The sequence below is a fragment of the Streptomyces sp. NPDC051963 genome, assembly GCF_044593495.1.
Taxonomy (GTDB): domain Bacteria; phylum Actinomycetota; class Actinomycetes; order Streptomycetales; family Streptomycetaceae; genus Streptomyces.
Genome location: NZ_JBIUCC010000017.1, coordinates 1 through 52610, shown reverse-complemented (window position 1 = coordinate 52610; position 52610 = coordinate 1). Strand labels below are relative to the sequence as shown.

The following is a 52610-nucleotide window of genomic DNA, read 5'->3' as shown; positions in this document are numbered from 1 at the left end:
AGTCGGGGCTCCCTCCGGTCGGTGGCCGCGGGGGAAGCGAGTCGGGGGTTCCTCCGGTCGGTGGCCGCGGGGGAAGCGAGTCGGGGGTTCCTCCGGCCGGTGGCCGGGGGAGAAGCGAGTCGGGGGTCCCCCCGGCCGGTGGCCGGGGGACGGTGAGCACGCACGACGTGGTCGAAGCCGTCGCCGGGCTTGTCGACAAGTCGGTGCTGTGCCGGGAGCCGGGACCGGACGGTGTGCGCTACCGGCTCCTGTACACCCTGCGCCACTACGGCCTGGATCAACTGCGCCGCCTGCCGGGCGAGGAGACGGCCGCCCGGCGCCGCCAGCGCGACTGGATGCAGCGGTGCGCCACCGCCCGCGAACGCGCCTGGTTCGGCCCCGGACAGCGCGAGACCGTCGCCCGACTCCGCGCCGACCAGGACAACCTGCGCGCCGCCCTCGACTTCTGTCTCACCACCCCCGGCGAACGCCTCGCCGGACTGCGTCTCGCGGGCACCCTGTGGTTCTACTGGCACGCCTGCGGCGCACCCCGCGAGGGCCGCCACTGGCTCGACCGCGCCCTCGCCGCCAACCCGGAGCCGACCCCCGAACGCGCCCGCGGCCTGTGGGTCGCCGGCCTCCTCGCGGCCGCCACCCAGGACCTCGCCCGAGGGCTGGACCTCGCCAGGAACGCCCGCCGCCTCGCCCGGCATCTCGGCGACCCGGCCGAGACCGCCCACGCCGAGTACGTCGTCGGTGTCCTCCAGCTCTTCGGCAACGACCTCCAGGTCGCCCTCGCCCACTTCGAGACCGCCGTCGCGCGTGGCCGCGTCCCCGGCCAGCACCTGAGCATGCACGGCCTCGACAAGGTCGAACTCGCCTTCGCGCTCGCCCTGCTGGGACAGGCCGACCGTGCCGTCGCCGTCTGCGAGGCCGCGCTGCGCGACTGCGAGGAGCACGACGAGGACTGGGTGCGCTCCTACCTGCTGCGGATCCTCGCCCTCGCCCACACCGTCCGCCAGGACTTCTCACGCGCCGAACGGCACGCCCTCGACGCGCTGCGCCGCAAGCTCGACGTCAACGACGTCATCGGGATCGGCCTCACCCTCGACCTGCTCGCCGTGATCGCCGCCGAACGCGGCACCCCCGAACGCGCGGCCGTCCTGCTCGGCGCCGGCGACCGCGTCTGGGGCGACATCGACAAGGGCCGCTGGGGCTCGGACGCCCTCAACTCCGCACGAAGACGGTGCGAGGAACGGACGCGCGGCACGCTGGAGGAGCCCGCCTTCCAGCGGTCGTACGAACGCGGCAGTGCGTACGGCCTGACGGAGGCCGTCGCCTACGCCCTCAGCGACGAACAGTCGCCGGACGAGACCACCGAACGGCCCTCGAACGGCGTCCGCCTCACCCGCCGTGAGGCCGAAGTCGCCGCGCTCGTCGCAGAAGGACTCGCCAACCAGCAGATCGCCGACCGTCTGGTGATCGCCCGCCGAACCGCCGAAGGCCATGTGGAACGCATCCTCAGCAAGCTCGGCTTCAGCAACCGCAGCCAGATCGCCGCCTGGGTGACGGCCCAGCGCTGAACCCGTCAGGATCCTCCCTCCCCAGACCTCGAAGGGAACCCGTGACCATCCATCCTGCCTCCGCCCACGGGGCGTTCGACCACCGTATGGCCGTCTTCGGCACGGACGACGAATTCGTCGCCGCGGCCCTCCCGTTCCTCGCCGAAGGCCTCGGCGCCCCCGGCGAACCCCCGCCCGTCGCCATCGCCGCCCCCGACAAGCTGGACCTGCTGCGGGACGCTCTCGGCGGTGACGCCAAGAGCGTCGCCCTCATCCCGCACTCCGAGTGGTACATCGGCTCCGCTGCCAACGCCGTCGCACAGAGCGCCGGTTACCTTGCGGCCCAGGCCGGGCCCGGCGGCCGTATCCACCTCCTCATGGAACCGATCTGGAACGGCCGCGCCGGACGCTCGCCGCGCGAGACCGCCGAGTGGATCCGCTACGAGGCCCTCGCCAACCTCCTCTTCGCGCCGCTCGCCACGACGGCCCTGTGCGCGTACGACACCCGCACCGCCGGAGCCGCCATCGTCGCCGCCGCCCGCCGCGCCCACCCCGGCACCGGCGTCTACACGGACCCGGTCACGCTCGCCGGCGAGCTGGACGCCGTACCGCTGCCGGAGCCGCCGGCGGACGCGCAGCTGCTCCACCACCCGGACCCGGACGCCCTCTGCGCCGGGGCCATCGCCCGTGGACTGGCCGCCGTGGACGCGGAGTTGTTCGCCGGCTGCGTCCTCGCGGCGGCGGCCTCGCTCGGACCGGTCACCGGCGCCCTGCTCTGGGGCACGGCACCGGGCTGTGTCTGCGAACTGCGCACCACGCGCCGCGTCGCCGACCCGCTCGCCGGCTTCGTCCCGCCGCCCGGCGGCGAACTCGGGCCGGAGCAGGGGCTGTGGTTCGCCCGGCAGGTGTGTGCGTACGTCGACGTGCGCGACGACGCGGAGGGGGCGACCGTACGCCTCCAGTACGTGTAGCCGTACGTCGACGCAGGTAGGGAAACAGGTAGTCCTCCCCGTGTGCGGTACACGCGGGGAGGCCACCATAGGAACATGCTGCAACTCTCCGGGTTCCCCTCGCCGGATCCCGGCCACCGGTACGGCGCCTACCCCCAACCACCCCTGGGGGCAGGCCACTTGAGCATCGAGTACGAGCCGCGCCGGACTGCCGTCGGTGAGGCCCGCAGGGAGGTGCGCCGGCAGTTGGAGATATGGGGACTGGGCGAGCGGGACGACGTGGCCGACACGGCCGAGCTGCTCGTCAGCGAGCTGGCGACCAACGCCGTGCTGCACTCCGAGAGCCGGTTCCGGCTGACTCTGACCGCCGCGCACGGTGTTCTGCGCTGCGAGGTCACCGACGCGGGGCGCGGGCGGCCGCGGGTCCTCGACGCGGGCACCTCGGAGAGCGGCCGCGGGATGTTCCTGGTGGACGCGCTCGCCCGGCGCTGGGGCTGCCACCAGGACGGGCAGGGCACGACCGTCTGGTTCGAGCTGGGTACCTGTGGCTGCAACGGCTGTAGTCGGCCATAGGCGTGTGCATCGGGTGCTGATCGGCGCACGCCCCCTTGTGCCGTCGCACGCTTTACGCTTTCTTGATCCGCATGGCTGAGACGACGGGGAACCAGACGACAGGCGAGGCCACCACCGCACCTCGCAAGTCCAGTTGGAAGTACATCGGGCCCGGCATCGTCGTCGCGGCGACCGGTGTCGGTGCCGGTGACCTGGTGGCGACGCTGATCGCCGGCAGCAACTTCGGGTACACGCTGCTGTGGGCCGCCGTCATCGGCTGCCTGGTCAAGATCTCGCTGGCCGAGGCGGCGGGGCGCTGGCATCTGTCCACCGGGCGGACCCTGTTCGACGGCTGGGCGAGTCTGGGCCGGTGGACGACGTGGTTCTTCGTCGTCTACGTGGTGATCTGGGGCTTCGTCTACGGCGCTGCGGCGATGTCGTCGAGCGCGCTGCCGTTGCAGGCGCTGTTCCCCGACGTGATGGACCTCGAGTGGTGGGGCATCGCGTGCGGTCTGGTCGGGCTGGTCTTCGTCTGGTTCAACAAGTACGCGGTCTTCGAGAAGGTCATGACGGTGCTGGTCGGCGTCATGTTCGTGGTGACCGTCTATCTGGCCATCCGGGTCACTCCGAACCTCGGGGACGCCTTCGCCGGTCTGCTGCCGGTGCTGCCCGACGAGAAGGACTCGATCCTCAACACGCTGGGCCTGATCGGCGGCGTCGGCGGCACCATCACGCTGGCCGCGTACGGCTACTGGGTCAACGCCAAGGGCTGGACCAACACCGGCTGGATGAAGGTGATGCGCCTGGACAACCGGGTCGCCTACGCCACGACCGGCATCTTCGTCATCTCCATGCTGTTCGTCGGCGCGGAGCTGCTGCACTCCGCGAACATCGCGATCGCCAGCGGCGACAAGGGCCTCATCCAGCTGAGCGACATCCTGGAGGCCGAGTACGGCGCGGCGACGGCCAAGTTCTTCCTGATCGGCTTCTTCGCCACCTCCTTCACCTCCCTCATCGGCGTCTGGCACGGCGTGAGCCTGATGTTCGCGGACTTCGTGGCCCGGCAGCAGAAGCGGGAGCGGACGACGGGCGCAGAGGTGGCCTCCGGCGAACGCGAGCGGTCCTGGCCGTTCCGCGCCTACCTGCTGTGGCTCACCCTCCCGCCCATCGTCCTGCTGTTCCAGGGCGAGCCCTTCCGCCTCATCATCATCTACGGCGTCCTGGGCGCGGCCTTCCTCCCCTTCCTCGCCGGCACCCTGATCTGGCTTCTCAACACCTCGCGCACCCCGAGCGAGTGGCGCAACGGCTGGGTGAGCAACGGGATGCTCGCGATCGCCGGGCTGCTGTTCCTCGTACTGTGCGTGAAGCAGATCTGGGACCAGCCGTGGTCCGAGTTCTTCTAGCCCCTCGGCGGCGGGTTACGGTGCGCCCATGCAGCAGCCCGACTCCGGCCCCCAGCAGCCACCACAGCCACCACCGCCCGGCTTCGGCCCGCCCCCGCAGCCGTACGTCCCCGCCCCGCCGCCGTACGCGCCCCAGCCCGCGCCGATGCCGCCCCACCCGCCTCATCCGGCCGCCGCGGGCCCGGAGTTCCTGGCCGTGGACCGCCACAACTCCGTCGTGGTGGACCCCGCCGGGGTCTCCTTCGAGAACCACGGCATGACCCTCGAACTGTCCTGGCCCGAGATCCGCAGCGTCCACTACAAGGCGGAGGGCAACGCACTCGTCGTCGGGGTCGTCCACGCCGACGGGCGGTTCTACGAGTGCGTGGTCGACGCCAAGCGCGGGGAGCGGCTGCGGGAGTGGTTCGGGCAGCTGGCGGGCGTGCTCGGGTACTACCGGCCCATGGGCTGACCTGATCGCCTAGGACAGGTCGGCCCACTTCGGGCTGAGGGCGACGGCCCGGAGCTCGGCGATGGTCAGCGCGGGTGTGTCACGGGTCGCGGCGGTGTGCTGGGCACCGGAGTTGAAGGCGCTCACCACCACGCGCCGGCCGTCGGTGCGGATGGTGTCGACGGTCCACATGACGACCCCCTCACCGCCCTTCTCCCCCGGGCCCTGGTGCACGGCGACCTTCGTCCCGTCGGCCAGGACCTCGGCGTCCGGACCGAAGAGCTGGTCCTCGACGTCGCGCATGTCGGGCTGCACATTGATCTGGACGAGGCTCTGGCCGCTGCCGTCGTCGACCACGACATAGCCGTACTCGCCGTCACCGCCGCGGGAGACCACCTTCGTGTCCTTCGGCAGCAGGGCCGCGAGCGTCTTCTGCACCCCTGTGCCCGTGGGCGAGGAGGGCGGAGCCGAGGACGACGCGCTGGGGGACTTCTCCGCCCCGGCGCCCCGGTCGGCGGAGTCGATGGCGATCGTCCAGAAGTCCTTGGTGGCGATGGCCTTCAACTGCGCCGGCGACAGGGGCGGTTCGTCACGGCTGACCGGAGCGCCCTTCTCGGCCTCCGCGTTCCACTCGCTCAACGTGACGTGATGGCCGTACGGCGTGATGAGCGAGGCGTACCACCACTTCGTGTCCTCGCGGCGGTCCGGGTACTCGTACCCCTGGTAGACCATGAGCGTGCCGTCCTGCACCTTGGTCGAGGTGCAGGCGTCGTACTCGACGAACGTCTTGTCCGGGCAGGTGGTCAGCTGCGCGGCTTCGTCGCTGTTCGCCTCGACGCGGTTCAGGGAGACGCTGACCAGCGCGGCGCCCTGTCCGTCGTCGTACACGAGCGATGCGTACGGCGCCCCGCTGCTGGTGCCCTCGCCCTGCTGCCCGCTGTACGTCCCCTTGGGGAGCATCTCCTGGAGCGCGCGGACGATGGTGTCGCCCGACAGCTGTCCGTCGGCGGACGGGCTCGGCGTCGTGTCCTCGGTGCCCACGGACCGCTGTCCGTCGGCGTCGTTCGCCGGCAGGAGCAGCGCCCCGCCGACGCCGACGAGCGCGACCCCGGCGACGCCGCCGACGAGGGCCGCCCGGCGGCGGTGCCGCAGTCGGCGGCCGCGTGCGGTGCCGGCGGCGACGAGGGCGTTCCGATCGGTCTCGAAGTGGTCGCCGGCCTCGCTCAGAGCGAGGGCGACCCGGTTCTCGAAGAGGTCTTCCTGGTATCCGGAAGGCATGACAAACCACCTTTTCTACTGAGGTGTTGGGCCTGGCTGGCGGAAGTTCAGGTGGCGGCGTACTCGCCCATGTCCTCGCCGAGGAGTTCACGCAGCCGGGCGAGTGCACGGGTGCAGCGGGTCCGTACCGCGGCCGAGCTGGTGTTCATCGCGTCGGCCGTCTCCTCGATGCTGCGGTCCTCCCAGTAGCGCAGGACGACCACCGCACGGTCCTTGGCGGGCAGCCGGGCGAGCGCCTCCAGCAGCGTCAGCCGCAGGGACGTGTCGCCGTCGGCGGCGTGCGGCCGCTCCGGCAGTACGTCCGTGGCGCGCTCGGTGCTGCTGCGGCGCCGCTGATGGGCGAGGAACGTGCGGGTGAGAACGGTCTGCGCGTACGCCGCCGGGTTGTCGACCCGCGACACCCGCCCCCATCTGACGTACAGCCGGCCCAGGGCCTCCTGGACCAGGTCCTCGGCGAGATGCGTGTCCCCCGCGGTCAGCAGACACGCGGACCGGTAGAGATGCCCCGCCCGTGCCGCCGCGAACGCCGCGTACTCGTCGGACCCGCCCGCGCGGACCTGTCTCATGTACTCCCCCCATCGTCGGCCGTCACCTCATTGATGCGGTGGGCCCCCGGAAATGTTTCACAGGGGGGCGAGAGGGGACGCCGGGTGGGCCGAGGGTATGTCTTGGTGAGGACCAAGCAGAAGGAAGTACGGGGGACCACCGACCCACCACCACAAGGCAACCAGCCCCCATACAGCCAGCAGCCGCTGCCTCCACCTCCGCCGAGCATGCCCCCGCCGGGTTTCTGCCCACCGCCACCGCAGAACGCGCCCATGCCCGCGCCGCTGCACGGATACCCGCAGTCCCCTCCCTGCAGTGGTTCGCACAGCCGGCGCCGGTGCTGGGGCACTACTGGCCGATGGGGTGGGTGAGGCAGGCTCAGAACTCCACCGGGTCATCTCGAACTTGGGCGATACCACCTCCAACTCGCGCTACCAGACGTACCTGCCGGACATCGTCTGGTTCGGCGTGCGAAGCGCCGCCTGGCGGTGGAACGGGGCCAGTTCAACCAGCAGGCCGGATACGGAAGCCAGTATCCGTAGTTGGCACCCGATAGCATGTCGAGCATGGAAAACCCACAGGACGCTCCGCTCACCCGTGAAGAAATGCAGCGGCGTTGGCCTTCAGCGACTCCTCAGGAGCGGCGCGAGATGATGCGCCGCGTACGGGAACACGAGCTGAATACGCCTGAGGGTGCGGCGCGGGACCGGAAGCGCAAAGCGATTTTCTATGGAGTGTTGGCGCTGATCATCATCGGCGGGCTCGCCTATCAGCTACTCACCCGATAGGCCGCGGGTCAGCCGCCGACTGTCCGGCTCAGCGCCATCGTGGCCAACAACACCACGAGCGCTGCCCAGCTGAGAGGGACCCTCTTCTGCCGCCACCCCGCGAAGCCCAGCCCAGCGCTCACTGAGACCAGCGCCGTGACGAGCAGACCGCCGAAGGTGAAGTCGCCGGTGAAGATCGCAACCAGCAGGGCCGCCCAGTATCCCAGGGCGAAGAGGACCCCGGCGGCCAGCGCAGACACGTAGATCAGGCGGTTGGGGTCGTCTTTGCGGTCCGTGGTACGGAGATTCTCGCTCCTGGGCATACGCATGGAACTACCCTATACGGAGAGGGCGCTTGCGCCGACACCGCCTGAGCTGCACGGAGAACCATGGGATTCAAGGTAGTTCCAGACGATCTCGAAGCTTGCGGAAAGCTGATTGATCGCGCCGGACAGGACGCGCTGCAGGGAAAAGAGTATCTCAACCGTCACAGCGAAATCTCTGCCGGGGCTCAGGGACTTTTCACCCGGCCATTTGATTTTCATGGTTCTCTGCGCTCCGACGTGGCGGACGTGTTCGGTCGATTGCACTCACTTCTCGACGCTTCGTCTCGGGAGCTCATCAGGTCTGCGGACTACTACCGGGATACCGACCAAGCGGAGGCAGCCAAAGTGGATGCTGTCCAGCCTCCGTCGAAGCGTTGAGGACGCAACATGGCTTTCACGGACGTCGCTGAACCAACCAGTCGACTCAAGGCGCCAGGGGCTCCCGAGGAGTTCAGCAACCCCTTGGATCTGCTGAACCAGGCGAGTGACCTCATCAGCCCGACCTACTGGGTGAATGAAATCCTTACGGCAGCCACGGGATTCAACCCCATGGACAAGGCCAAGGAGTACTTTGCCGGTGATTGGGAGGCGTACGCGAAGTGTGGCGAGGTTTGGGAAAACCTTGGCAAGTTGTGTGACGACATCTCCGAGAACCTCAAGGCGGGCAATCGCGAGCTCGATGCCACGTGGGATGGCAATGCTGCGGATGCCGCCTTCAATTATTTCAAGGCGATGGCCGACCGTTGTGACGAACTACAGTCAGATCTGAGCGCTCTGAGTACGCAGTACGGCATCGTCTCGCGCGGTGTGTGGTCCACAGCGGAGGCAGTCGGCGCGATCCTCGGCCAGATCGGTGATGCTGCTGCCACGGCAGCAATCGCGGCTGCCGCTGGTACGTTGGTCTCTTGGACCGGGTGGGGCGCGGCTGTCGGCTATGGCCTTGCCGGCTTCGAGATCCTCCGCATCATCGACCTGTGGGTTGATGCCACCAAAACCATCAACAATGCCCAGCTGATCGTCAACGGCGCTATGGGGGTCACTGAGTCGGTCGGTGGCGAACTGGCGGGTAAACTTCGTGACTTTCGGCTGCCTGGAGACGCGTACGACAACGCCGTGGTCTGACCACGTCCCGTAGCGAGGATGAAACCAGCGATGGACCGCCACGACAGTAATCCGGATCCGGATCCTGCAGTGAGTGATGCGGAATTCCAGAGTTCCACCCGGGATCAGGTTCAAGCTCGCGCGCTTCGCAAGCAGTTGCAGCAACTAGCGGGAGGCGGCGCCGGCGAGGTGTTGCAGGAGATGTCCAAGGAAATCCTCTCCGGCCGACTGGGACTGCGTGAGGCCATGCGGGTAACTGCCTACGCCGAGGCTCTCGGAGAGCGCACTCGCACCTTCCGGGAGGCGTGGGAGCAAATGACACCGGAAGAACGAGAAAACCAGCAAGCCGAAGCCCGACGTTTCCTCGATGCTCAGCGCGAGGAGATCGAGCAAGAACGCCGAGAGCAGCAGGACTGTCCAGTCTCGGGCAGGCCCCCACGCCACAGCGGCCGTGGTTGGAGCGCATATTGATCCAGAGTGGTAATGACTCTGGATCATTGATCGCCGCGAGGGCAGCTGGCGGACGGGAGTTGCCGCGGCGCTGATCAAGAACGATGTCGGCGCATAGGGCAGGAGAGCCATGGACGCGCGATCCGCGGGCCGGGCTTCCTCCAAGAGCTCTTGAAGACTTCAGCAGGCTTGCACGCCTGACTTTGCCGAGCCAGTAAGTTGAGCGGGCCGCAGCCACGGGGCTGGGCGCCGTAACCCTCGCAGGCGTCCTGTGCCTCTGCAGCGTGGCGGCCGCACCCGCGGCGCTCTGTGGGCTGTGACCTCGAGGCGAGGTGTCAGCGGCCTGTTCGGCGGCTGAGGCACAGGGCCCGTCGTTCTCCCGGGGCCCCGCTGGTTCCCTGGGAGAGCGACGCGTGGAACAGAACGAGGGAATGATGACAGGTCTGGAACGGATCACCCCCTGGTGGGACCGTCGGGTCATGGGCGGTGTCGCTATCGCGGTCCTCCCCGTAACGGGGATCGTTGTGGCCGTCGTCGGGGCGAAGTCCGAAGCGAGCGTGTCGGGGATCTTGCTGGTCGTCACCATATGGTGGGTGGTCATCTGGGCGGTACGCCATCAGATAGTGCCGTCTGCGTCCGTGAGCGCCACCACTCTGGTGATCAAGAATGTTTACGACCGGTACCAGATCCCCTGGCAGATGTTGTCGGGCATCGACTGGCAACGACGGTCAGGCGTCCTCTCTCTCGGCCTGGCGGACGGCCAGCGGGTGACCGTTGAGGCATTCAGTCGCTGGCCGTCGTTCGGGCGTCACCGGAAGGTGATCGCGATACTGGAAGAGGGCCGTCGTCTCGCGGCGACAGGCCAAGGTGGGACTGGTGCGGACTCGTCGGCGGACCAGGTGCGAATCACCGAGAACTCGGGAATCCTCGAATTCCTGCTGGCCGTCGCCTTCGGGATTACCGCGCTGGCGCTGGTGGTCAGGGGCGTCATCCTGCTCTTGAACTGATGCACGAGTTTCTGCGACGAGCGTGCCGCCTGCGACGGGCTGGGTTGACGTGGAGCGGCCGTAGCGCGCGGATCGGCCGTTGGCCGCACGTTCAGTTGGGCCGGGACCGGCAGGATCCGAAATCAAGGGCTGGCCGTGGAGGCGGGTTGCTGCTGGAGCCGTTGCCTCACTGAACGCGGGGTTGCTCCCAGCCCCTTCGAACTGGCAGCTCTACCCGGACTGGACTTCCACCGGCAGGCGACGACGAGCTTCCGAACAGCGAGGACCACTGGGCTGCGGGCTCGCACCCTGGGTCTGGCGTCGGTGCGGCGTACTGCCGGCCGATCCCTCGGCGCAGAGCGGTGCTTCCCAGGCGATGTCAGGCACGGTCGTCTCCTCAGAGCTGGCTGGCGATGTCCTGGATGAAGGCGTACGACTCCGTGGGTGACAAGGCGTGGCGTTCCATCCAGTCGAGCTGGGCTCGGTACCCGGCACCGGGGAACGATGAGGCCCTGAAGGCCCACAACCTTCACGACATGCTTGACCCGGCACTCCAAGCCGTCAGCGAACTCACCGCAACGGCAGCCCAGTTCACGGAGTCGCCGGACTTCTACCCATTCCTTCGCTATCGCTCCTCCACCCTCCACCTGATCGCCTACGACTGCCCGGCCCGGGAACCGGACGGCGGAACCCGCACGTGGGCAACCCTGCCAAGGGCGAGCGCGGTGACGTACGGCGCGAAGCATCCCTGATCGGCCTGCGATGGGCAGATCTGGGCCGTAGGAGAGCTGGATCTCTCTGGAAGATCGTGAGTCGGCCGATGCGCTCGCCCTGCCTACAACCGCGTGATGCAGTCGGTGAATCCCGCGAGGCGGGGACAAGTGGCTTCGCGGTCTCAGTGACACGCCGTGGATGCGGCGTATCACTGAGACTCGCGACCCACTTGGCAGCCTTCCGGCGAATTCGCCCTCAGCGGCACCTCCGCGTGGGTGGGGGAGGCACCTCGAAATCTTCCACTGCCCGGCGGGTCCCGCCCGCGAGCACAACGTCAGCCTTCAGGGGCGGACCGCTCAGTTACGGCAGCCCGTGCACATGCGGCCCCACCGCGTTCGACCACGCGTTCCCCGCGGCCGCGTCCCAGTTGGTCGACCAGGTCATCGCGCCGCGCAGGTCGGGATAGGTCCTCGACGGCTTGAAGGAGCCGCAACCGGTCCCCTTCGTCAGGCAGTCCAGCGCGTTGTTCACGACGGAGGGCGAGACATAGCCGCTGCCCGCGCCGCTGGTCGAGGCCGGAAGGCCCAGCCCCACCTGGGAGGGGGCCAGTCCGCCCTCCAGCTGGATGCAGGCCAGGGCCGTCAGGAAGTCGACCGATCCCTGGCTGTAGACCTTGCCGTCGCAGCCGAGCATCGAACCGCTGTTGTAGTACTGCATGTTGACGACCGTGAGGATGTCCTTGATGTTCAGGGCCGTCTGGAAGTAGCCGTTCGACGTCGACTGCATGTCGATCGTCTGCGGGGCCATCGTGATGACCAGCGACGAGCCCGCCTTCGACGACAGCGAGCGCAGCGACTGCGACATGTAGGTCGCGTTGATGCCGTTCTCCAGGTCGATGTCGACGCCGTCGAAGCCGTACGTCTGCATCAGCGAGTACACGGAGTTGGCGAAGTTCGTCGCGGAGGTGGAGTCGTTGATCGACACCGTGCCGTTCTGGCCACCGACGGAGATGATGACCTTCTTGCCCGCCGCCTTCTTGGCCGTGATGTCCGCTTTGAACTGGTCGACGGTGTAGCCGCCGAGCCCGGCCGAGTCCAGGTTGAAGGTCACCGCACCCGGTGTCGACGTCGCGTCCGCGAAGGCCACCGCGATGATGTCGTACTGGGACTGGACGTCGCTGAGCTTCTGGACCGTGGCGCCGTTGTTGAAGTTCTGCCAGTAGCCGGTCACGGCGTGCTTCGGCAGGGCCGGGCCCGTCGGGGTGGCCGTCGTCCGCCCCGTCACCGCCGTCGACTTCACCGACTCACCGGCCGCGTTGGTCGCCGTGACCTGGAAGGAGTACGAGGTGGAGGCGGTCAGGCCGGTGACCGTGGCCGACGTTCCCGTCACCGCCGTCACCTTCGCACCGTCCCGGTAGACGCTGTATCCCGTCGCTCCCGAGACAGCGTTCCAGGCGAGGGACACGGAGGTGGAGGAGGTGCCCGACACGGACAGTCCGGCCGGCGCACCCGGAATCGTCGGCGCGGGATCGGTCCCGCCGCCCCCGTCCGGCCCGAACACGGACAGGTCGTCGACGTAGTACGCGGCCTGTCCGTACCAGCCGTGCGTGTACACCGTCACCGATGTCGTCGAGGCGCCGGTCGTGAAGGACGTCGTCAGCTGCTTCCAGCTCGTCGAGTCGGGCGTCCAGGTCGACACGTCCGTGGTGCCGGTGCCGGTCACGCCCAGATAGGAGTACCCGCCCTGCACCCAGGCGCTCAGTGCATACGTCGAGTTGGGCTTGACGGCCACCGTCTGGGTACATCGGGCGTTGTCCTGCCCGGCCGGCGTGGCCTTGAGCGCGGTCGAGCCGGTGCGGACGGGGGAGGAGACCGTCGCGCCGCTGCCCGCGGAACAGGCCCAGTTGGCCAGGCCGGACTCGAAGCCGGCGTTCTTGGCGTTGTTGACGTCGGCGGCGGACGCCTGGCCCGCACTGGTGAGGGAGAGAGCGAGGGCGGCGGTGACGGCTCCCGCCCAGAGTCGTATCGATCGTGTCTGTGGGGACATGACAACAAGTTGGTCCAGACCAATTGCATTGTCAAGGGATGCCGCCGAGATGCTCAACCTGCCCCGTTTTGACAGGTGTTGTGCAACGCCAGTTGCCTCGCAGCTACAGAAACGCTGTTCTCCGGTCATAGAGGCGTGGTTACAGTGCTCAGGTAGTCACGCTGTGAAGTCGACTCGGTGTGCCGGAGTAACACCGGCGGGCCGACAGGGGCGGGTGAATCGGGGAGCTGCACGTGCCAACTGCCATTGCCGTGACCAGTGCCGACCTGGCGCTGCCGGCGCACGACGAGCGAACCGTGCCCGCAGTCGTGCTCCAGGACCTGGACCGGCAGTCGCTGGACCAGTCGCTCGGCGCCGTGCAGACGCTGATCGACCAGCACGGGCATGTCATCGTCATGTGCTCGCAGGCGGTTCCCGATGCCGTGGTGCAGCGACTGCACACCGTACGGTCGCTGCTGGAGAGTGACCGGATCGCCCTGTTCCGTCCCCCGCTGCCCCCGCTCGGACTCGCCGTCCTGGCCCGTCAGTTGAGACAGCTCGCCTCCTGCGACCTCAGCCCCGGTGTGCTCGCCTCCGCCGGCCGGCTGCTCACCCACTACATCCACGCCGGCGCGCTGCTCGGCTCCGTGGCCCGCCTCGACCGCGTCCCCGTCGGCCTGAAGTCGCACGCCAAGTCCTGGGTGCCCGGTGTCCAGTTCGGGGTGGTCGCGCATCCCGAGCCGCAGCTGGTGAAGCTAGAACCCGGGGCCGAGCTGACCGGCCCGGAGTTCGCCACCTGGATGCTGTTCGCCAAGGGCCAGCTCCAGTCGGACTGGGTCACGGAGAGCCTCGCGAAGTCCTGGCGGGTCCAAGGGATGCGTGAGGCCGTGCTGCCCGCCGAGTCCCCGCACTGGTGGGGGACCGGCAAGCTGATCGAGTTCTGTTCGTTCCTGCCCGACCTGTCGGTCCTCTACCAACTCGTCACCTCGGTGCGGCAGAACGTCTGCCACTGGTGCGGCATCGACGTCATCGGCGACCGTTGTGTCTTCTGCTCCGCCACCCCGCCCGTCCTCGAGAACCAGAACGGGAGCCCGAAGCAGATTCAGTACCAGAACCGGAAACAGATAACAGCAGGCTGACCCCCGCACCACCGCACCGATGCATCACCGCACCACTCGACTCCGCTCGACCTATACCCCCCAATGAGGTTGTACGGTTCATGAACTCCCGTCAGCGCCGCGGCGTGATACTCCTGCTCCTGTCGGTCCTGTGCGCCCTCGGCGCGTTCGCCGGCGTGCTCTCCGTCGTCAACGACGTGGAGTCCAAGGTCGGTCCCGAGGTCACCGCCTACCGGGTCAAGACGAACGTGAAGCCCTACGAGACCCTCAACGCGGGCCAGTTCGAGAAGACCGAGATGCCGGAGCGCTGGTTGTCGGACACGGCCGTCACCGATCTGAAGCAGATCGAGGGCAAGATCGCCGTGACGCCCCTCGAGAAGGGCTCCCTGCTGCAGAGCGACATGATCGTCGACCAGCCCGCCCTCCAGCCCGGGCAGCAGGAGGTCGCCATCATGATCGACGCGGCGACCGGCGTGGCCGGAAAGATCACGCCGAACTCCACCGTCAACGTGTACGCCACCTTCGAGGGCCGGCGTGAGACCGACCCCGATCAGTCCAAGATCATCGTGACGAACGCCAGGGTCCTCGACGTCGGCGAGCTCACCCCGCTCGAACCCGACGCGAACGACCGCACCCGGGACGCCACCGACGCCGTCCCGATCACCTTCGCACTGTCCACCATCGACGCCCAGCGCATCACGTACGCGGAGTCGTTCGCCCAGCGGGTCCGGCTCGCACTGGTCGCGCCCGGCGGCGACACCACGGTCCCCGAGTCCGACCGGACGTACGAACTCGCGAAGGACAAGTGAGAGGCCCGCATGCCCACGAGGATCCTCCCGGCGGTCGGTGACGCGGACGCGGTCCGGTCCCTCACGACCCTCCTCAGCCAGCTCCCGGACGCCGAGCCGGTCGCCCCGGTGGTCGACTCCACCCAGCTCGTCGACACCCTCGCCCGCCTCGCCGCCGAGTCGGTCGACGAACTGCCCGAGGTCGTCGTCGTCCACGAGCGCATCGGCCCGGTCCCCGCGCTGGAGCTGATCCGTGACGTGGCCCTGCGCTTCCCGGCCGTGGGCGTCATCCTCGTCACCTCCGACGCGAGCCCCGGCCTCTTCCAGGCCGCCATGGACTACGGCGCACGGGGCCTGGTGGCGCTGCCCCTGAGCTACGAGGAACTGGCCAGCCGCGTCCGCGCGGTCGCCCAGTGGTCGGCGGGCGTACGACGCCATCTCGGCAGCGCGGTCGACGTGTTCACCGGCGTGGGCGGCACCGTGGTCACGGTGAGCGGCGCCAAGGGCGGCGTGGGGACGACCCTCACGGCGGTCCAACTGGCCCTCGCCGCCCAGGCGTCGGGCCGGTCGGCGGCGCTGGTGGACATGGACCTCCAGGCCGGCGACGTCGCCTCCTACCTGGACATCCAGTTCCGCCGCTCGGTCGCCGACCTCGCCACCATCACCGACATATCCCCGCGCGTCCTGGCCGACGCGGTCTTCCGCCACGACACCGGCCTCGCGCTGCTGCTCGCCCCCGGCGAGGGCGAACGCGGCGAGGAGGTCACCGACCGAGCCGCCCGCCAGATCGTCACCGCCCTGCGGGCCCGCTACGAGGTCGTCGTCATCGACTGCGGTGCCCAGGTGAGCGGCGCGAGCGCGGCTGCGATCGAGACGGCGGACACGGCGCTGCTGGTCACCACCCCGGACGTGGTCTCGGTCCGCGGCGCCAAACGCACCGTACGCATGTGGGACCGGCTCCAGATCCGCAAGGCCGAGGAGACGACGGTCGTCGTCAACCGCCACACCCGCGCCACGGAGATACAGCCCCCGCTGATCCAGAAGATCACCGGGACCGCGCTGGCCGCGACGGCAGTCCCCGCCAACTTCAAGGAACTCCAGGCCGCCGTCGACGCGGGCCGCGTCCACGAACTCGACAGCAGGAGCACGGTCAAGCAGGCCCTGTGGGGCCTCGCCGGCGAACTCGGCCTGGTGAACGTCCCCGAGGGCGACCGGCGGGGCGGACGGGGGTCGGTCGGCTTCCGACGGCGGAGGGACGGAGGGGGATGAGGCTACGCGGGGTTTTCGCAGCGCGGGACCGGGGCCAGGTCACCATCGAGTTCCTCGGCATGACCCCGCTGATCATCCTCACGCTGGTGCTGCTGTGGCAGTTCGTGCTGCTGGGGTACACGTACACGCTGGCTGGGAATGCTGCGGATGAGGCGGTGCGGGCGGGGACGGCGGTTGCGGATGGTGGTGCACGGCAGGCCGCGTGTGAGCAGGCGGGTCTGGACAAGCTGCCGGACGCGTGGAGCGGCGAGGTGGCCTGCGGGACCGAGGGCGGCTTCGTCAAAGCCACCGTCACGCTCCATGTCCCCGTCCTGTTCCCGGGCTCGATCGGCTTCCCCTTCGACGTGGAGGGCCACGCGGGTGCCGTGGAGGAGGTGAAGGACTGAGATGCCGTACGACGGTAAGGGCCGCGACCGCGGCCAAGTCGCCATCGAATACCTCGGGTTCATCCCGATCCTGATCCTCGTCGCGCTGGCGGGGGTGCAGATCGGGCTGATCGCCTACGTCGGACAGCAGGCCGGTACGGCGGCCCGGGCCGGGGCACGGGCGGCCTCGCTCGAACAGGGTGCTGCCCAGGAGGGGTGTCAGAACGCGGTCAGTGGCTGGGTGGCCGAGCGGACCGTGTGCACGGAGGCCCGGGGCGCCGACGAGGTCACCGTCACGGCCACGGTCCAGATCCCGTCGATCGTCCTCGTCTGGGACTTCGGGGACGCCAACAAGACCGCCACCATGCCGCTCGACCACTGAGGATGCACCCATGAGCCTGCGGTCCCGCATCAGCACCCCGGAGGAGAACGGCAGCCGGGGCGAGGACGGCCACCTGGTCGCGTCGTACCGCGCGAAACTCCTGGAGGAGATCGACCTCGCGGAGATGAGCGCGCTCGCCATGGCCGAGCGCAGAGCGCGTCTTGAGCGGGTGCTCGGGCACATCATCAGCCGTGAGGGCCCGGTGCTGTCGACGGTCGAGCGTGCGCAGCTGATCCGGCGCGTGGTCGACGAGGCGCTGGGCCTCGGCATCCTGGAGCCGCTGCTCGAAGACGCGTCGATCACGGAGATCATGGTGAACGGCCCGGACGCGATCTTCGTGGAACGCGGCGGCCGCGTCGAGCAGTTGCCGCTCCGCTTCCCCTCCCACGACCAGCTGATGCAGACGATCGAGCGGATCGTGTCGACGGTCAACCGGCGTGTCGACGAGTCGAACCCGATGGTCGACGCGCGTCTGCCGTCCGGTGAGCGCGTGAACGTGATCATCCCGCCGCTGTCGCTGACCGGCGCCATCCTCACCATCCGCCGCTTCCCCCGCTCCTTCACGCTCCAGGAGCTGATCGGCTTCGGCTCGCTCGACGAGCACATGCTGTACCTGCTGGAGGGGCTGGTGCAGGCGAGGTGCAACATCATCGTCTCGGGGGCGACGGGCACCGGAAAGACAACGCTGCTGAACGCGCTCTCCGGCCTGATCCCCGAGAACGACCGCATCATCACCATCGAGGACTCGGCGGAACTCCAGCTCCAGCAGGCCCATGTGATCCGCCTGGAGTCCCGCCCGCCGAACGTGGAGGGCCAGGGGCACGTCACCATCCGCGACCTGGTCCGCAACTCCCTCCGGATGCGCCCGGACCGGATCGTCGTGGGTGAGGTCCGCGGCGGGGAATCCCTGGACATGCTCCAGGCGATGTCGACGGGCCACGACGGCTCGCTCGCCACGGTCCACGCCAACAGCGCGGAGGACGCGCTGACACGCCTTCAGACCCTTGCCTCCATGTCGGACGTGGAGGTCCCCTTCGTAGCACTCCACGACCAGATCAACAGCGCGGTCGACGTCATCATCCAGCTCACCCGGTTCCCGGACGGCGCCCGCCGCATCACCGAGATCGCGGTCCTCGACAGCCACGGGGGCGAGCCGTACCGCATCGCGACGGTGGCCCGCTTCGAAGCCCAGCCGATGACCCACGAGGGCCGGGTGCACGGCAGTTACGCCCATTTCCCGCTGCCGCGCCGCACCGCCGACCGCCTCTACATGGCGAGCCAGCCCATACCCCAGGCCTATGGCGTCGCCCATACCCCAGCTCAGCTCTCCACCCGAGAAGCCAGGTAGGACCCTCCCGATGGAACTCGACACCCTAGTCACGCTCACCACCGGCACAGCACTGCTGACCTGCGTTCTCTTCGTGGTGGGCCTGCACTTCTACGCGGCGGGCAAGGCGCAGCGGGCAGCCCTCGTGGAGCGGCTGTCGGCCACCGGCCAGCTGCCCGCCGGCCGCCGGCGCCGCTTCCGCACCATGGACCGCCGGCTGCGCCGTACGAAGCTGGGCAAGGACCTGGAACTCCGCCTGGCGGCAACGGGCCTGGATGTCACACCGGGCGAGTTCTTCGCCTACATGCTCGCGACGGTCACGGCCCTGTGGCTGATCGGCCAGGCGACCCTCGCCCCCTTCTTCGGCCCGCTGGCCGGGGCGCTGGGGGTGTGGGTGGCGATCCAGTTCCTCAACTGGCAGCGGCAGAAGCGGATCGAGAAGTTCATCAACCAGCTCCCGGAAATGGCCCGCATCCTGGCGAACGCGACACAGGCGGGTCTGGCGCTGCGTACGGCGATCGGGATGGCCGCGGAGGAGCTGGAGGCGCCGGCCGGGGAGGAACTGGGGAAGGTGGCGAACCAGTTGGCGGTGGGCGCGTCGATGGACGACGCACTGGGCGAGCTGGCCGACCGGCTGCCGTCCCGCGAACTGGTGGTCCTGGTCACGACCCTGGTGCTGTCGAACCGGGCGGGCGGTCAGGTGGTGAGCGCCCTGCGGAACCTGACCGAGACGCTGGAGGAGCGCAAGGAGACACGGCGCGAGGTCCGCACCCAGCTCTCCCAGGTCACCATGACGTCGTACGCCGTCCCCGTGCTGGGCGTGGGTGCGCTGTTCCTGATGAACGGGGTGAAGGACGGCGCCCTGGACCGGATGACGGGCTCGCCGCTGGGTCAGGGGGCGGTGATCGTGGCGTTCGCGCTGTACGCCATCGGCTTCATCATGATCCGCCGGTTGTCGCGGATCGACGTCTGAGGCGGGGAGAGGGACATGGCATTCCTACTGGCCCTGCTGATGGGCCTCGGCATCTGGGGCGTCTTCGCCGGCGTCCGCATGTACCGCGCGGACGCCAAACTCCCCGATGACCTGGCGCTGGCCCTGGAGGTCGGCGCCACCAGGACGGGCGCGGTCGACTCCCTGATCGACCGCCTCGGCATGCGGTACGCGCCCGCGGTACTCCGGCTGATGGGCCCGAAGCAGGTCGCCAAGTACCGCCGCAAGATCGACCTCGCGGGCAACCCCGGCGGCCTGACCATCAACCGCTACGCGGCACGCAGGGCGGTCTACGGCGCGCTGGGCGGCGTAGGCTGCCTGGTGTTCCTGCTGCGGGGCCAGTACCTGGTGGCGCTCCTCCTGCTCGCCTTCGGGGCGTTCTGGACGGAGGTCGGAATCTGGTCGGCGATCCGTATCCGCAAGGACGTGATCGAGCGGACCCTGCCCGACTTCCTCGACGTACTGGCGGTGGTGGTGAGCGCGGGTCTGGGCTTCCGCCAGGCCCTGGACCGCGTCGCCACGAAGTACGAGGGCCCCTGGGCGGACGAACTCCGCATCACCCTCCGGCAGATGGACCTCGGCATGAGCCGCCGCCAGGCCTTCGCGGAACTCCGCCGACGCAACGACTCCGAGCAGGTCGCGATGTTCGTGACGGCGTTGCAGCAGGGGGAGGAGCTGGGCGCGCCGATCGTCGACACGCTGGTGTCGCTGGCCAAGGACATGCGCCGCACGGACGCGCAGAACGCCCGCCGCAAGGCGGCCAGGGCCGTACCCAAGGCCACCTTGATGATCACCACCTTCATGGTGCCGGCCACGATGATCCTGCTCGGCGCGGGGTTGCTGCTCGGGTCCGGGACGGACTTCGGTTCGATCACGGGGGAGTAGGGGGGCGAGGGAGATGGCTACGACGGAACAGGGCGGTGGGGGCGGCCCGCTGAGTGCGCTGAGTCCGATGAGTCCGCTACGGCTGCTGCGTCGCCGGCGGCGTCGGACTCGGCCGCAGGGGACAGCGGCACCCGTATCAGTGCCCGTACCTGTATCCGCGCCCGCACCCGCACCCGCACTGGAGATCAACGCCCTCCAGGCAATGTGCCGCCAGGTCTTCGCCTTCCGTCTGGCCATGATCGCCCTGGCCTCGCCCTCGGCCCTCCTCAACGCGGCCCCCGGGCTGGGCGTCCGTCTGGTGGGCGCGGCGGTGGTGGTCACGTTCATGGGCTCGTACGTCCTCTTCCGGGACTGGGAACGCTTCGGCCCGCTCCTGCTGCGCCACCCTTCCCTCCTGGCCATCGACACCCTCTTCGGCTCGCTCCTCCTGATCTCCGCCGGTCCGGACACCACCCTCGCGTACGTCAGCGTCTGCACGCCCCTCCTCGCGGGCATCGTCTACAGCTGGCGGGGAGCGGCGGTCTTCGCCAGCCTCCAGTCCCTGATCCTCCTCCTCGTCCACGCGACGGGCCCCGACACACAGGCGGGCGTCGCGGAGACGGCCTTCCTCCCCGGCCTCTGCGTCATAGCGGGCGCTGTCGGCTCCTCCCTGCGCACACTCCTCCTCCGCTTCGGCACCGCGACAACGGCCCTGACGGCAACCCAGGCGCGCCTGGCCGTGACGGAAGCGGTGAGTGCGGAACGCGCCCGCCTGGCACGCGAGATGCACGACTCGGTGGCCAAGACCCTGCACGGGGTGGCCCTGGCCGCAGACGCCCTGGCCGCCTCCGCGGACGCCACTCACCCGAATCCGGCCCTGATCAAACAACAGGCGGAACTGGTGTCCCGCTCGGCACGCAGAGCGGCAGCGGAATCCCGAGACCTCCTGGCCGACCTGCGCCGCGAAACAGACCCGACCCGAACCACGGACGTACTCACGGAACTTGCGGCCCGCACCGGGGACTTCACGACCCGCACGGGCTTACCGGCCACCTACCACCCCACAGGGGACGCCCCCCTCCCCCCGATCCCCCCGGCGGTGGCCCGCCAACTCCTCACCATCGCCACCGAGGCCATGGAGAACGCCCACCGCCACGCATCACCCACCCACGTCGACGTACGGGCAGGCATCCACGACGACGTCCTCCGCATCACCGTCCACGACGACGGCCGCGGCCTCCCTCCCGACACCACCCTCGACCAGCTCCGCCAAGCGGGCCACTTCGGTCTGCTGGGCATGGTCGAACGCGCGGCCTCGGTAGGAGCCCGCCTCGACATCGGCCGGGGCGATCACGCACAGGGCACGGAGGTCCGCCTCGAACTGCCTTTGGCGGCCGTGACGCCACAGAGCAGCACAGGAAAGGAGGCTGCCTGATGCCGCAAGACCTCCCGCAGGTACGGGTATTGGTGGCGGACGACAACCCGGTGGTCCGAGCAGGCCTCACCGCACTCCTGTCCGGCCGCGAGGACATCACGGTGGTGGCGGAGGCCGCGGACGGCCGCGAGGCCTGCGAGGCGACGTATCGGCACCGCCCCGACGTGGTCCTCCTGGACGTCCGCATGCCGGGCGTGGACGGCATCTCGGCACTCCCGTACCTGGTCCCGCTCGCTCCGGTGATGATGCTCACCTACAGCGGGGAGGCGGGGGTCGTCGAGGAGGCTCTGCGCAGGGGCGCCGGCGGTTACTTGGTGCACGGCGAGTTCACGGCGGACGAACTGGTGGCAGCCGTACGGGACATCAAACGGGGAAGGCCGCACTTCACGCCCACGGCGGCGGGTGCGTTGCTGGAGCAACTGCGAGCAACGGCAAAGGATGTTGACGCACCAGCCTTGCCTGAAGGCCTGGGTGAAGCGATTTCCCCCAAACGCCTTTCGCAACTGCAACCAACTGTGGGACAGTCTTCCTTGGGGCAGGCCGACAGGTCGCGGTTCCAACTCAGCGCAAGGGAGGCGGAGATCATGGACCTCGTCGCATCGGGCATGAACAACCACCAGATCGCCGCCACCTGCTTCATCAGCGAGAAGACGGTCAAGAACCACATCAACCGCATCTTCGCCAAGCTCCACAGCACCAGCCGCGTACAGGCCGCCGTGAAGTGGTTGGGGGTGGCCTGAAGTGGTGCGTCGGGGGGTTGGTGGGGGGTGGAATTGGGCCCTGGGGCCCTCTGCGGGATCGGGTGTTGAGCCATACCCTGCTCAGGTCGACCACCTGTCGTGCCACGCCGGAGGGGTACACCATGAGCAACTGGATCAACACGACCGTCTCGTACGTCCGCGCTCGCGCCGCCCGGAACGACAAAGGGCAGACGGCGGTGGAGTATCTGGGGATCATTGCGGTGGTCGTGGCTATTGTGCTGGCGATCACGGGGACGAGCATCGGTCAGACCATCTACGACGCGATCGTGTCCAAGATCGACGAGGTCATCGGTTGACCCGGAGCCGCACATACGGCGACGCAGGGCAGGCCTTCCCCATCTACATCACGGTGGTGGCGGGCCTGCTCTTTCTCGCGTTCGCATACCTCGCGGTCGGCCAGGCAGCGGCGAACAGGAACGGTGCACAGACGGCGGCTGACGCGGCCGCACTTGCGGCAGCCCTCGACACCCGCGACAAGCTCAGGGACGAGTGGGTGGACAACCTGCTCGACCCGACGACGTGGCAGGGCATATTCAACGGCGAAGGCGTGGACTTCGACGGATGTGATCGTGCCTATCAGCTGGCAGCGCAGAATGACGCAGAGGCGTCCTGTGACCCGACATTCGCGCTGCCCCCGGGCTACACGGTCGAGGCCCGGACCAACAAACCCGTCGGAGACTCCATCGTTCCCGGCACGGAGGACAAGCATGCGAGGGCGTCCGCCACTGCCGTGATCGACCCGCTCTGCACGTTCGAACTCCCCGGCGAGGACGCGGGGGACGACGTACTGCCGCAACTCGACTGCGGGGACGGGATCATCTGGGAGGACCTGGACCCGGACGACCCCACCAGTCTCCCGGGCCCTGAGGACCTGTTCGACGTCCATCTGGCTGACGACTGACACGTGAACGACGAGTGGTGAGGGAAGCAGAGTCATGAGCATTCGGTTCACAGCCAAGGCCCGTAGGGGGATGGCCGTGTTGGCCGTCGTGGCCGGACTGGCCGTAGGCGTGACGAGCTGCGGCGGCGGAGGAGACGAGGACAAGAAGCCGGAAACGTCGGCTTCGGCCACCAAGGAAAGCGGATCCGACCCGAGTGCTCAAGAGGGGTCGGACGAGCCCCTGGTCGAACTCAGGGGAGAGGGCGGCCTGGTCCTCCAGATCAACTCGGCCGTGCGGGACTCCGGTGGGTTCGTCACCGTGAGCGGCGAGTTGAAGAACGACGGCGCCGAGGCGGCTCGACTCTCCATCCGAACCGCGGGCGATGAAACCGAAATCGTCCGGCACGGTGATTCGCTCGGCGGGGCAACGCTCGTCGACTCGGCGACCAAGAAGCGGTACTACGTTCTGCGCGACACCGATGGTCGTCCGCTGACGACGACGGGCATGCCGAGGATCCAGGCGGGCGACTCGATCCCGGTGTTCATGCAGTTCCCCGCACCGCCTACCAGCACCAGCGAAGTCACCTTCCAGCTACCGACGTTCGCCTCCGCCACGATCAAGATCTCCGGGTGAGGCACCGATGACCCTCACCCCACACCGCGCCGCCACCCTCACCGCAACCACGCTCCTCCTCGCCACAACCATCCTCGCCACCGGAACGACGACGGCCTACGCCGACGAAAGCCCCAGCGTCCCCCCGGGCACGGAGGCAACGGCCTCGGCCCCGGTGGAAGTGGACGGGAACGACCCGGACCTCAAGATCCCCGAGGGTGCAACGCTCGCCGAACCGAAGGTCCTGGACATCAAGCAGGTCGTAGAGGACCAGACGGGCGACGAACGCCGCGAAGACACCAACGCGGACGTGAAGTTCGCGCTCCAGGCGGAGGTCCTGTTCCCCAAGGACAGCGCAAGGCTGAGCGCGGAGGCCAAGTCCCGGATCTCGGCGATCGCCGAGGAGGTCAAGACCCAGAACGCGACGAACATCAGAGTCTTCGGCTTCACGGACAACCTCGGTTCCTCGGCACACGGCGACGTCCTGTCGAAGCAGCGGGCCAACGCCGTACAGGAGGTACTGGAGGGCGAGCTGAACGACGCGAACGTCCGGTACGAGGTCCGCGGCTACGGCGAGCAGTACCCGATCTCATCGAACGCGACGGAGTCCGGCCGCAAGAAGAACCGACGGGTGGAGGTCTCTTTCCCGCGCTCCGAGAGCTGACGGTGACCACGCAGGGGAATCCGCGGACACGCGTCGCAGGATGCGGGGGACGGGCATGACCGTGCTCATGGTGGCGGCGGCCGTCTACGGCGTCCTCCAGGTGTTCGTGCTGTCGTGGCCCGCGCGCTCGGTACGGCTCTCGACGGTACTGCTGGCGCTCCTGGCAGGGGTGTACGCCTGCGGAACGGCCGCGGCGCTGCTGGAGCTGACGTACACGCGGATGATCGCGGCGAGTACGGGCGAGTCGCTGATCAGGGTCGTGAACACCACCGCCTACACCACCGCCCCTTGGGTGGAGGAGCTGGTGAAGGTGTCCCCCCTTCTGCTGGCCGGGCTATATGCCAAGGTGCGCCGCCAATGGGGTCTGACCGACTTCACCGTCCTGGGAGCCGCACTCGGCGCCGGTTTCGGTCTGCTGGAGGCTCTGCTGCGCTACTCCCTGGACGCGGACCGGGCGCTCGCCCGCCATGGCGGCTGGCTGGTCCCCGACAGCCTCTCGCCGCCGTACGTCCCGGGCCCGGGCCAGGTCTTCACGACCTGGCTGCCGTCCCCGGCCGCCGCTCTGGACCTCGCCCCGGGCGGGGGCGTCACGATCGCAACCTTCACCCATCTTGCATGGACGGCCTTGGCAGGCCTGGGAGTTGGCGTCCTGTGGCGGGCGCGGGCCTGGTGGAAACCGCTGGCGCTGATCCCCTTCGGGGTGGCGACAGCGCACCACACACTCAACAACTACGCAGGCACAAACCCGGGCAGCGGTACCCGAGACTGGCTGCAAACCATGGACGCCGGCCTGTGGGCCGCACCCGTGGTCGCCCTGCTGCTGGCAATGGCGTTCGACACGACGGTCCTGCACCGCGCCAAACGCCGACTCCCCGACACGCTGTTGTCGACGGAGAGAAGGGACGGCGACACCGCCGCCGCACTGATCCGCTACGCGGCCTGGCGCGTCCCCTGGACCCCGCTGATAGCCCTGCGCTTCATCCACCTGCGTCGAGCCCTCTGCTATGCCACCTCCGGGACGACGCCCCAGAGTTTGGAGCCCTTACGCAGCACGGTCGCCGCCATGGCCACCGGAATCGACGCGACGGACAACGCGCGGGCGTGGCGGACGCCGAACTTACGAGCCCGGATCAGAGCATTCCGCGCGGCCGAGGGACGGAGGCACCGCACCCGCCGCCTCCTCATCCTCCAGATCCTCATCCCCTGCGTCCTCGTCCTCCCGTCCGTCCTCTTCCTCGGCGTCGGCTCCTTCAAGCGCACGGCCGGCCTCCAGGACTACTTCACCACCGGCATCGGCCCGACGATCCTGCTGGTCTTCGCGGTGGCGGCGCTGGCCTGGATCGGCTGGCAGTCGACGTACCTGCTGCGCACTTGGCGTCGGACGACTCTGCACCCGATCGGCGAAGAACTCGCCGCCCACCGGCTTCGTGCGGCCTCGTCACTGACCGCCCTGACGGTCGGCGCGCTCCTGCTCTGGCGAACGGCCGAATCGTCCGACCCCAGCGCCCCGGCAATCCCCACCACCCACCTCCTCGAAGCCCTCGACAACTTCCTCACCTACCTGGGCTTCGCCCTACTCCTCCTCTCCCTGCTGGCCCTCTTCCCACCGGGGGCGGGACTGGCGTTGGCGGGAGGTGGTGCGGTCGGCGGACTCAGCGTGGAGGCCGCGCTTGTGGCCACGCGCCTCGGAGTTGCCGGACTCGTCCTCATGGCGGCCGGAGCGGGGAGCGGGGGTACAGGAGGAGGAGGGAGCGGCGGCGGATCTGGGCAAGGCGCAGGCACTCCACCCGCAAAGCAGCCGTCGGCGCCGTCAACTGACGCGATAGGCGGGCATCGGAAGGCGTCCGACATCGCAAAATGGGCGCGTGAGCAGGGGTGGACCGAGACACAGACCCAGAACGGTCCGCCCAAGTTCATCGACGAGAACGGGATCATCCGTGTCACCCTGAAACAGGGAAGCAGCCGAGCTCCTGGAAGCGGGACGCCGCACGTGGAAATACGAAACGCCCAGGGTGAACGTATCGACCCGAATGGGAACGTCGTCACAAGAAAGAGCCCTGGAAACCACACGTCTATAGTCTGGGACCTTCCGTGAGTACCGAAAGAACCAACTACTCGCAGCTGAGCGGATTCGAGAACGTCTACCTCGAGGACAGCTTCGTACTGGACGTCAAAGCCACTCCGGGCCGGGTGACCTTCGACCTCGACCTGGTCCTCACACCTGGCCACCCTGCCTACCGCTCACCGAATCCAGGCGAACAGAACTGCTACGTCCGAGCCACGGTCGAGTTCCCCGAGGTGCGGCACCTGGTATGGGCGGGGCAGGGAGCGCCTCCGGCGACAGACGCCTCGGGTGACAAGGACTACGGAGCGATTGACTCACTCCTCTGGAACGGCGATGCCTTTCACCTGGAGGGTGATTGGGGCGAAATCCAGGTTGCGTCCGCTCTGCCGGTCATCCGTCTGCTCGACTGAAGGCGTCGGCATCCTGGATCCTGTACGAACTCGCCCGCAACCCGGAGGTCGACGAGCGCCTCCAGTCGGAACGCACCGACGTCCTGGGCGACCGCCCGCCACCTTCGACGACCTGCCCCGTCTGCCCTACCTGAGCCGCGTCGTCATCCCGGCCGACACCGAACCGGCCACCGCGATCGCGACGATCACCCGCGAGGTCCGCCTCGAACTGTCCCCGGGCCAGACGGTACGACCCGTCGCCCGAGCGAGCCGGGGCGGCGGCGGAGCGTCAGCAACACCCACGCCCGGGTTAGCCCACGCCCTCGATCCCCACCCGAACCCCCACCCCCAACCCCCACCCCGTCATGACCCCCGCCTCCGCCTCCACCACATGCCGGGCCCGAAGCCGAGGCATCCCGAGCCGTCCGGGCTTCATGGTCGTCACGGCGATGACGTCGAGGTTGCGGTCGAGGTAGGCGACGTCGATGGGGATCCGCATCCGAAAGGTGTGCACGCTGTTGGCGGGGGAGAGCAGGATCGCCCCGTCGACGGCGTCCCGCCCCAACAGCCCTTTGGTCCGCGCGCGGTACGAGGTGGCGATCTCCAGGGGAACCGAGACGACATCCCCACCGCCACTCCCGTACACCGCCAGCCTTCCCGGTCCATCCCGCCAACGACGCCGCATTCCAGCAGCGTGACACAAGGCTGTCGACTCGCGGAAAAGACGTTGTCCGTTGTGGCCCGGCCCGGGTAGGAAGGCCGTATGACGACTGGACTCGGTGCCGTGTTCCGCCCTCAGCTGCCGCCCGAGAGGCTGCGTGAGATCGTCCGGCTCGCGGACGGGACGGGACTCGAAGAGCTCTGGCTGTGGGAGGACTGCTTCCGGGAGGGCGGGATTTCGACCGCGGCCGCCGCACTCGCCTGGACCGAGCGGGTGAACGTGGGGGTCGGGTTGCTGCCGGTGCCCTTGCGGAACGTGGCCATCACCGCGATGGAGGTCGCCTCGCTGCATCGGATGTTCCCCGGGCGCGCGATCGTGGGCGTCGGGCATGGGGTGCAGGACTGGATGGGGCAGGTGGGGGCCCGGGTCGAGTCGCCGGTGACCCTGCTGCGTGAGCATCTTCTCGCCCTGCGCACCCTGCTGCGCGGCGAGCGGCTCACGACCGACGGGCGGTACGTCAAGCTCGACGACGTCGCGCTCGACTGGCCCCCTGCCGATCCCGCGCCACCCGTCCTCGCCGGCGCCACCGGGCCCCGCTCGCTGCGGCTGGCCGGTGAGGCCGCCGACGGGACCATCCTCACCGCGAGCACCCCGCCCGAGGGTGTCCGGCGTGCCCGGCAACTCATCGACGAGGGGCGGGAGTCGGCCGGTCGTACCGAGCCGCACAAGGTCGTCGTCTATCTCCTTGCCGCCACCGGGCCCGACGCCTCCGCACGGCTCCGTGCCGAACTCGCCGCCGAAGGCGTCGCATCCGTGCCGGACCTGGGCGTCGCCGGGGACGCCGGGGCCGTCGCCAAGGCCGTCCAGCGACTCGCCGACGCCGGCGCGGACACGGTCGTCCTTCAGCCGACCGGCGACGAGCCCGACCCCGAGGGGTTCGTGCGGTTCGCGGCGGAAGAGGTAAGGCCGCTGGTCCCGTGAGCCCGGCCCCCGCCGACCACCACCGCCGCACCTACGAAGACCTCGTCGAAGAAGCCGTCTCCCACCCCACCGACGGCTGGGACTTCTCCTGGTTCGAGGGGCGCGCCACGGAGGCGCGGCCCTCGTGGGGCTACGCGGAGTCCATGGCCGTACGACTCCCCGGTGCGGCCGCCGTCCTCGACGTCCAGACCGGTGGGGGAGAGGTCCTCGACTTCGCGCTCCGCGCCGGCTCCGCCGCACCCCTCCTCACCGTCGCCACCGAAGGCTGGCCGCCGAACGTCGCCAGGGCCACCGCCCTTCTGCGACCCCACGGCGTCGCCGTCGTCGCCGTGCCCGAGGACGCCCCGCTTCCCTTCGCGGACGCGGCCTTCGACCTCGTCGTCAGCCGGCACCCCGTACGCCCCGACTGGCCGGAGATCGCCCGCGTCCTCCGCCCGGGCGCCATCTACTTCGCCCAGCACGTGGGCCCCCGCAGCGTCTTCGAACTCGTCGAGTACTTCCTCGGGCCGTTGCCCGAAGAACAGAGCAGCGCCCGTCACCCCGACCACGAGTGCGCCGACGCCCGGGCGGCCGGGCTCGAAGTCGTCGACGTACGCGCGGAGCGGCTGCGTATGGAGTTCTACGACATCGGCGCCGTCGTCCATTTCCTGCGCAAGGTGATCTGGATGGTCCCGGGCTTCACCGTCGAGGCGTACGAACCCCGACTGCGCGCCCTCCACGCGCAGATCGAGTCCGAGGGCCCCTTCGTCGCCCACAGCGCTCGCCACCTCTTCGAGTTGCGCAAGCCGGATCGGCCACGGTGACCGACTACGCGTGCGGTCCCGCCGTCACCTTCCCGACCACCAACTCCGGCCGGGCCTCGAGGACTTCCCCCACCCGCTCCACCTGAAGCCCCAACTCCCGCTCCTGCCGCGGAGTCAGACGCCCCAGCAGCTCCACCGTGACCGTCGTACGGCGTCCCTGGCGCCGTTGATGCCACACGCCCGCCACCACGCCGTCGACGAGCACCACGGGGTAGTTGCCCGCCTGGCCGCCGGCCAGCGCCCTCTCGTAGGCCGCACCCGGGAACAGGCGCTCGCGCGGCTGCGCTGCGATGCCGTACGCGTCGAAGTACGGCAGCAGCCGTACGCCCTTCGCCCGGCCGCCGTCCGGGAAGTCCGTGTCACCCGCCGCCACCCATGCGGGCGTGCCCTCGAAGTCCACCTTCTCGATCTCCCCCGCCTCGGCGAGCCTGCCGAACACCTCGCCGGCCCAAGTCGGTCCGGCTGCAAGCCATTTGGCGAAGTTCTGCGGTGTCGCGGGACCGTAGGCGCGCAGATAGCGCTGTACGAGCAGCTCCAGCGCCCGGTCCGGCGGCAGTGGGTCGAAGGCCGGCGGGCGGGTGTACGTCACCTTGCGGCCGCGGTTCGGGCCGAAGCACATCGCGCCCGACTGGCCGGCCCGGTGCATCACCTGGCGCCAGCGCGGCCACATGTCCTGGAACGCGGGCATCACCCGGTCCCCGGCCCAGGGACCCGTGCGCGCCACGACCTCCTCGCTGAGCTCGTCCACCGTCAGGCATACGCCGTCCAGGGCCTCGCCGATCGCCGCCACGACCTGCGCCGCCTGCTCCTGGGTCATCCGGGCGCCGGGCGCGAAGGGGCTCGGGCCCGTCGGGACCGCCGTCAGCGCGGCGCACCAGAGCGGGAGTTCATGGGCCGGGAGCAGATGCACCGTGCCGCGCGGGCCGTGTGTCTTCACCAGTGAGCGGTCTTCCCAGAGCGCGGCACGTACGTCGGCCCGTGTCACGCCGACCGTCCGCACCCCCACCGACACCTCCGCCGCGGACAGCACCTGCGCATGCGCGCCGAGCATGGCGGAGACCACCGAGGCCACGTCCCCACCCGCTTCCGCAGGGTTGGCCAGGAATTGCCGCTCCAGCCGGCGTGCGCTCGCCTCGTCCCAACTGATCCTCAAGGTCATGCGACGACGCTAGGACGGAAGTAGGCCGGAAGCTGTCCTCTCTATGTCCTGCATGCCGGAGGACACATCGAGACCAAGTGTGTGCAAATCGGGCTATTGGCTCCTTGGTGAAGGTTTACCCTTCGTATCCACGGGCTGTGCACAGTTTCCACATTGTTATCGCAGGTGGCTCGCATCCGACCTGTGCGTCACGTAAGTTCAGACCAAGGTAATTCGCGTCAGCAAAGCTACGCGGGGTGGCGCCGCGCGGTGGAGGGGGCTGCGCGGTGCCGCGTACACCCGTTGACGTCGTATGCGCCCTCTCGGCGAGGCCCGGCCGGGAGCCTCCGTGCCGTCAAGTGGACGTTCGCTGACGGGGTCACCCACCCGGGGGACCCGCGGACGACCCGCCGAGCCGCCACCGGGTACGGCGAAACCTCCGCATCCCCCTGAATCCCGCCCGACCACCCTGGGAATCCGCTGTGTTCCGGCCATGAGCCCGCCCAGAACGGGGCCATTTGCGGCCACCGTGCCGTCGTCGGGCGACTCCGGAGAGTAGTTGTGGCACGCCGATGCGCGCAGCATCACTTACAAAGGGTTATGGTGGAAGCCCCCCCTCGGGCCGGTCCGTATCCCCCCCACGGACCGGCCCGTTTTTTGTGCGCGGACGGGCGTCTCGTAGGCAGGGCCCACCCGGAATACGGCCCCGAGGCCCACGGCGGTACCCTCAACCGGCGGGGACCGCATCCGCACGGAGGGGCTGACATTCACGTGAACCTGCGCGACAAGCTGCGCAGCCTGCTCGTCAGGCTGTACGCACACCGGGTGGAAGGCCACCTGGACCACGCTCAGGTGCCCAAGCACATCGGCGTCATCATGGATGGCAACCGGCGCTGGGCGAAGGCGGCGGGTTCCACCACCGTGCACGGTCACCGGGCCGGCGCCGAGAAGATCGAGGAGTTCCTCGGCTGGTGCAGCGAGACGGATGTCGAGGTCGTCACCCTCTGGCTGCTGTCGACGGACAACTTCGACCGGCCGCAGGACGAACTCGTTCCGCTCCTCGGCATCATCGAGGACGTCGTCCGCACCCTCGCCGCCGACGGGCGCTGGCGCGTCCACCACGTGGGCACGCCTGATCTGCTGCCGCAGCAGATGCAGACCACCCTCAAGGAAGCCGAAGAGGCCACGGCGGGCATCAAGGGCATAGTCGTCAACGTCGCCATCGGCTACGGCGGCCGCCAGGAGATCGCCGACGCCGTGCGCTCGATGCTCCTCGACGCCTCCGACAAGGGCACCTCGCTCGAGGAGCTAGCCGACGCCGTCGACGTCGAGACCATCGGCCGGCACCTCTACACCGGTGCCCAGCCCGACCCGGACCTCGTCATCCGCACCAGCGGCGAGCAGCGGCTGTCCGGATTCATGCTCTGGCAGACGGCCCACTCCGAGTACTACTTCTGTGAGGTCTTCTGGCCGGCCTTCCGCAAGGTCGACTTCCTGCGCGCCATGCGTGACTACGCGGCGCGTCACCGCCGTTACGGAGGCTGATCCGGCGTACCTCCGGGCGGGGAGGGTCACCGTCTCTGAGGCGGAAGTAACAAAGAGTTCACCAGGGCGCCGTCATTCGGCGTGGCATGGCATCGCACGTTCGAGGGCATAAGCCAGACAGGTCGACACCCGAACCACGGGTGTCGGATCTCAGCGGACGGCACGGGGCCGTCCGCCCGGGAGGCCCTTTGCACCAGCCCGATCGTGCGTTCACCGCACGGACGAAGCAGCGGAGGGCCGGTTCTCGGCCCGTGCATCGCGGCCGTCGACCGGTCCAGCTCCTCTCCGTCGCTCCCCGACCTCTTCCGAGGGGGTACGTCCTTCCGTGGTGACCAGCACAAAGCGCCACAAGCCCGACCGGCGCACTTATGTTCTCGACACCAGCGTCCTGCTGGCCGACCCGAACGCCCTGAGCCGCTTCGACGAGCACGAGGTCGTGCTGCCGATCGTCGTGGTGACGGAGTTGGAGGCCAAACGGCACCATCCCGAACTCGGGTACTTCGCCCGGCAGGCCCTGCGCCTGCTGGACGACTTCCGGGTCCGGCACGGTCGCCTGGATGCCCCCATCCCGATCGGGGACCTCGGCGGGCACGTCCGTGTCGAGCTCAACCACTCGGACCCCAGCGTTCTGCCGACCGGCTACCGCCTGGGGGACAACGACTCCCGCATCCTCGCGGTCGCCCGCAATCTGCAGGCCGAGGGGTTCGACGTCACCGTTGTGTCGAAGGACCTTCCGCTCAGGATCAAGGCGTCCTCGGTCGGTCTTCTCGCCGAGGAGTACCGCGCCGAGCTCGCCATCACGGACTCCTCCGGCTGGACCGGAATGTCCGAACTGGTCCTGCCGGGCGAGCAGGTGGACATCCTCTTCGAGGAGGGGACGGTCTACGTCCCCGAGGCGTCCGGCCTTCCGGTCCACACCGGGCTCACCATCCAGTCCGAGCGCGGCAAGGCGCTGGGACGGATGACGCCCGAGGGCAACGTCCGGCTGGTCCGCGGGGATCGCGAGGCGTTCGGCATCAAGGGCAGGAGCGCGGAGCAGCGCATCGCGCTGGATCTGCTCCTCGACCCGGACGTCGGGATCGTCTCGATGGGCGGCCGGGCCGGCACCGGAAAGTCGGCACTGGCACTGTGCGCGGGCCTGGAAGCGGTCCTGGAGCGCCGGCAGCACCAGAAGATCATGGTCTTCCGTCCGCTGTACGCGGTGGGCGGGCAGGAACTCGGCTATCTGCCGGGCTCCGAGGCCGAGAAGATGAGCCCCTGGGCCCAGGCGGTCTTCGACACGCTGTCCGCGGTCACCAGCCGCGAGGTCATCGAAGAGGTCACCGCGCGCGGGATGCTCGAGGTCCTGCCCCTCACCCACATCCGCGGACGCTCGCTGCACGACGCGTTCGTCATCGTGGACGAGGCGCAGTCCCTGGAGCGGAACGTACTGCTGACCGTTCTGTCCCGAATTGGCGCCAATTCACGGGTCATTCTGACCCATGACGTGGCCCAGCGGGACAATCTACGGGTCGGCCGGTACGACGGTGTCGTCGCCGTCGTCGAGAAGCTGAAGGGGCATCCGCTGTTCGCGCATGTCACGCTCACGCGGTCCGAGAGGTCCCAGATCGCTGCGCTTGTGACCGAAATGCTCGAAGACGGGGCGATCTGAGAGGTGTCGCATCCGATGCCCAATTAGGGCCGGTTACCTGGTAGTTGGCGCCGTCCAGCAAAGGCCTAGAGCCTAGTTGGGCGGCGCCTTCGCGTGTTGCGATTTCTCGAAATCCGCTGGGTCAAACGGGATGTGAGCTTTCACACGCAACTCAGAATTGCCACCCGGCGTCCGGGTGCGGCAGAGTCTCATTCCTGTCAGGCCCCGCATACGACCCACGTGTACCCCCAGCGGTACGGCACCACCCAGGCATCACCGCCAACTCCATAGCTCCGTCGTATGCCGCCCGAGCACCACGCGGCGCTCCCCTCGCGGGAGTTGCCCATCGGGCCCGAGCCTCCCGTGACCCCGCAGTTGGGAGGCCAGCGTCAGGGGCACGATTGCGTCCGCCAGGGTCACCGAAGCGGGCGATGCTGGAAGGAAACCGTGTGAGCCGGATTTCGGTCCGGGGATTCGCAGTGGCCTCGGCCACCGCGGTCACCGCTGTCGGAAGTGTCGTCGGCGTTGCCTCGGGCAGCACCGCACAGAACAACGACGCCGAAGCGGCGGCAGCCGACCTGACGCTGCTCGCGGACATACCCGCGGGCCAGCAGGCCCAGGTCCAGACCACATCCCTCACTCAGCAGGCCGAAACCCAGGCCATCGCCGCGGACACGACCGCCAAGAAGGACGCCGAGGAGGCAGCCCGCAAGGCCGCCGCCGAGTCCGCGGTCGCGAAGAAGGAAGCCGCCGAGAAGGCGGCGCAGGAGGCCAAGGAGCGCGAAGAGGCGGAAGCGGCGGCCAGCCGCAGTGCCACGCGCGACGCCTCCGACTTCACCCCCCAGAGCTCGTACTCCATCGCGGAGATCCAGTCGATGGCGCAGTCGATGGTGGCGAGCGACCAGTACCAGTGCTTCAGCAACATCGTGGACCACGAGTCCAGCTGGAACTACCAGGCCGTCAACGCCTCCTCCGGTGCCTACGGCCTCTTCCAGGCGCTGCCCGGCTCCAAGATGTCGTCCGCCGGCTCCGACTGGCAGACCAACCCGGCCACGCAGATCAAGTGGGGCCTCAGCTACATGAACGACCGCTACGGCAGCCCGTGCGACGCCTGGTCCTTCTGGCAGGCCAACAACTGGTACTGAGCCGCCGTTCGCTCAACCTTTCCGAGCCCCTCACCGTCCTTCGGTGAGGGGCTTTCGGCTCTCGCCATGTACGGCATGTACGGTCGGACCGGACGACTCCGGGGGAGCGGTGGGGACAGACGGGGGCAAGGGACGGATCATGTCGCGAGTGCCAGGGTGGCTCAGTCGGCTGGGCGCCGGACTGACCGAAATGGGAGAGCGGTTGGACGAGCGCCGCGCCGAGGTGGAGCGGGCGGACACCGAGCCGGTGTCCGCGTCGGTGACCGCCAAGGTGACGGACACATCTCCGGCCCCGGTCCCGCCGCCGCCCGACTACGCCCCGGAGGTCGCGCCCCGTTCCGACCGTCCCGACGCCGCGCTCGCCGTGCCGTGGGGGGTCAGGGTCGCCGCCGAGGCCGGCTGGCGGCTGCTGGTCCTCGCGGGCACGCTGTGGGTGCTGATGCGCATCATCAGCGCCGTCCAGCTCGTGGTGCTGTCGTTCGTGGCCGCGCTGCTGATCACCGCGCTGCTGGAGCCCGTGGTGACGCGGCTGCGGAGGTACGGCGTGCCGCGCGGCATCGCCACCGCGCTCACCGCGATCCTCGGCTTCGTGGTGATGGGGCTGATCGGCTGGTTCGTGACCTGGCAGGTCATGGAGAACATCGACAACCTCTCCGACCAGATCCAGGACGGCATCGACGAGTTGCGCAACTGGCTGCTCAACAGCCCGTTCCACGTCACGGACAAGCAGATCAACGACATCGCCGAGAACCTGCGCGAAGCGGTCGGCGCCAACACCGACGAGATCACCTCCGCGGGCCTCGAGGGCGTGACGGTGATCGTCGAGGCGCTCACCGGCATCCTGCTGGCCGTCTTCTCGACGCTGTTCCTCCTCTACGACGGCAAGCGCATCTGGCAGTGGTCGCTGAAGCTCGTTCCGGCGGCGGCCCGTCCGGGCGTGGCCGGGGCCGGCCCGCGCGCCTGGCGGACGCTCACGGCCTATGTGCGCGGCACGGTGCTGGTGGCCCTGATCGACGCCGTCTTCATCGGTATCGGCATCTATTTCCTGGACGTGCCGATGGCCGTTCCGCTGGCCGTCTTCATCTTCCTGTTCTCCTTCATCCCGCTGGTGGGCGCGGTGGCCTCGGGCGCCCTGGCGGTCGTGGTGGCGCTGGTGACCCAGGGCGTCTTCACCGCGGTGATGACACTGGCGGTCGTGCTCGCGGTCCAGCAGATCGAGGGCCACATCCTCCAGCCGTTCATCCTCGGGCGGGCGGTCCGCGTCCATCCGCTGGCCGTGGTGCTGTCGGTGGCGGCCGGCGGTCTGGTCGCGGGCATCGGCGGTGCGATCGTCGCGGTGCCGCTGGTGGCGGTGACGAACACGGTGGTCAGCTATCTGAAGTCGTACTCCCAGGAGGCGGCGCTGCGGCAGTCCCCGCGGCCGAGGGGTGCCACCGCGATGGATGTGGCGCCGGTGCAGCCCGCGGACGCGCCGCCGCAGCAGTCGTAGAAGCGTAGAAGCAGAAAGGGCCCCGCTCACCGCGGAGGTGAACGGGGCCCGGGATGCGCGGTGTCAGTCGGCGAGCACCGCTTCCGCGTCCAGCGTCACGCCGACCGCCTGGATCACCGAGGCGATCTTGAAGGCCTCCTGGATGACCTCGCGGTCCACACCGGCCTTGCGCAGGACCTGCTCGTGGGAGTCCAGGCACAGGCCGCAGCCGTTGATGGCGGAGACGGCGAAGGACCACAGCTCGAAGTCGACCTTGTCGACACCGGGGTTGCCGATGACGTTCATACGGAGGCCGGCGCGCAGGGTGCCGTACTCGTGGTCGGAGAGCAGATGGCGGGTGCGGTAGAAGACGTTGTTCATCGCCATGACCGCGGCGGCGGACTTGGCCGCCGTGTACGCCTCGGGCGTGAGGTTCGCCTTCGCCTCGGGCGCCAGCTCGCGCAGGACGATGGGGGAGCGGGACGCGATCGCCGTCGCCAGGACCGTGCCCCACAACTGCTGGGCCGGGAGGTCCGAATTGCCGATGACCGAACCCAGGTTGAGCTTCAGGTCCTTGGCGTAGTCCGGTACGGCGGACTTGAGGGAGTCGAGGGACATGTCCGTCACTCTCCGGCCAGCAGGGCGACCGGGTCCAGCGTCTCGTCGCCCTTGCTCCAGTTGCACGGGCAGAGCTCGTCGGTCTGCAGGGCGTCCAGGACCCGCAGGACCTCCTTGGGGTTACGGCCGACGGAGCCGGCGGTCACCATGGTGAACTGGATCTCGTTGTTCTGGTCGACGACGAAGACCGCGCGCTTGGCGAAGCCGTCCTCGCCCTCGATGCCGAGGTCGCGCATCAGCTCGTGCCTGGAGTCGGCCAGCATCGGGAACGGCAGGTCGCGCAGGTCGTCGTGGTCCTTGCGCCAGGCGTGGTGCACGAACTCCGAGTCACCGGAGAAGCCGAGGACCTGCGCGTCGCGGTCGGCGAACTCCTCGTTCAGCTTGCCGAAGGCCGCGATCTCGGTCGGGCACACGAAGGTGAAGTCCTTCGGCCAGGCGAACACGATCTTCCACTTGCCCTCGTAGGTCTTGTGGTTGATCGTCTCGAACTCCTTGCCCTTCTCCAGCGAGACACAGGCGGTCAGTTCGAACTCGGGGAACTTGTCACCGACAGTGAGCACTAACTCTCCTTGCAGCGAGGAAACGCCCATTGTGTGGGCGTTTCCCTCGGGTTGGACGTGATCGATGCTTACACAGGCTGCATTGATTATGGAAATAGCTACACTTGGGCAAGTTGATCGGAGGTAGCTATCAGTGACCGTAAGTAAGAGGAGGCAGCCCAGCCTCGCCCAGCTACGGGCCTTCGTCGCCGTCGCCGACCATCTCCACTTCCGGGATGCCGCCGCCGCGATCGGCATGAGCCAGCCCGCCCTGTCCGGCGCCGTCTCCGCACTGGAGGAGACCCTCGGCGTGACGCTGCTGGAGCGGACGACCCGCAAGGTGCTGCTCTCGCCCGCCGGCGAGCGTCTCGCCGTACGCGCCAAGGCGGTGCTGGAGGAGGTGTCGGCGCTGCTGGAGGAGGCGGAGGCGGTCCGGGCCCCGTTCACCGGGGTGCTGCGCCTCGGGGTCATCCCGACCGTCGCGCCGTACGTCCTGCCGACCGTGCTGCGGCTCATCCACGACCGGTACCCGGACCTCGACCTCCAGGTGCACGAGGAGCAGACCGCGAACCTCATCGACGGCCTCACCGGCGGACGGCTCGACCTGCTGCTGCTCGCCGTGCCCCTCGGGGTGCCGGGAGTCACCGAACTCCCGCTGTTCGACGAGGACTTCGTGCTCGTCACGCCCCTCGATCACGCGCTCGGCGGCCGGGAGGGCATCCCGCGCGAGGTGCTGCGCGAACTCAATCTCCTGCTGCTCGACGAGGGCCACTGTCTGCGCGACCAGGCGCTCGACATCTGCCGGGAGGCCGGGCGTGCGGACGCTCCCGTGACCACGACCGCCGCCGGACTGTCCACCCTCGTCCAACTCGTCGCCGGCGGGCTCGGCGTGACCCTGCTGCCGCGTACCGCCGTCAAGGTCGAGACCACCCGCAGCAACCAACTCCTCACCGGCTACTTCGCCGAACCCGCCCCCACCCGCCGGATCGCCCTAGCGATGCGGACGGGAGCGGCCCGAGGAGCGGAGTACGGGGAGCTGACCGCAGCGCTCCGAGAGGCGCTGCGGCCGCTTCCTGTACGGGTGGTGAGGGACGGCGACTGAGTGGCAGCGCCCCGAAGGGGCGCGGGGCCGTATCAATGTGCGGCTCCGCCGCGCGGGCGCGACCAGCCACGACGAAGCCGCAGACGACCGACGGCCGCGGCACCGTCAAGCCGAGCGCAGCTACTCCGTACGCAACCCGTCCGGCCGCATAAGCCTCAGCAGCGGCGGCAGGCTGAGCAGTGTGACGGCGAGGACTACCGCCGCGCCGGCGCCGGTCATCGTCAGCACGCTCGCCCAGTCCACGGTGATCGCGGTGTCCGACATCTTGAGCAGCACCGCGCCCAGGGTGAGACCGACCACCGAGGCCAGCAGCAGGCCGAGCGCGACCGGGATCGCCGTCTGCCACAGCACCGACAGGCTCAGCGTGCGCCGCCGGGTGCCGAAGGCGACCAGCGACGACAGCAGTTTCTTGCGCTCGCGCAACTGCTCCAGCTGCGAGACCAGCAGGCTCGCACCGATCAGCGCCAGGACACAGGCGGCCCCGACGAACAGGCCGGTGCGGATGGAGTCGTAGCGCTCGGACGTGTTGCTGGAGGCCCACATCATCGGCTCGCTGATCGGGTCGATCGTGGCCGCGGTGTTGCGCACCAGGTCCTCCACGTCCGGTACGGACTCGTCGAGGTTCAGATAGATCTGGCCGGTCAGACCCGGTGCGACGGCCGCGGGCAGCGCCTTCGGCGTGACCATGAAGCCGCCCCGCTCCCAGCCGGTCATGTCCTCGCGGGCCGTTGCCTTCTTCACGGTCGACGGCACGGTCCAGGCGACCGGCGTGGTCTTGGGGCCGTCCGAGTACCCCGAGTCGAAGTACACCGTGGTGCCGGGCTTCGACATCGCTTCCATTTTCGTGTCGTCCTCGGCGCCCTGTACGGCGAACACGTCCCCGTCGCGGCACGAGGTCAGCCCCGTCACCTCACGCAGCGAGGCGCAGTCGCCGACGGTGACCTGGGCGTTGAGCTCGGCGTCCATGCGCTTCTCGCCGACGTTTCCCTCGGCGTACGCGTAGACGTGGCGCACCCCCTCGGTGTCCCGGAACTTCGCCGCGGACGGGGCGAGAGGGGTCCTGTCCGGCAGGGTCACCTGCATCTGCACCCGGTCGACATCCTGGCCCGTCGGCTCGGTGAAGTCGCTCTCGACCCCGGCGAACAGCATTTGGAGCGCGATCGCACCGGCCACCGCGACCGCGATGCCGTTGACCATGCGGGCCGCTGTGCCGCTGCTCAACTGAAGCCTGCGCACGGCCAGTTGCCAGGCGACGCCGCCCGAGCCGAGCTTGGCGACGACCGCCTCCACGATCCACGGCAGCAGCGCGGTCACGCCGACGAGCAGCAGCAGGACGCCGCCGGTGACCAGGTACTGGTTGAAGTCCCCGCCGTCCCGGCCCTGCCCGATCATCGGGTAGAGCATCCCGAGGCCGGCCAGCGGCAGCAGCAGCCGCCACCACAGCCGGCGCCGCGCGGGCTTCGCCGTACGGACGACACCGAGCGGCTCGATCACCACCCCGCGCAGCGCGAGCAGCGTGACCAGCACCGCGGCCGCCATCACCAGGAGCGCGACCAGCACGGCCAGCACGGGCGAGGGGTTGAGGTAGCTCGGGAAGACGCTGACGTCGAACACCTCCAGGCTGCCCGCGATCTCACGGCCGATGAGGAAGAAGCCCGTGCCGAAGACCAGCCCGAGCGCGGCGCCCGCGAGCGCCTCACCGGCGGCCACCCGCCGGGTCATCCCGCTGTCGGAGCCGACCAGCCGCAGTGCGGCGAGCCGCCGGTCCCGCCGCTCGCCGCCGAACCGTACGGCCGCGGCGATGAACACGGCGACCGGCATCAGCAGCACCACGAAGACGACGAGGATCAGCAGGAGCAGCACGGGGTCCAGCGGGTCAGAGCTGGAGGTCTGGTCCCCGAACTTCGCGATCCGTACCACCTGGTCGCCAGGGGCCACGCTGCTGCCGTCGGACCGCGGAGAGAGACCGTCGCTGCCGCGGTAGAAGGCGAGTTCGGTCGGGCCGATCAGCCCGCTCTCACCGATGGTCCCGACGATCTTCTGCGGCAGCCGCTCCCGCAGCAGCTTGCCCTCGTCGGAGCCGAGCAGTTTCTTCAGCGCGGGGGAGACCACCATCTCGCCGGCCCCCGGGAACTTCTCCAGGCCCGGCGGCAGCGGCGCCTTCGGACCCTCGGGCTGCATGTCCCGCCCGCGGATGCTCTTGTCACGGAAGGTCGTACCGCTGCTCGCGAGGAGCACGGTGTTGTCCGCCTTCGGTATCTCCTTCGCGCCGTAGTTGATGTCCGACCGGGCCGCCTCCCGGCCGTGCCGGGCGTCCAGCGCGCTGGGGAGCGCCGTGGTCAAGAGCAGCAGCGCCACCCCGAGTCCGACGCCGACACCCGTCAGCAGGACCCGGACCCAGCCCTCGCGTCCCCCGGCGAACGCGAACCTGACGCCCATGCCCAGGTCCCTCGTCCACTGCCGCATCCTCATACGACGCGCTCCATGTCCCGGGACTTGCCGTCCCGTACGACGATCTCGCGGTCCGAGTACGCGGCCACCCGTGCCTCGTGCGTGACCAGCACGACGGCGGCGTTGGTGGACCGGGCCGCGTCCGTGAGCAGCTCCATCACCCGCTCGCCGTTGAGCGAGTCGAGCGCGCCGGTCGGCTCATCGGCGAACAGCATGCGGGGGCTGGTGACCAGCGCCCGGGCCACGGCGACCCGCTGCCCCTGACCGCCGGACACCTCGCCGGGCCGCTTCTTGCGCAGATCGTCGACCTCCAGCCGCTCCATCCAGGACAGGGCGGTCCGCTCGGCCTCCTTGCGCGAGGTGCCGTTCAGCCGCAGCGGCAGGGCGACGTTCTCGACGCAGGTGAGTTCCGGCACCAACTGCCCGAACTGGAACACGAAGCCGAACTCGCTCCGCCGCAGCGCACTGCGCTCGGCATCGCTCATCCGGGCCATCTCGCGGCCGTTGTAGACGATGGACCCGGAGTCCGGCGGCACGATGCCCGCGAGGCAGTGCAGCAGTGTCGACTTTCCGGAGCCCGAGGGGCCCATCACGGCGACGACCTCGCCGGGGTGGATGGAGAACTCGGCGCCGTCGAGGGCGGTGGTCGGACCGTACGACTTGCGCAGTTCGGTCGCGACGAGCAGGGAGCCTGCGGGGGTCATCGGGTCACCGCCTCGGCGAGTTTGTCGAGGCGCGCGGCGGTCAGTTCCAGCCAGCGCAGATCGGCCTCGAGATGGAACAGGGCGTGGTCGCAGATCAGCTGGTCCGCGAGATCCCCCTTGCGCTTGCGGTCGGTGAGGATCCGCATCATCCGCAGATGCTCCGAGCGCTGTGTGTCGAGGATGTCGGCTGCGTTCCGGTGCGTGAGCAGCGCGAGAACGACCTTGGTGTACAGGGTCGACTGGAGGTACGGCTCGGGCTTCTCCGGCGTCGCCAGCCAGCGCTGTACGTCGGTGATGCCGGCCTCGGTGATCGCGTACCGCTTGCGCTCCGGACCGCCGCCGGGCTCGATGCCGTCGACTTCCACGAGCCCGTTCTTCAACAGCCGGGACATCGTCGAGTAGACCTGGCCGTAGTGCAGCGGCCGGTCGTGACCGAACTTCTCGTCGAAGGCGCGCTTCAGGTCGTAGCCATGACGCGGGCCTGACTCCAGGAGCCCCAGGAGGGTGTGACCGATGGACATGGGGAGGACTGTACACAGGGGGTATACCCCATGTGTATACGTCGAGTGTGTAGAGCCATACGGGGGATGCAACGGTGCAGGTGGGGGCTGATTGTCACGATTCTGTTACTGCTGTGCGGGTGGCTGCGTGGGTGGGCGTCCGCGGCGGGGAATCGGGCGTGCCTCGCCCGGCAGCCGCCCGGCCTCGGCGAGCGCCTTGCGCAGCAGGAACTCGATCTGCGCGTTGGCCGACCGCAGTTCGTCCCCGGCCCAGCGCGCCAGCGCCTCGTACACCGACGGGTCCAGCCGCAGCAGCACCTGCTTGCGTTGCTGCTGCGGCCGCCGCCTCTGCGAGGAAGCCTCGGAGGGATCCGTCACTGGTAGAGCGTCCCGGTGTTGAGGACCGGCTGCACCGAGCGGTCCCCGCACAGCACCACCATCAGGTTGGACACCATCGCCGCCTTCCGCTCGGAGTCCAGCTCCACGATGTCCTGCTCGGTGATCCGGGCGAGCGCCGCCTCGACCATCCCGACCGCGCCGTCCACGATCTGCCGCCGCGCGGCGACGACCGCGCCCGCCTGCTGTCGCTGGAGCATGGCCGAGGCGATCTCGGGTGCGTAGGCGAGGTGCGTGAAGCGGGACTCGATGATCTGGACGCCGGCCGCGTCCACGCGCGCGTGCAGTTCGACGGCGAGCTTCTCGGTGATCTCCTCGGCGTTGCCGCGCAGCGAGAGCCCGCCCTCGTCATGGGCGTCGTACGGGTACTCGATGGCGATGTGCCGGACGGCCGCCTCGGTCTGGGTGGAGACGAACTCGAAGTAGTCGTCGACCTCGAAGGTGGCCTGGGCGGTGTCCTGGACCTTCCACACGACGACCGCGGCGAGCTCGATCGGGTTGCCGTAGGCGTCGTTGACCTTGAGGACCGCGGTCTCGTGGTTGCGCACCCGGGTCGAGATCTTGGTGCGCGAGGTGAAGGGGTTCACCCAGCGCAGCCCGTCCTGCCGGATCGTCCCCCGGTACCGCCCGAAGAGCTGGACCACCCGCGCCTCGCCCGGCGCCACCATGTTCAGCCCGCACATGGCGAGGAACGCGGCGATGGCGATCACGATGCCGCCGACGATCAGCGCGGCCTTGGCCCCGGCGCCGGAGACCGTGGTGGCGGCCACGATCATCCCGATCCCGCCCAGCAGCCCGATCAGACCGAGCAGCAGCGCCAGCCCGCCGCCGATGCTGTGCGCGGCGAACTCGCGCACGCGCGGTTCGGGCATGTCGGGGAGGTCGGGTGCTGTGTCGTGCGTGGTCATGGGTGTTTCCCCCGTTCTCGGTGGAGCCGTTTCTCGCTTAGCTCCGTTCTAGCTAACTGATATCACATTACCCGCTCACGGCAACCCTAACCGCCTCTCGGTCGTCGGTTCAGTTGGGACAGGTGCTGATTGTCACGTCCGTAAAAGACCGGATCGCAAGCCCTTTGTCATATAGAGCGGTGTTAGCTTTCTGAGCTGACCTGAGCGAGCAACCTGTGAGACAGCCGACGACGGAAGCGGAGCAGACGGACCCATGGGACGGGCGGAAGAGAGACGAGCGCGACAGCGTGGTGGCCACCGCGCGGCGCCCAAGCGCCGCTCGCGACGAGCGGCCGGGAAGAACGACGGCAAGAGCGTCATACGCCGGCTGTTCACATGGAAGAAGATCCTCGGGACGTTCCTCGGCGTGTGCCTGCTCGGCATCGGCGGCTTCATCGTGCTCTATCTGGTCGTCGACGTCCCCGACGGCAACGCGGCCGCACAGGCCGCGAAGATGCAGAGCAACGTCTACAAGTACAGCGACGGCGATGTCCTGGCCCGGGACGGCGAGGTCAACCGGGAGATCGTGGACCTGTCGAAGGTGCCCAAGGACGTCCGGAACACCTTCGTCGCCGCCGAGAACAAGACCTTCTACAAGGACGCCGGCATCGACCTCAAGGGCACGGCCCGCGGTGTGTTCAACACGCTGTCCGGCAAGGGCGCCCAGGGTGGTTCGACGATCACCCAGCAGTACGTCAAGAACTACTACCTCAGCCAGGAACAGACGGTCTCCCGCAAGCTGAAGGAGATCGTCATCTCGCTGAAGGTGGACCGCCAGCTGTCCAAGGACGACATCCTCGCGGGCTACCTCAACACCAGCTACTTCGGCCGCAACGCCTACGGCATCCAGGCCGCCGCACAGGCCTACTACCGCGTCGACGCCGAAGACCTGTCGGTCGCCCAGGGCGCATACCTCGCCGCCCTCCTCCAGGCGCCGAGCACCTACGACTGGGCCGTCGCCTCCGAAACCGGCAAGGAGCTGGTGAAGGCGCGCTGGAACTACGTCCTGGACAACATGGTCGAGATGGGCTGGCTGGACTCCGCCGAGCGCAAGACCGAGAAGTTCGAGGTGCCCAAGGAGCCCAAGGCCGCCGCGGGTCTGGAGGGCCAGAAGGGGTATCTGGTCGAGCTGGCCAACACCCAGCTCGAGAATCAGCTGATGAAGCAGGAGGGCCTCTCACGCTCCGAGGCGGAGGCCCAGGTCAAGGGTCAGGGCTGGACGATCACCCTGAACATCGACAAGAAGAAGCAGGCCCAGCTGGAGAAGGCGGCCAAGACCCAGCTGACCAGCAAACTGGACAAGAAGAAGCGGCCGGTCGACGCAGACATCCAGGCCGGCGCGGTCTCCGTCGACCCCAAGACGGGGAAGATCGTCGCTCTCTACGGAGGCGCGGACTACTTCGACCACTATCGCTCCAACGCGACCAGAACGGACTACCAGCCCGCGTCGACGTTCAAGCCGGTGATCCTCGCCGCCGCCCTGGAGGACAAGGCCAAGACGCAGGACGGCGCGACGATCGGCGCACGCACGGTCTACGACGGCACGAGCAAGCGGCAGGTCGTGGACAACGGCAAGAAGGTCGGCTTCGCCCCGCCGAACGAGGACGACGTCGACTACGGCGACGTCAGCGTCCAGACGGCGATGAACAAGTCCATCAACTCGGTGTTCGCACAGATGGGCATGGACGTCGGCATGGACGAGGTGATGAAGACCGCCGGCCAACTCGGCATCGACGTCGAGGGCGACGAGGCCGTGGCCGCACAGACGCTGGGCACCATGGGCGCGAGCCCCCTGGAGATGGCCGGGGTCTACGCCACCCTCGACAACCACGGCAAGCAGGTCACCCCGACCCTCGTCGCGTCGGCGGAGCAGAACAACCGGACGATCAAGATGCCGGACCCGATCGGCGGGCAGGTCATCAGCCCCGAGGCCGCCGACACGGTGACCTCGGTGCTGACCGGCGTGGTCGACGACGGTACGGCCCGCACCTCCGTGCGCGAGAACCCGGCCCGCGACGGCCAGGAGGTGGCCGGTAAGACGGGTACCTCCGACTTCGGCAGGTCGGCCTGGTTCACCGGCTACACACCGGACCTGGTGACCTCGGTCGGCCTGTTCGGCGAAGACCCCAAGACCGGCAAGCAGGTCGACATGAAGGGCGCGACCGGCAAGCTGCCGGGCACGGGCCGGGTCAACGGTGGCGGCATCCCCGCGCAGATCTGGGCGGCGTACATGTTCGGCGTGACGAAGTCGGACGCCAAGTTCGACCTGGACACCACGCAGGGCGCGGGCGTCGAGCCGTCACAGACGCCGACGATCACCGAGCAGCCGAGCGAGACGCCCAGCGACGAGCCGACTACCGAGAAGCCGACCACCCAGGCACCGCCGTCGCAGACGCCGAGCGAGACGCCGTCGCAGACACCTAGCCAGACGCCCTCGCAGACACCGAGCCAGAGCCCGACGACATCACCGCCGGCGGAGGGCACCACTCCGGAGGATCCGTTCGACCCGCAGTTGGAGTAGCGCCCCGACGGGGCACGCCCGCAGCGACCGACGGCGCTGCGGGCGCCCGGGTGGAGCGTCTAGTTGCCGTTGACCTCGTGCGCGATCCGGTCGCCGATCTCCTTGTCGATGTTGCGCCAGTACTGCAGGGCGCGCTCCAGGACCGGGCGGGAGACGCCCTGTTGGAGGTGTCCGCTGACGTTGGAGACCAGCCGGTCGCGGGCGGCGTCGTCGAGGACCTGGCGGACCATGGTGCCCGCCTGGCCCCAGTCGTCGTCCTCGCGGTGCAGCCTGGTCGCCTCGCGCACCAGCTCACCGGTGGCCTGCCAGCTCGCCGGGTCGCCGAAGCGTCCGTAGTCGGCCGCGGGGCCGCCGTAGGAGTTGGGTGCGTACGGCCGCGCCGCGCTCGACGGCTCGTAGCGCATGGGGCCGTCCTTGGCGTATGAATTCACCTGGGCGTGCGGCCGGTTGGGCGGCAGCTGGGCGTAGTTCGGGCCGATCCGGTACCGGTGGGTGTCCGGGTAGGAGAACAGCCGGCCGAGCAGCATCTTGTCCGGCGAGGGGCCGATGCCGGGCACCAGGTTCGACGGCTCGAAGGCGGCCTGCTCGATGTGGATGAAGTAGTCCTCGGGGTTCTTGTCGAGGACCATCCGTCCGACGTCGATCAGCGGGTAGTCGCCGTGCGGCCAGACCTTCGTCAGGTCGAAGGGGTTGAAGCGGTAGTCGATCGCGTCCTCGAACGGCATGATCTGGACCTTCAGGGTCCAGCTCGGCGCGTTCCCGGACTCGATCGACTCGTACAGGTCCCGGCGGTGCTTGTCCCCGTCGGAACCGGCCAGCTCGTCGGCCTCGGCCTGGGTGAGGAAGTCGATGCCCTGGTCGGTCTTGAAGTGGTACTTCACCCAGAACTTCTCGCCCGCGCCGTTGATCCACATATACGTGTGGGAGCCGTAGCCGTTCATGTGGCGATATGTCTTCGGGATGCCGCGGTCGCCCATCAGCCAGGTCACCTGGTGTGCCGACTCCGGCGAGAGCGTCCAGAAGTCCCACTGCATGTCGTTGTCCCGCAGCCCGGTCACCGGATGGCGCTTCTGGGAGCGGATGAAGTCCTGGAACTTGATCGTGTCACGGACGAAGAAGACCGGGGTGTTGTTGCCCACCAGGTCGTAGTTGCCGTGCTCGGTGTAGAACTTGAGCGCGAAGCCGCGGGGGTCGCGCCAGGTGTCGGGCGAGCCCTGCTCGCCGGCGACGGTGGAGAAGCGGGCCAGCATGTCGGTGCGTTTGCCCGGCTGGAAGAGGTCGGCCCTGGTGAACTGGCTGACGTCGTTGGTGACTTCGAAGAATCCGTACGCGCCACTGCCCTTGGCGTGCACCACGCGCTCGGGGACCCGCTCCCGGTTGAACTGGGCCATCTTCTCGATGAGGTAGTGGTCCTGGAGCAGGATCGGGCCGTCGGGACCCACGGTGAGCGAGTGTTCGTCGCTCTCCACCGGAATTCCGACGTTGTTCGTGGTGTACCGAGCCTGCTGGGATTCCTGAGGTACGAGTGTCACGAGCGTCCTCCCGTCATGAACGAGGGTGGTTCAGGTCGCTTCGCTCACCCCAGAGTCAACTCCGCCGACGGGATGTCGGCAACATTTGGACTGGGTCCAATTCCGGTTCGGTTCTGAATGGGCTGGTCCGGGGTGAGGCGGGACGGGTACCCGTCAGCCGCGGTTCAACTCGAACCAGACCACCTTCCCCGTGCTCAGCCGGGTCGCCCCCCACCGCCGGGCCAGCCGGTTCACCAGATACAGTCCGCGTCCGCCCTCGTCCGTGGCCCGCGCCTGCCGCAGCCGAGGCAGCTGCGGCACGTCGTCCCCGACCTCGCAGCGCAGCACGTCGGTACGGAGCAGCCGGAGCGTGATCGGCCGGGTCGCATAGCGCACGGCGTTCGTCACGACCTCACTGACCAGGAGCTCCACCGAGTCGGTCAGTTCCTCCATGTCCCAGCGGGCCAGCGCGCGGCGGGCCAGCCGCCGGGCCTTGCCGGGAGCCATCTCCTCCGGCTCCAGGAACCAGTACGCCACGTCGTTGGGCGCGATCCCGTCGAAGCGGGCGGCGAGCAGCGCGATGTCGTCGTCCCGGTCACCGGGACCGAGCATGTCGAGCACCTCGTCGCAGAGCGCCTCCAGCGGCGGCGGATGGTCGGGCCCGGTCAGCTGCGCGGTAGCGGCGAGCTTCTCGCGCAGCTGCTCTATCCCGGTCCACACGTCCCGCAGCCGGGACTCCACGAGCCCGTCGGTGTACAGGAGCAGCGTCCCCCCGGCTGGCGCGTCCAGTTCCACGGCTTCGAAGTCGACGCCGCCGACACCGATGGGCGCGCCCGGCGGCACCCGCAGCACCTCGGCCCGGCCGCCGAGGTGCAGCAGGACGGGCGGCGGATGGCCGGCGTTGGCGATGGTGATCCGGTGCGATACCGGGTCGTAGACCGCGTACAGGCAGGTCGCCATGCGGTCGGTGCCGAGGCGCTGGGCCTGTTCGTCGAGGTGGTGCAGGACCTCCTGCGGCGGCAGGTCGAGCCCGGCGAGGGTCTGGGCCGTGGTCCGCAGCTGGCCCATGATCGCGGCGGACGTCATGGAGTGCCCCATGACATCGCCCACCACCAGCGCCACGCGACTGCCGGGCAGCGGGATGGCGTCGTACCAGTCGCCGCCGACGCGCGCGGTCTCGGCGGCGGGCAGATAGCGGGACGCCAGCCGCACGCCGGTGGCCCTGGGCAGGTTTTCGGGCAGCATGGTGCGCTGGAGCTCGTCGGCGATGTACGCCTCACGGCCGTACAGCACCGCCTTGTCGATGCCGAGCGCGCTGTGCGTGGCGAGCTGGGCCGCGACCAGGAGGTCGTCCGGCTCGAAGGCCATGCGTTCCGGGCGGCGCAGGAAGAGCGCGGCACCGATGACCCGGCGCCGGCCGCGCAGCGGGGCGAGGATGGCGCGCTGTCCGCCGGGTACGGCCACGTCGTCGCCGAGGAGTTCCGGCAGCGCGGCGCGGGCCGCGGGGGCGTCGGCGAAGACCGGGCGCACGCCGCGCAGCACCTCGTTCAGCGCGCCGCCGGGCCGCACCTCGCACAGGTCCGCGGTGACAGGTGTCAGGTCCACCAGCTCGGGCTGGGGCGCGGGCGCGAAACCGCCCTCGGTGTCCCGCTCCTCCGGGATCCGGTCGGTACGGCGCAGCCGCAGCACCACCGGGCCGGTGGGCCGCTCGTCGCCGACCGGCAGCGGGTCGCGCAGATAGACCAGGATCGCGTCCGAGAACGTCGGTACGGTCGCCCGGCACAGCCCCATCACGATCTCGTCGAGGTCGATGCCGCGGGCGATCCGCCGGGTCGCCGCGCCCACGAAGCGCAGCCGGTCCCCGTCCCGCCGCATGGGCGTGGGCCGGCCGGGCGCCGCGCCCTGGCCGGTACGGCGGTCCTGGCGGGACTTGTCGTCTTCGGTGCCCTGCTGAACAGGGACCCCCTCGGGAACGGGCCGCGGACGGTGGGTGTCCGGCTCGACGGCGGCGGGCTGGGAGTGCTCCGAGTCACCAACAGGTGTCCCCGCGGGCGGCGTCTCGCCGGTGCGGGCCTGTGCCGGTAAGGCGCCGGGGGCGCGCGGCGCCGCACCGGAGGTACGCAGGAGCGCCCCGCGGGGGTCCGCGGGGGCGGCGCCGGTCTCAGGGCGCTCGAAGGAGGTCGGCTGCTCCGTCACGCGTGTCGAATCCGTCCGTCCGGGGCTGCGCGCCAGGCGCGCGGTTCATCCCGCCGAAATGCCGATACCCGGAATGCGTGCCCCAGGAACGGAATTCCCGCGTGGTCAGAGGCTGTTCCTGTGTCACCGGCAGACGGACCGCGGTCCGTACCGGTGTTGCCCTCGTACCCCTCGCTCACGTCCTGCCGCCCCTCGGTGACGTTCGGTCAGTCCCGGCGCATGTGCCGGGAGTTACTGCTGTAAATACTCGCGGAGGACGATCCTACGGTTGTGCACCGGGGGCGCATCAAGGGTCTCACGTGGACATGTGCGCGGGCGTACGATCCCAGTCCTCCGGCAGTGACGGTACAGCCCAGGACGGATCCGGGCGCCAATGCTGCCAGCCGTCCGAGAAAGGCGGCCCCCAGGCGCGGATCACGTCCACCGCCGAACGGCCCGCCGCCCGTACCCGCTCGGCGAGTTCGGCGTCCATCAGACCGTCCCGCTGGGCCTGCGCGAACTCGTCCTCGTCGCGCCAGTGCCAACTCCGGTCCGGGTGGACGGAGATGTCCAGGAAGTGGTCCTCGGAGTCCACTCCGCCGTCCCAACGCACCAGTGGATCTTCGAGGTTGACGTACCAGTTCTTGAACTGCCAGCCCGGCTCCCAGAACAGCCACACCGACCAGGGCTCGCCCGGCCGCGCCAGCTTCAGCACACCGGTGCCGAACCAGCGGTCGCGCTGCACGGTCCGCGGCTTGGTGTAGCGCGACCGGAGCGGCTCGGCGTGCACGGGCGTCCCGTCGGCGAGCACCGGCTTGACGCACTCGGTGCCCGGCGCCAGCCAGACGGCGAGGATGTCCTCGTCGTCCCGGACGACGGTGACAGGGCGTGCGATATGGAAGCGGTGGCCGGCATTCTCGCGATAGCGCCACAGGATCCGGCTCCCGGGCGCCCAGAAGGCAGTCGTGCCGTCCGCTTCCACTCGTCTCACCGCTCCGTCGTCTGCCATGTACAGATATTAGTTGTCACAGGCATACGACGCTGCGGTGCCCGTCACGGTTCACGCCGGCGGAACCTTAGGTTACGGGTGCGTCATACGCAGCACGTCCAGGGCTTCGTCGAGCTGCTCGACGGTCAGGTCGCCCCGCTCTACATACCCGTTCTCCAGCACGACTTGACGGATCGTCTTCCGCTCCGCGAGCGCCTTCTTGGCCACCTTGGCGGCCTCCTCGTACCCGATGTACTTGTTCAGCGGGGTGACCACGGAGGGTGACGACTCGGCGTACTCGCGCGCCCGCTCCCGATGCGCGACGATCCCGTCGACGGTCCGGTCGGCGAGCAGCCGGGACACGTTGGCGAGCAGCCGGATCGACTCGAGCACGTTCTTGGCGATGACCGGCAGCATGACGTTCAGCTCGAAGTTCCCGGCGGCCCCGGCGGTGGCGACGGTGACGTCATTGCCGATGACCTGGGCGCTGACCATGAGGACGGCTTCCGGAATGACCGGATTGACCTTGCCGGGCATGATCGAGGACCCGGGCTGGAGATCGGGGAGCGAGATCTCGGCGAGCCCGGTACGGGGACCGGAGGCCATCCACCGCAGATCGTTCGCGATCTTGGTCAGTCCGACGGCGATGGTCCGCAGCTGCCCGCTCGTCTCGACGATCCCGTCCCGCGCCCCCTGCGCCTCGAAGTGATCGCGGGCCTCGGTGAGCGGCAGCCCGGTAGCCCTCGCCACCTCGTCGATCACGGCGGCGGAGAAGCCGGGCGGGGTGTTGATGCCGGTACCGACGGCGGTGCCGCCGAGGGGCAGTTCGGCAAGGCGGGGGAGGGAGGCATGCAGCCGCTCGACGCCGTACCTGACCTGCGCCGCATATCCCCCGAATTCCTGCCCCAGCGTCACGGGCGTGGCGTCCATGAGGTGCGTCCGCCCCGACTTCACGACGTCGGCGAACTCCTCGGACTTGCGGCTGAGGGAGGCCGCGAGGTGTTCGAGGGCGGGGATGAGGTCACGGGTGACGGCGGCGGTGGCGGCGATATGGATGGAAGAGGGGAACACGTCGTTGGAGGACTGAGAGGCATTGACATGATCGTTGGGATGCACGCTCTTGCCGAGCCGCTCGCCGGCCAGGGTGGCGATGACCTCGTTGGCATTCATGTTGGACGAGGTCCCCGACCCGGTCTGGAACACATCGATCGGAAAGTGCTCGTCCCACCGCCCCTCCGCCACCTCACCGGCCGCCTCCTGAACAGCCTCGGCGATGTCCTTGTCGAGCACTCCAAGCCGCGCGTTCACCTTGGCGGCCGCACCCTTGATCCGGGCCAGGGCCTCGATGTGGGCCCGCTCGATACGCTGCCCGGAGATGGGAAAGTTCTCAACGGCACGCTGCGTCTGCGCCCGCCACTTGGCGTCGACGGGGACACGTACCTCGCCCATGGAGTCATGCTCGATGCGGTATTCGCTCATACCGGCTATAGCGATCGGGAACGCGGTTGTGTTCCGCGCTGTGAGCCGAACGGCGCCCGGCCCACCACGCGGAGAAGACCAGCCCAGCCAATCCCAGCCCGTCCGGCGTTTGAGGACGAGGCCGTTCAGGCCGACGGGGGTCCAGGGGGCGGAGCCCCTTGGCGGGGTCGAAGGGGCGGAGCCCCTTCAGGACGGGACGGGTAGGGGCGGCGGGGGCGAAAATCCACCCCCCCCCCCCCCCCCCCCCCCCCCAACCCCCCCCCCCCCCCCCCCCCCCGCAACGCACGGAAAGTCGGGGCCCGCGGCGGGTCCAGGGAGAAGGAGTTGG

Annotated in this window: 53 protein-coding genes; 36 read left to right on the top strand and 17 right to left on the bottom strand. The window is 69.1% G+C overall.

The genetic code is table 11. From position 1 onward, the window contains the following. The first annotated feature begins 152 nt into the window (after positions 1-152). The 5 genes from ACIHFB_RS44040 to ACIHFB_RS44020 all read left to right on the top strand — a co-directional run bounded on the left by ACIHFB_RS44040 (position 153) and on the right by ACIHFB_RS44020 (position 4897). A complete protein-coding gene (locus tag ACIHFB_RS44040; RefSeq protein ID WP_400129801.1) occupies positions 153-1562 on the top strand; it encodes a LuxR C-terminal-related transcriptional regulator in 1410 nt (469 codons plus the stop codon). 41 nt (positions 1563-1603) lie between these two features. Next, positions 1604-2512 (top strand): MEDS domain-containing protein, encoded by a 909-nt coding sequence (locus tag ACIHFB_RS44035; RefSeq protein WP_365284184.1) that lies wholly within the window; start codon positions 1604-1606, stop codon positions 2510-2512. A gap of 75 nt (positions 2513-2587) precedes the next feature. Further along, positions 2588-3064, top strand: a complete 477-nt coding sequence (locus tag ACIHFB_RS44030) for an ATP-binding protein (RefSeq protein WP_365284186.1) — start codon at positions 2588-2590, stop codon at positions 3062-3064. 71 nt (positions 3065-3135) lie between these two features. After that, positions 3136-4446, top strand: coding sequence for an Nramp family divalent metal transporter (locus tag ACIHFB_RS44025; protein ID WP_400129800.1), 1311 nt, complete (start codon positions 3136-3138; stop codon positions 4444-4446). A 28-nt stretch (positions 4447-4474) separates the two neighbouring features. Next, complete coding sequence (locus ACIHFB_RS44020; RefSeq protein ID WP_365284190.1) at positions 4475-4897, top strand: hypothetical protein; 423 nt, start codon at positions 4475-4477, stop codon at positions 4895-4897. A gap of 9 nt (positions 4898-4906) precedes the next feature. Here ACIHFB_RS44020 and ACIHFB_RS44015 read toward each other — a convergent pair whose 3' ends face one another. After that, positions 4907-6154, bottom strand: a complete 1248-nt coding sequence (locus ACIHFB_RS44015; protein ID WP_365284192.1) for a hypothetical protein — start codon at positions 6152-6154, stop codon at positions 4907-4909. Positions 6155-6201: 47 nt separating this feature from the next. Continuing rightward, a complete protein-coding gene (locus ACIHFB_RS44010; RefSeq protein ID WP_365284194.1) occupies positions 6202-6720 on the bottom strand; it encodes a SigE family RNA polymerase sigma factor in 519 nt (172 codons plus the stop codon). Positions 6721-7266: 546 nt separating this feature from the next. Here ACIHFB_RS44010 and ACIHFB_RS44005 point away from each other — a divergent pair. After that, positions 7267-7488: a hypothetical protein gene (locus ACIHFB_RS44005; RefSeq protein WP_400129799.1), complete on the top strand. Its 222-nt coding sequence runs from the start codon at positions 7267-7269 to the stop codon at positions 7486-7488. 8 nt (positions 7489-7496) lie between these two features. Here the strand turns inward: ACIHFB_RS44005 and ACIHFB_RS44000 are convergent, their stop codons facing one another. Continuing rightward, entirely contained in the window at positions 7497-7796 is a 300-nt protein-coding gene (locus tag ACIHFB_RS44000) for a hypothetical protein (RefSeq protein WP_400129798.1), read from the bottom strand. Positions 7797-7856: 60 nt separating this feature from the next. Here ACIHFB_RS44000 and ACIHFB_RS43995 point away from each other — a divergent pair, with 60 nt between their 5' ends. From ACIHFB_RS43995 to ACIHFB_RS43975, 5 genes are all read left to right on the top strand, one after another. Continuing rightward, positions 7857-8171, top strand: coding sequence for a hypothetical protein (locus ACIHFB_RS43995; protein WP_400129797.1), 315 nt, complete (start codon positions 7857-7859; stop codon positions 8169-8171). Positions 8172-8180: 9 nt separating this feature from the next. Continuing rightward, positions 8181-8915 (top strand): hypothetical protein, encoded by a 735-nt coding sequence (locus ACIHFB_RS43990; protein ID WP_400129796.1) that lies wholly within the window; start codon positions 8181-8183, stop codon positions 8913-8915. A 30-nt stretch (positions 8916-8945) separates the two neighbouring features. Continuing rightward, positions 8946-9365, top strand: a complete 420-nt coding sequence (locus ACIHFB_RS43985; protein WP_400129795.1) for a hypothetical protein — start codon at positions 8946-8948, stop codon at positions 9363-9365. A 392-nt stretch (positions 9366-9757) separates the two neighbouring features. Continuing rightward, positions 9758-10351: a hypothetical protein gene (locus ACIHFB_RS43980; protein WP_400129794.1), complete on the top strand. Its 594-nt coding sequence runs from the start codon at positions 9758-9760 to the stop codon at positions 10349-10351. A gap of 515 nt (positions 10352-10866) precedes the next feature. Further along, entirely contained in the window at positions 10867-11082 is a 216-nt protein-coding gene (locus ACIHFB_RS43975) for a hypothetical protein (protein ID WP_400129793.1), read from the top strand. A 322-nt stretch (positions 11083-11404) separates the two neighbouring features. On the opposite strand, the gene ACIHFB_RS43970 is transcribed toward ACIHFB_RS43975, so the two are convergent. Continuing rightward, the gene (locus ACIHFB_RS43970; protein ID WP_400129791.1) at positions 11405-13090 is read right to left on the bottom strand and encodes a chitinase; all 1686 of its coding nucleotides are present in this window, start codon (positions 13088-13090) and stop codon (positions 11405-11407) included. Positions 13091-13323: 233 nt separating this feature from the next. Between ACIHFB_RS43970 and ACIHFB_RS43965 the strand changes: the two genes are divergently transcribed. The 17 genes from ACIHFB_RS43965 (at position 13324) to ACIHFB_RS43885 (ending at position 27135) form a co-directional block, all read left to right on the top strand. After that, positions 13324-14208, top strand: coding sequence for a hypothetical protein (locus tag ACIHFB_RS43965; RefSeq protein ID WP_365284198.1), 885 nt, complete (start codon positions 13324-13326; stop codon positions 14206-14208). A gap of 80 nt (positions 14209-14288) precedes the next feature. Beyond that, positions 14289-14996 carry a Flp pilus assembly protein CpaB gene (gene cpaB, locus ACIHFB_RS43960; protein WP_400129790.1) on the top strand — a complete coding sequence of 236 codons (708 nt, stop codon included), beginning with the start codon at positions 14289-14291 and terminating at the stop codon, positions 14994-14996. A 9-nt stretch (positions 14997-15005) separates the two neighbouring features. Continuing rightward, entirely contained in the window at positions 15006-16244 is a 1239-nt protein-coding gene (locus tag ACIHFB_RS43955) for a CpaE family protein (protein WP_400129789.1), read from the top strand. Further along, positions 16241-16630, top strand: a complete 390-nt coding sequence (locus ACIHFB_RS43950; protein ID WP_365284204.1) for a TadE family protein — start codon at positions 16241-16243, stop codon at positions 16628-16630. The genes ACIHFB_RS43955 and ACIHFB_RS43950 overlap by 4 nt, the downstream gene beginning before the upstream one ends. A gap of 1 nt (position 16631) precedes the next feature. Continuing rightward, positions 16632-16991, top strand: a complete 360-nt coding sequence (locus ACIHFB_RS43945) for a TadE/TadG family type IV pilus assembly protein (RefSeq protein ID WP_365284206.1) — start codon at positions 16632-16634, stop codon at positions 16989-16991. Positions 16992-17001: 10 nt separating this feature from the next. Next, positions 17002-18339 (top strand): CpaF family protein, encoded by a 1338-nt coding sequence (locus ACIHFB_RS43940; RefSeq protein WP_400129788.1) that lies wholly within the window; start codon positions 17002-17004, stop codon positions 18337-18339. Between the two features lie 10 nt (positions 18340-18349). Beyond that, positions 18350-19291 carry a type II secretion system F family protein gene (locus tag ACIHFB_RS43935; RefSeq protein WP_365284210.1) on the top strand — a complete coding sequence of 314 codons (942 nt, stop codon included), beginning with the start codon at positions 18350-18352 and terminating at the stop codon, positions 19289-19291. Between the two features lie 15 nt (positions 19292-19306). Beyond that, a complete protein-coding gene (locus ACIHFB_RS43930) occupies positions 19307-20194 on the top strand; it encodes a DUF5936 domain-containing protein (RefSeq protein WP_365284213.1) in 888 nt (295 codons plus the stop codon). Positions 20195-20261: 67 nt separating this feature from the next. Then, positions 20262-21608: a sensor histidine kinase gene (locus tag ACIHFB_RS43925; protein WP_400129832.1), complete on the top strand. Its 1347-nt coding sequence runs from the start codon at positions 20262-20264 to the stop codon at positions 21606-21608. Then, the gene (locus tag ACIHFB_RS43920) at positions 21608-22348 is read left to right on the top strand and encodes a response regulator transcription factor (RefSeq protein ID WP_365284217.1); all 741 of its coding nucleotides are present in this window, start codon (positions 21608-21610) and stop codon (positions 22346-22348) included. Before ACIHFB_RS43925 ends, ACIHFB_RS43920 begins: the two co-directional genes overlap by 1 nt. Before the next feature lie 122 nt (positions 22349-22470). Then, entirely contained in the window at positions 22471-22665 is a 195-nt protein-coding gene (locus ACIHFB_RS43915) for a hypothetical protein (protein ID WP_400129787.1), read from the top strand. Next, positions 22662-23270 carry a pilus assembly protein TadG-related protein gene (locus ACIHFB_RS43910; protein WP_400129786.1) on the top strand — a complete coding sequence of 203 codons (609 nt, stop codon included), beginning with the start codon at positions 22662-22664 and terminating at the stop codon, positions 23268-23270. Before ACIHFB_RS43915 ends, ACIHFB_RS43910 begins: the two co-directional genes overlap by 4 nt. Positions 23271-23304: 34 nt before the next feature. Next, a complete protein-coding gene (locus ACIHFB_RS43905; protein WP_400129785.1) occupies positions 23305-23883 on the top strand; it encodes a hypothetical protein in 579 nt (192 codons plus the stop codon). Between the two features lie 7 nt (positions 23884-23890). Continuing rightward, positions 23891-24526 (top strand): OmpA family protein, encoded by a 636-nt coding sequence (locus ACIHFB_RS43900; RefSeq protein ID WP_400129784.1) that lies wholly within the window; start codon positions 23891-23893, stop codon positions 24524-24526. 55 nt (positions 24527-24581) lie between these two features. Next, positions 24582-26621: a PrsW family glutamic-type intramembrane protease gene (locus ACIHFB_RS43895; RefSeq protein WP_400129783.1), complete on the top strand. Its 2040-nt coding sequence runs from the start codon at positions 24582-24584 to the stop codon at positions 26619-26621. Then, the gene (locus ACIHFB_RS43890; RefSeq protein ID WP_365284227.1) at positions 26618-27001 is read left to right on the top strand and encodes a hypothetical protein; all 384 of its coding nucleotides are present in this window, start codon (positions 26618-26620) and stop codon (positions 26999-27001) included. The genes ACIHFB_RS43895 and ACIHFB_RS43890 overlap by 4 nt, the downstream gene beginning before the upstream one ends. Beyond that, a complete protein-coding gene (locus ACIHFB_RS43885) occupies positions 26947-27135 on the top strand; it encodes a cytochrome P450 (protein ID WP_365284229.1) in 189 nt (62 codons plus the stop codon). Before ACIHFB_RS43890 ends, ACIHFB_RS43885 begins: the two co-directional genes overlap by 55 nt. A 155-nt stretch (positions 27136-27290) precedes the next feature. Here the strand turns inward: ACIHFB_RS43885 and ACIHFB_RS43880 are convergent, their stop codons facing one another. Beyond that, entirely contained in the window at positions 27291-27665 is a 375-nt protein-coding gene (locus ACIHFB_RS43880; RefSeq protein WP_400129782.1) for a DUF192 domain-containing protein, read from the bottom strand. A gap of 78 nt (positions 27666-27743) precedes the next feature. Here ACIHFB_RS43880 and ACIHFB_RS43875 point away from each other — a divergent pair, with 78 nt between their 5' ends. Beyond that, entirely contained in the window at positions 27744-28622 is an 879-nt protein-coding gene (locus ACIHFB_RS43875) for an LLM class flavin-dependent oxidoreductase (protein ID WP_400129781.1), read from the top strand. Then, on the top strand, positions 28619-29425 hold the full coding sequence (locus tag ACIHFB_RS43870; protein ID WP_400129780.1) for a class I SAM-dependent methyltransferase: 807 nt from the start codon (positions 28619-28621) through the stop codon (positions 29423-29425). Before ACIHFB_RS43875 ends, ACIHFB_RS43870 begins: the two co-directional genes overlap by 4 nt. 4 nt (positions 29426-29429) lie before the next feature. Here ACIHFB_RS43870 and ACIHFB_RS43865 read toward each other — a convergent pair whose 3' ends face one another. Continuing rightward, positions 29430-30584, bottom strand: a complete 1155-nt coding sequence (locus ACIHFB_RS43865) for a winged helix DNA-binding domain-containing protein (protein WP_365284239.1) — start codon at positions 30582-30584, stop codon at positions 29430-29432. A 750-nt stretch (positions 30585-31334) separates the two neighbouring features. Between ACIHFB_RS43865 and ACIHFB_RS43860 the strand changes: the two genes are divergently transcribed. The 4 genes from ACIHFB_RS43860 (at position 31335) to ACIHFB_RS43845 (ending at position 36372) form a co-directional block, all read left to right on the top strand. After that, positions 31335-32108, top strand: a complete 774-nt coding sequence (locus ACIHFB_RS43860) for an isoprenyl transferase (protein ID WP_400129779.1) — start codon at positions 31335-31337, stop codon at positions 32106-32108. A gap of 325 nt (positions 32109-32433) precedes the next feature. Beyond that, positions 32434-33759, top strand: a complete 1326-nt coding sequence (locus tag ACIHFB_RS43855) for a PhoH family protein (protein ID WP_365284243.1) — start codon at positions 32434-32436, stop codon at positions 33757-33759. Between the two features lie 428 nt (positions 33760-34187). After that, positions 34188-34883 (top strand): transglycosylase SLT domain-containing protein, encoded by a 696-nt coding sequence (locus ACIHFB_RS43850; protein WP_365284245.1) that lies wholly within the window; start codon positions 34188-34190, stop codon positions 34881-34883. Between the two features lie 139 nt (positions 34884-35022). Next, complete coding sequence (locus tag ACIHFB_RS43845) at positions 35023-36372, top strand: AI-2E family transporter (protein ID WP_365284247.1); 1350 nt, start codon at positions 35023-35025, stop codon at positions 36370-36372. Positions 36373-36435: 63 nt separating this feature from the next. Here ACIHFB_RS43845 and ACIHFB_RS43840 read toward each other — a convergent pair whose 3' ends face one another. Together ACIHFB_RS43840 and ACIHFB_RS43835 are read right to left on the bottom strand one after the other, a co-directional pair. Next, on the bottom strand, positions 36436-36969 hold the full coding sequence (locus ACIHFB_RS43840) for an alkyl hydroperoxide reductase (protein WP_365284249.1): 534 nt from the start codon (positions 36967-36969) through the stop codon (positions 36436-36438). A gap of 5 nt (positions 36970-36974) precedes the next feature. Beyond that, complete coding sequence (locus tag ACIHFB_RS43835) at positions 36975-37529, bottom strand: peroxiredoxin (protein ID WP_365284251.1); 555 nt, start codon at positions 37527-37529, stop codon at positions 36975-36977. Between the two features lie 133 nt (positions 37530-37662). Here ACIHFB_RS43835 and ACIHFB_RS43830 point away from each other — a divergent pair, with 133 nt between their 5' ends. Further along, positions 37663-38610: a LysR substrate-binding domain-containing protein gene (locus tag ACIHFB_RS43830; protein ID WP_365284253.1), complete on the top strand. Its 948-nt coding sequence runs from the start codon at positions 37663-37665 to the stop codon at positions 38608-38610. A 120-nt stretch (positions 38611-38730) separates the two neighbouring features. Here the strand turns inward: ACIHFB_RS43830 and ACIHFB_RS43825 are convergent, their stop codons facing one another. The 5 genes from ACIHFB_RS43825 to ACIHFB_RS43805 all read right to left on the bottom strand — a co-directional run bounded on the left by ACIHFB_RS43825 (position 38731) and on the right by ACIHFB_RS43805 (position 43569). Continuing rightward, the gene (locus ACIHFB_RS43825; RefSeq protein ID WP_365284255.1) at positions 38731-41082 is read right to left on the bottom strand and encodes an FtsX-like permease family protein; all 2352 of its coding nucleotides are present in this window, start codon (positions 41080-41082) and stop codon (positions 38731-38733) included. Beyond that, positions 41079-41765, bottom strand: coding sequence for an ABC transporter ATP-binding protein (locus ACIHFB_RS43820; protein ID WP_365284258.1), 687 nt, complete (start codon positions 41763-41765; stop codon positions 41079-41081). Before ACIHFB_RS43820 ends, ACIHFB_RS43825 begins: the two co-directional genes overlap by 4 nt. After that, a complete protein-coding gene (locus ACIHFB_RS43815; protein WP_210585598.1) occupies positions 41762-42286 on the bottom strand; it encodes a PadR family transcriptional regulator in 525 nt (174 codons plus the stop codon). Before ACIHFB_RS43815 ends, ACIHFB_RS43820 begins: the two co-directional genes overlap by 4 nt. 105 nt (positions 42287-42391) lie before the next feature. After that, positions 42392-42643, bottom strand: a complete 252-nt coding sequence (locus ACIHFB_RS43810) for a hypothetical protein (RefSeq protein ID WP_365284262.1) — start codon at positions 42641-42643, stop codon at positions 42392-42394. Beyond that, positions 42640-43569: an SPFH domain-containing protein gene (locus ACIHFB_RS43805; protein WP_365284265.1), complete on the bottom strand. Its 930-nt coding sequence runs from the start codon at positions 43567-43569 to the stop codon at positions 42640-42642. Before ACIHFB_RS43805 ends, ACIHFB_RS43810 begins: the two co-directional genes overlap by 4 nt. Positions 43570-43822: 253 nt before the next feature. Here ACIHFB_RS43805 and ACIHFB_RS43800 point away from each other — a divergent pair, with 253 nt between their 5' ends. Then, positions 43823-46129 carry a transglycosylase domain-containing protein gene (locus tag ACIHFB_RS43800; RefSeq protein WP_400129777.1) on the top strand — a complete coding sequence of 769 codons (2307 nt, stop codon included), beginning with the start codon at positions 43823-43825 and terminating at the stop codon, positions 46127-46129. 59 nt (positions 46130-46188) lie between these two features. On the opposite strand, the gene ACIHFB_RS43795 is transcribed toward ACIHFB_RS43800, so the two are convergent. The 4 genes from ACIHFB_RS43795 to ACIHFB_RS43780 all read right to left on the bottom strand — a co-directional run bounded on the left by ACIHFB_RS43795 (position 46189) and on the right by ACIHFB_RS43780 (position 52282). Further along, a complete protein-coding gene (locus ACIHFB_RS43795) occupies positions 46189-47661 on the bottom strand; it encodes a catalase (RefSeq protein WP_400129776.1) in 1473 nt (490 codons plus the stop codon). Between the two features lie 153 nt (positions 47662-47814). Continuing rightward, positions 47815-49836, bottom strand: a complete 2022-nt coding sequence (locus ACIHFB_RS43790; RefSeq protein WP_365284271.1) for a SpoIIE family protein phosphatase — start codon at positions 49834-49836, stop codon at positions 47815-47817. A 295-nt stretch (positions 49837-50131) separates the two neighbouring features. Next, positions 50132-50824 carry a DUF402 domain-containing protein gene (locus ACIHFB_RS43785; RefSeq protein WP_400129775.1) on the bottom strand — a complete coding sequence of 231 codons (693 nt, stop codon included), beginning with the start codon at positions 50822-50824 and terminating at the stop codon, positions 50132-50134. A gap of 72 nt (positions 50825-50896) precedes the next feature. Beyond that, a complete protein-coding gene (locus ACIHFB_RS43780; protein ID WP_400129774.1) occupies positions 50897-52282 on the bottom strand; it encodes a class II fumarate hydratase in 1386 nt (461 codons plus the stop codon). Between the last annotated feature and the right edge of the window lie 328 nt (positions 52283-52610).

Excerpts from the sequence above, each read along its gene's own strand:
- ACIHFB_RS43950 (WP_365284204.1), top strand. The coding sequence starts at position 16,241 with ATGAGGCTACGCGGGGTTTTCGCAGCGCGGGACCGGGGCCAGGTCACC.
- ACIHFB_RS44015 (WP_365284192.1), bottom strand. The coding sequence starts at position 6,154 with ATGCCTTCCGGATACCAGGAAGACCTCTTCGAGAACCGGGTCGCCCTC.
- ACIHFB_RS43805 (WP_365284265.1), bottom strand. The coding sequence starts at position 43,569 with ATGACCACGCACGACACAGCACCCGACCTCCCCGACATGCCCGAACCG.
- ACIHFB_RS44005 (WP_400129799.1), top strand. The coding sequence starts at position 7,267 with ATGGAAAACCCACAGGACGCTCCGCTCACCCGTGAAGAAATGCAGCGG.
- ACIHFB_RS43995 (WP_400129797.1), top strand. The coding sequence starts at position 7,857 with ATGGGATTCAAGGTAGTTCCAGACGATCTCGAAGCTTGCGGAAAGCTG.
- ACIHFB_RS43880 (WP_400129782.1), bottom strand. The coding sequence starts at position 27,665 with ATGCGGCGTCGTTGGCGGGATGGACCGGGAAGGCTGGCGGTGTACGGG.
- ACIHFB_RS43780 (WP_400129774.1), bottom strand. The coding sequence starts at position 52,282 with ATGAGCGAATACCGCATCGAGCATGACTCCATGGGCGAGGTACGTGTC.
- ACIHFB_RS43925 (WP_400129832.1), top strand. The coding sequence starts at position 20,262 with ATGAGTCCGCTACGGCTGCTGCGTCGCCGGCGGCGTCGGACTCGGCCG.
- ACIHFB_RS44030 (WP_365284186.1), top strand. The coding sequence starts at position 2,588 with ATGCTGCAACTCTCCGGGTTCCCCTCGCCGGATCCCGGCCACCGGTAC.
- ACIHFB_RS43905 (WP_400129785.1), top strand. The coding sequence starts at position 23,305 with ATGAGCATTCGGTTCACAGCCAAGGCCCGTAGGGGGATGGCCGTGTTG.
- ACIHFB_RS43875 (WP_400129781.1), top strand. The coding sequence starts at position 27,744 with ATGACGACTGGACTCGGTGCCGTGTTCCGCCCTCAGCTGCCGCCCGAG.
- ACIHFB_RS43840 (WP_365284249.1), bottom strand. The coding sequence starts at position 36,969 with ATGTCCCTCGACTCCCTCAAGTCCGCCGTACCGGACTACGCCAAGGAC.
- ACIHFB_RS43900 (WP_400129784.1), top strand. The coding sequence starts at position 23,891 with ATGACCCTCACCCCACACCGCGCCGCCACCCTCACCGCAACCACGCTC.
- ACIHFB_RS43955 (WP_400129789.1), top strand. The coding sequence starts at position 15,006 with ATGCCCACGAGGATCCTCCCGGCGGTCGGTGACGCGGACGCGGTCCGG.
- ACIHFB_RS44010 (WP_365284194.1), bottom strand. The coding sequence starts at position 6,720 with ATGAGACAGGTCCGCGCGGGCGGGTCCGACGAGTACGCGGCGTTCGCG.
- ACIHFB_RS43985 (WP_400129795.1), top strand. The coding sequence starts at position 8,946 with ATGGACCGCCACGACAGTAATCCGGATCCGGATCCTGCAGTGAGTGAT.
- ACIHFB_RS43945 (WP_365284206.1), top strand. The coding sequence starts at position 16,632 with ATGCCGTACGACGGTAAGGGCCGCGACCGCGGCCAAGTCGCCATCGAA.
- ACIHFB_RS43825 (WP_365284255.1), bottom strand. The coding sequence starts at position 41,082 with ATGAGGATGCGGCAGTGGACGAGGGACCTGGGCATGGGCGTCAGGTTC.
- ACIHFB_RS43845 (WP_365284247.1), top strand. The coding sequence starts at position 35,023 with ATGTCGCGAGTGCCAGGGTGGCTCAGTCGGCTGGGCGCCGGACTGACC.
- ACIHFB_RS43940 (WP_400129788.1), top strand. The coding sequence starts at position 17,002 with ATGAGCCTGCGGTCCCGCATCAGCACCCCGGAGGAGAACGGCAGCCGG.
- ACIHFB_RS43970 (WP_400129791.1), bottom strand. The coding sequence starts at position 13,090 with ATGTCCCCACAGACACGATCGATACGACTCTGGGCGGGAGCCGTCACC.
- ACIHFB_RS43815 (WP_210585598.1), bottom strand. The coding sequence starts at position 42,286 with ATGTCCATCGGTCACACCCTCCTGGGGCTCCTGGAGTCAGGCCCGCGT.
- ACIHFB_RS43935 (WP_365284210.1), top strand. The coding sequence starts at position 18,350 with ATGGAACTCGACACCCTAGTCACGCTCACCACCGGCACAGCACTGCTG.
- cpaB (WP_400129790.1), top strand. The coding sequence starts at position 14,289 with ATGAACTCCCGTCAGCGCCGCGGCGTGATACTCCTGCTCCTGTCGGTC.
- ACIHFB_RS43820 (WP_365284258.1), bottom strand. The coding sequence starts at position 41,765 with ATGACCCCCGCAGGCTCCCTGCTCGTCGCGACCGAACTGCGCAAGTCG.
- ACIHFB_RS44000 (WP_400129798.1), bottom strand. The coding sequence starts at position 7,796 with ATGCGTATGCCCAGGAGCGAGAATCTCCGTACCACGGACCGCAAAGAC.
- ACIHFB_RS43785 (WP_400129775.1), bottom strand. The coding sequence starts at position 50,824 with ATGGCAGACGACGGAGCGGTGAGACGAGTGGAAGCGGACGGCACGACT.
- ACIHFB_RS44025 (WP_400129800.1), top strand. The coding sequence starts at position 3,136 with ATGGCTGAGACGACGGGGAACCAGACGACAGGCGAGGCCACCACCGCA.
- ACIHFB_RS43930 (WP_365284213.1), top strand. The coding sequence starts at position 19,307 with ATGGCATTCCTACTGGCCCTGCTGATGGGCCTCGGCATCTGGGGCGTC.
- ACIHFB_RS43920 (WP_365284217.1), top strand. The coding sequence starts at position 21,608 with ATGCCGCAAGACCTCCCGCAGGTACGGGTATTGGTGGCGGACGACAAC.
- ACIHFB_RS44020 (WP_365284190.1), top strand. The coding sequence starts at position 4,475 with ATGCAGCAGCCCGACTCCGGCCCCCAGCAGCCACCACAGCCACCACCG.
- ACIHFB_RS43915 (WP_400129787.1), top strand. The coding sequence starts at position 22,471 with ATGAGCAACTGGATCAACACGACCGTCTCGTACGTCCGCGCTCGCGCC.
- ACIHFB_RS43975 (WP_400129793.1), top strand. The coding sequence starts at position 10,867 with ATGCTTGACCCGGCACTCCAAGCCGTCAGCGAACTCACCGCAACGGCA.
- ACIHFB_RS43865 (WP_365284239.1), bottom strand. The coding sequence starts at position 30,584 with ATGACCTTGAGGATCAGTTGGGACGAGGCGAGCGCACGCCGGCTGGAG.
- ACIHFB_RS43800 (WP_400129777.1), top strand. The coding sequence starts at position 43,823 with ATGGGACGGGCGGAAGAGAGACGAGCGCGACAGCGTGGTGGCCACCGC.
- ACIHFB_RS43990 (WP_400129796.1), top strand. The coding sequence starts at position 8,181 with ATGGCTTTCACGGACGTCGCTGAACCAACCAGTCGACTCAAGGCGCCA.
- ACIHFB_RS43895 (WP_400129783.1), top strand. The coding sequence starts at position 24,582 with ATGACCGTGCTCATGGTGGCGGCGGCCGTCTACGGCGTCCTCCAGGTG.